This is a genomic window from Hyphomicrobium sp. NDB2Meth4 (assembly GCF_900117445.1).
Classification (GTDB): Bacteria; Pseudomonadota; Alphaproteobacteria; order Rhizobiales; family Hyphomicrobiaceae; genus Hyphomicrobium_A.
Genome location: NZ_FPEJ01000003.1, coordinates 223341 through 277337, shown reverse-complemented (window position 1 = coordinate 277337; position 53997 = coordinate 223341). Strand labels below are relative to the sequence as shown.

The window sequence follows — 53997 nt, the reverse complement described above, 5'->3', positions numbered from 1 at the left end:
CGCCACCGTTTCGCGACGTAGTGATGCGCTATCCGCCGGACAATCTTGCCGAGGCCTTGGCTGAGGGGCTCATCTCCGGCCATCCGGATATGCCGGAATTCGTGTTCGAGCCGGACCAGGTGGAGGCGATTGTCGCCTACCTCAACGATCTCAGAGCGCAGGGCAAAGCGCCGGAGCCGAAGTCCGAACCGAAGCCGGAATAGAAAAAGGCGCCGACCGCAATCGGCGCCTTCCTTATTTGGTCGTAAAGCCGCTAGCTCAGACGGCCTTTTGCGCCAGCTCTTCGACGTGGTCCCAGTTCACCAGATTGTCGAACCAGGCTTCCAGGTACTTCGGGCGCGCGTTGCGATAATCGATGTAGTAGCTGTGCTCCCACACGTCGCAGCCGAGGATCGGCTGAGCGCCGTGCATCAGCGGGTTCTCGCCGTTCGGCGTCTTCATCAGCACAAGACCGCCGTCCTTGACGGCCAGCCAGGTCCAGCCGGAGCCGAACTGCGTCTTGCCGTTCTCGATGAAGTCGTTGCGGACCTTGTCGTAGCCGCCAGCGGCCTCGACGAGCTTCTGAACGGTGCCGGGAAGCTTGTTGCCGCCGCCGCCCTTCTTCATCCACTTCCAGAAGTGGTTGTGGTTGTAGTCCTGGCCGACGTTGTTGATCACCGGCTGGGCTTTGTCGGCGTAGGCTTCCTTGCAGATCTCTTCGAGGCTCTTGCCTTCGTATTTCGAGCCAGGGATCAGCTTATTGGCCATATCGACGTAGGCTTGGTGATGCTTGTCGTGGTGGTACTCGAGAGTCTCAGCCGACATGTACGGCGCCAGGGCGTCATAGGCATACGGCAGCGGTTCAAGCTTGAAAGTCATAGTGGGGCCTCCGAAAAACACGGCGGCAAACTACCGGCTCACATGTGCAATGGCAACGCAGGCCCTGCGCGCCAGTTCCGCGCGTGGCCAATCCGATGTCCGGGAATGTGGGGAAGGGGTGAGGACGCAGCGACCCTGAACGCTGCGCCCTCGTGGATCACTCCGGGGAAGATGGGAGTTCAGGGTTGAATGGAAGTTAGCCAGGAGCAGCTGAACGCAGCCTGAACGCCAATTGCGGGGCGCGGGTTGGCTGCCATATCGCCTGCCAAAGGCTGGTCGCCAATACACGCTGAAGGGTTCGCGCATTAGTTGCAGGAAGTTGCCGCTATCCTTTGTTGCGCTTTGCCGATTTAATTTCGATCGGCTTGACAAATTGAAGGCAAAAAGTAATTGAAGCAGCGCTAGATGTGGCAACGGCAAATTGCCTATCGAGACGTGCGTATTCAGGAAGGACTACCGGATGGCCACACCCAATGTTGATAAGCTCTCGCTAAAGGACCTTCTTGAGCTGGAAGCGAAAGTGCAAAAAGCAATCTCCGCAGCGCGCGATCGTGAGCGCTCCGAGGTGAAACAGGCATTGGCGCAGCTCGCTGAAAAGCGCGGCTTTTCAGTATCGGAACTGTTCGGTGGGCGCGGCCGGGGTAAGACCAGCGCTGCCAAATACGTCAATCCAGACAACAAGTCGGAGACCTGGACGGGTCGCGGCCGCAAGCCGAATTGGCTGGTTGCAAAGCTCAACAAGGGCGCCAAGCTGACCGATTTCGCCATTTAACGCGAACAGCATTTAGAACCGTTATAATACGGTACGCCCAATAAGAACGAAAGGGGCTCGCAGGCTAAAGCCGTTGCGGGCCCTTCGTTATTTCAGCTTCAGTTTTTTGAATACCGCCTTTCGCGGAACTGTTGCTCGCTCGGACGGTTCAATCCTGCAAGGAATTGAGGAGAGACCGCCATGGCACGTATCAGCAAGAGCCGCGTCCTGATCATGGCGACGCATGGCTTTGAACAGTCCGAGCTGGAGGAACCCCTGCGGCAGCTGAAAGCCAAAGGGGCGGATGTGCGGATTGCCGCTCCCGAGCCGGGCACGATCAAAGGGTGGGACAAGAAAGATTGGGGCCGGGCGGTCGACGTCGATCTGACCCTCGATGGGGTGGGTGTCGGCTCTTTCGATGCCCTGGTTTTGCCCGGCGGAGTGATGAACCCGGACCATCTGCGTACGAACGAGACAGCTCTGGGCATCATCGAAGCTTTCCTGAAGGCCGGAAAGGTCGTGGCTGCCATCTGTCATGCGCCGTGGCTGTTGATCGAGGCGGGGGCGGTGAACGGCCGGGAGGTGACCTCATACAACTCGATCAGAACGGACGTGATCAATGCTGGTGGTCGATGGGTCGACCGGCCTGTCGTCACCGACCAGGGGATTATCACCTCGCGGAATCCGGGCGATATCGATGCGTTCGTCGCCAAAATCGTCGAGGAGATAGAAGAGGGGCGCCATAGCCGGGCGGCCTAATAGCTGCCCCACCGCACCCTCGCCACCCGATAAGCTTTCATTAAGCCGCCGGTGCAGATAGTGCCGGCGGCCGCTACCGGCTGATCTGACTTCGGGGCGGTCCTGGCACTCACTTCTTGACAGTGCTAACAGCCAAGATCATATACGCGACGCGGGGCCGATGAGCCATGGGCACGCCGATCCCGCGCCTCGCGAATGAGGCGCTTCAGATTCAAAACGCAAAGCACATCATGAGGTTGATCCCATGAAGTTCCGTCCTCTTCATGACCGCGTCGTTGTCCGCCGCGTTGAGGAAGATACCAAGACGGCTGGCGGCATCATCATTCCCGACACTGCCAAAGAGAAGCCGATACAAGGCGAGGTGGTCGCTGTCGGACCCGGTGCTCGCGACGAGACCGGTAAGGTCACTCCTCTCGACGTGAAGCCCGGCGATCGGGTGCTGTTCGGCAAGTGGAGCGGCACCGAGGTCAAGATCGACGGCGAAGATCTCGTGATCATGAAAGAAAGCGACATCTTCGGCGTCCTCGAGGGCAAGGCGAGCGTGAAGGCTGCCGCCTAATTCCGCTCAGCCACCACCCATCATTCAGCTTTTCAGGAGCTTTCCCCACATGTCCGCAAAAGACGTGAAGTTTTCGCAGGACGCGCGCGAGAAGATGCTGCGCGGCGTCGACATCCTCGCCAACGCCGTCCGTGTCACGCTCGGCCCCAAGGGTCGTAACGTCGTAATCGAGAAGTCGTTCGGTGCCCCCCGCATCACCAAGGACGGCGTGTCGGTGGCCAAGGAAATCGAGCTTGAGGACAAGTTCGAGAACATGGGCGCCCAGATGGTTCGTGAGGTCGCTTCCAAGACCAACGACCTCGCCGGCGACGGCACCACCACTGCCACCGTTCTCGCCCAGGCGATCGTGAAGGAAGGCGCCAAGTCGGTTGCTGCCGGCGCCAACCCGATGGACCTCAAGCGCGGCATCGATCTGGCCGTCACCGCGGTCGTCGAAGAGCTGAAGAGCAAGTCGCAGAAGATCAAGTCCAACGACGAGATCGCCCAGGTCGGCACCATTTCGGCCAACGGTGATACGGAAGTTGGCAGCAAGATCGCCGAGGCCATGAAGCGCGTCGGCAACGAAGGCGTCATCACGGTCGAGGAATCCAAGAGCCTCGAGACCGAACTCGACGTCGTCGAGGGCATGCAGTTCGACCGCGGTTATCTCTCGCCGTACTTCATCACCAACGCTGAGAAGATGATCGTCGAACTCGAGAGCCCCTACATCCTCATCCACGAGAAGAAGCTGTCGGGTCTGCAGGCAATGCTGCCGGTGCTCGAAGCTGTCGTTCAGTCGGGCAAGCCTCTGCTGATCATCGCCGAAGACGTCGAGGGCGAGGCCCTGGCGACGCTCGTCGTCAACAAGCTGCGTGGCGGTCTCAAGGTTGCCGCGGTGAAGGCGCCGGGCTTTGGTGATCGTCGCAAGGCGATGCTGGAAGACATCGCCGTCCTCACCGGCGGCACCGTCATCTCCGAGGACGTCGGCATCAAGCTCGAGAACGTGACGCTGCAGATGCTCGGCCGCGCCAAGAAGGTGACGATCGACAAGGAGAACACCACGATCGTCGACGGCGCCGGCTCGAAGGCCGACATCGACGCGCGCGTGAAGCAGATCCGCGCTCAGATCGAGGAGACCTCCTCGGACTACGACCGCGAGAAGCTGCAGGAGCGTCTTGCCAAGCTCGCGGGCGGTGTTGCCGTCCTCAAGGTCGGTGGCGCTACCGAAGTCGAAGTTAAGGAGCGCAAGGACCGCGTCGACGACGCGCTGCACGCAACGCGCGCGGCTGTCGAAGAGGGCATCGTCCCCGGCGGTGGCGTTGCTCTGCTGCGTGCCTCGAAGGTGCTCGAAGGTCTCAAGGTCGAGAACGAGGACCAGAAGGTCGGCATCAACATCGTGCGCAAGGCGCTGCAGTCTCCTGCTCGCCAGATCTTCACCAACGCTGGTGAGGACGGTTCGGTGATCGTCGGCAAGATCCTCGACAACAGCAAGTACAACTATGGCTACAACGCTCAGACGCTGGAGTACGGCGATCTCGTTGCTCAGGGTGTCATCGACCCGGCCAAGGTCGTGCGCTGCGCGCTTCAGGACGCTGCTTCGGTCGCCGGTCTGCTGATCACCACGGAAGCCATGGTCGCAGAACTGCCCAAGAAGGAGCATTCGCATGCTCCGATGCCGGGCGGCGGCATGGGTGGCATGGGCGGCATGGATTTCTAATTCCAAGCCAAAAGCATCTGATTTGGGAAGGGCGTGGCGCAAGCTGCGCCCTTCTCGTTTGGGCCCTCATCGCCTTAAGGTTCACTTAAGCTGTTAATGGTTGGTCGCGCCGAGGATTGTGCCGGGGGCTTTTCCGCGACTCTTGAGGTATTTAATGGATCGGCTGTGGCCGAGATGCTCCACGTTAGCCTTGACGTCATTATGCATCGGTTGCCACATGCCTAATCACCCGTTTGCGTCGGATCCGGCCCAGCCACGGCCATTTTCTCCACCTAGCCTCAAGGCGCGATTGGAGACCGAGGGATGACTATCAAGAAGGCTGTTTCGACGCGCGCCGTGCTTTTGCCGGCGATTGCGGCTCTGTGCGTTTCGGGATCGGTTGCTTCCCGCGCCGAAACACCGGCTCCAGCAACACCATCCACGCCTGCTGCGGTGGAAAGTCAGCCTACGACGGCACCCGCCGTGGGGGCCAACACTGCCGCGGCTGCAAATCAGCCCGCGCAGCCCACGGCAGCGGCCGCCGCGCCAGCGGCTCCGGCCGCCGCGAACTCCACAGAACAGCCCGCCCAGGCGCCGCAATCGTCCGCGGCGGCGACGCCGCCGGCTGCTGGCGCGCAAGCGACCGCCACGCCTCCCGCCGCTGTCCCTGAGCCGCAGCCTGGTTCGGCCACTGCCGCCGCGCCCGCGCCAACGGCTCCGGCTGCCACTAATGAAGCTGCGACGACGCCGGCAAATTCTGCCGCCGAGCCGCCAAAGTCCACCGCCGCACTGCCCGATACTGCATCGGGAACCGCGCCCGAGAGTGCTCCCGCGCAAGTTCTGCCGCCGGCCGATCCGGTGGTGGCCAGCATCCGCGCGAAGGTTTCGGAGCTCGGCAAGAAGGTCAATCAGGAAGAGGCTGCGGCTCTCGCCAGCTATTATGGTGAGGTGACTGGCACGCCGCTCTGGGCGTCGACAAGCGGTCTTACCGAGAAGGGCAAGGCGGTCGTCGCCGAGATCGGCCGCGCAGACAACTGGGGCCTGCCAGCCTCGGCGTTCGATGTGCCCTCGCCCGCTGTTCAGGCTTTGACGGCTGAAGCCGCGGCCGACACCGAATTGCAGGTAGCCGTGGCTGTGCTGAAGTACGCGCGTTACGCGCGTGGCGGACGCATCAATCCCGCGAGCATCTCGCAGCTGATGGATCAGCAGCCGACGCTGGTGCCGCCTAAGACGGTGCTGAGCGAGATCGCTGCTGCTCCGGAACCGGGCGCATACCTGACATCGCTGCATCCGAAGCATCCGCAGTTCCAGGCGTTGCGCCAGATGCTGCTCAAGCTGCGCGGCGGCGAAGAAAAAGAAGAGGTCCAGCAGGAAGATCCCGCGCTGGCCGTGCAGCTGCCGGCAGGTCGTTTGCTGCGGCCCGGCATGAATGATCCGCAGGTCGCTCTGTTGCGCCAGCGTCTGAAAGTGCAAGCTCAGGATCCGGCTAACGAGAACGTCTACGACGATGCGCTGGTGCAGGCCGTGCGCGACTTCCAGCGTGACAAGAACCTGACGCCGGACGGTCTCGTCGGTAACGGCACGCGACAGGTGCTGAACGGTGGGCCGCGTCCGGTGGCTCAGTCGAACGATTCCAAGATCGAGCGCATCCTCATCAACATGGAACGCTGGCGCTGGCTGCCGCCAGATCTCGGCGAGTTCCACGTCTGGGACAACGTTCCGGAGTTCCTGACCCGCATCGTGAAGAACGGTGAGGTGATCCATACCGACGAGATCATCGTCGGTCAGCCATCATGGCCGACGCCGGTCTTTTCTGCGGACATGAAGACCGTCGTGTTCCGTCCGAGCTGGGGCGTGCCGGACGGTATCAAGATGAAGGAACTCGCACCGCTGTTGCGCAAGAGTTCGGGCGGGGCAGGTTTCTTCGGGATTTTCGGCGGCGGGTATTCGGCCCAGGCCGTGCTCGATGCCTACGACTTGCGCGCCTATGCCAATGGCCGTCAGATCGATCCCAATTCGATCAACTGGTCGAGCGTCGACATTCGCCGCTTCAGCTTCCAGCAGCCGCCGGGGCCGAAGAACGTGCTTGGCGAAGTGAAGTTCTTGTTCCCGAACTCGCACGACGTCTACATGCATGACACGCCCGAGCGTAACCTGTTCGGCAAGTCGTTCCGCGCGCTGAGCCATGGCTGCATGCGCGTGCACGAGCCGCGCCGTCTGGCCGAGGTGCTGCTGGCCGAGGACAAGGGCTGGTCGGCGAGCAAGGTGCAGTCGATGTTCGCCAGTGGCGGCGAGGTTGCTCTCAGCAAGCACATTCCCGTCCACATCACCTACATGACGGCGCGTGTCGACGATAACGGCAAGCTGCAGACCTATGGTGACTTCTACGGTCTCGACAGCCGGACCGCGGCGGCTCTGACCGGAAAGTCGATCCGCTTCGAGCAGCCCTCGTATGCGGATGATGCCGTGGCGTCTGCGGACAGTGGCTCCGACAGCCAGCCGCAGCAGCAGTATACGCGGCGGAAGAAGAAGCAGTCGCAAGGACCAGAGTCTCTGGCTGATGCGATTTCGGGGCTGTTCTCGCCCTAAGCAGTTTCAGTCATCGGTGGCGCGGCGGGGAGATTTCTCGTCGCGCACCAACTGCTCCAGCCTTTCATGCAGTCGCTTCGGGTCATCCGGGTAGCCGGCGGCGATCCACCAGATCTCGAATTCAGAGACGATGCGGCCGACCTTGGGTCCGGCGGGGACGTCGAGGGCGAGGACGTCGGCACCGCGCACCGGAAGTTTCGGCGGTGTCCAGCGCTGCGGCAGGGCGATGCGTTCGGCGCGGACTCGATCATCCGACGGATCATCGGAGCGCGCCCAATCGATAAGAGCGCCATCGACGAATGCATCCGGTCCATGCCGATAGATGAAGGCCTTCGCGGCGGCTTCATCGGTGCGCGGATCGAACGAGGCATCGCGTCGTGCGGCGTCGGCGAGGCGGCCGGCTTCGACCAGCGATAACCGCAGTCTATCCTTCAGCAGCGGCGTGGGTGCGTCTGCCAGCGCGGCAAGGCGGAGGATCGGATCGGGCGCGCGGCCGAGCGCTGCCTCGATGCTTTCAAGGCGCTTTGCGAGCTGCACATTGCCCGGCGTACCGAGCAACGGTTCGATCAAGCCCGCTTCCTGCATCGTAGCGAGTGCGCAAAGCGCGCGGGGCGCCGACAGCAGCAGAAGAAGCTCGTTGCGGATGCGCTCGCCGGAAAGCTGTGCCAATCCGCTTTTCTCGGCGCGCGCGGCGGCAAGCCCGTCGGGATCGGGCGCAGTGGGATCGCCGTATTGGGCGAGGAAGCGAAAGAAGCGCAGAATGCGCAGATAGTCCTCGCGGATGCGCTCGTGTGCGTCGCCGATGAAACGCACGCGCTTGGCGATGAGATCGGGATATCCGCCGAGAGGATCGTGCACGACACCGTCGAGATCGCAGTAGAGCGCGTTCATCGTGAAGTCGCGGCGCATGGCGTCCTCGCGCCAATCGGTGGTGAACGTGACGCGTGCATGCCGGCCGAAGGTTTCGATGTCACGGCGCAGCGTCGTGACCTCGAAGGGATGCTTGTCGACGACGACGGTCACGGTGCCGTGCTCGAAGCCGGTGGGGATCGCGTGAAGGCCCGCGCGCTTGGCCAATTGGACGACCTCTTCGGGCGGCGCGGTCGTCGCGATGTCGATGTCTTTGACGGGGGTGCCGAGCAGAGCATTGCGCACCGCACCGCCAACGGCTCGAACGCCTGCGCCATCGGCGCGCAGCGCATCGAACACGGCCCGAGTCTGGGGGCGCTGCAGCCATTCGGTGCCGGCTAGATTGGGCAGTCCGGCGCTGTCGTCAGAGCGCATCATCGGGCGTTCCCGCGCAATCAGTCGATATGGCCTGGCTCGATGCGGCCGTCCTTGAAAACGGGCGGAGTATAAACCTGGCCCGGCTTGCCCCCGGTTATCGTGCCAAAGCTTACCAGGGTGATGATGACGATGGCGGCGCCGGCCACGAACAGCCAGATCAGCGGAGCATCGTCGAGAACGCGCGACGCCTGAGGTTTCTCATCGCGTGTCAGGTAGATGTAAGCCACATAGACGATCGTCGGCAGCAGGAAGAGAAGAATGTTTTCGGCGACGATGCGGATCATTCTGAAAAGAGCCTCCTGTACATGTTTCGCAACATGCCGGCGGTTGCACCCCAAATGTACCGCTGCTCGAAAGGCATGGCATAAAACCGGCGCTCCTGACCGCGCCAGACGCGCGCCTCCGTCCGATGGTTTGCCTCATCCATCAAGAATGCAAGCGGGACTTCGAAGGCATCAGCAACCTCGCGCTCGTCAAGCTGCAAGGTGAAGCCCTCGCGCACCAGGCTGACGACGGGGAAGATGCGGAAACCGGTTCCCGTGCGGTAGACATCGAGGTAGCCCAACGGCTCCACGAAGGAGGGCTCAAGGCCGATCTCCTCACGGGCCTCGCGCAGTGCTGTGGCCACGGGGTCCGCGTCGGTGGGTTCCATGCGGCCGCCGGGGAAGGCGATCTGGCCGGCGTGACGCCTCAGACTTTCGGTGCGCTGAGTAAGAAGCACGGTCAGCGTCGGGCGGGCGATCACGGGTATGAGGACGGCGGCGGGTGCCAACGGAGCGCGAGCGACCTCCGGGACGAGCTCGGGGCTCAAGTCGAAATCGCTTGGGGTATCAGGGGCGTTAGGGTCGAATAGTGGAATGGACCGGGGCAACACAGCGCGGGCTCGTCGCTGGAGTTCTGCGGCCGTGAAGGGGGCTTGATCCTTGAGTGTGCTCACGCACTGCATATCGCATTCAGTTTCACGAAATCCAAGCCCTGTATTCGTGGCTTAATAGCTAAGGGGCAGGTTGGGCTCGCTAATGCTTCGCAAATCACGATAACGTCCAACTGTCACGTCAACCTATCGCGGCGATTTTACGCGAAAGGAGGTCATTGCCGATGCGACTTTGCCACCGATTGTTTCCGCTGCTCGCCTTATTGGCGGCAAGCGCGATGGTGTGCACTGGCGCAGCGAGAGCGGCGAGCGTGCAAGATTTTCTGGCGACGCTTCCTGCGGCGCAGCAGAACGAATTCATCGCCTGGCGCACGGCGAAAAACCAGCATGAGCGTTTGCTGGATGCTTACTGGCAGCAGATAGAGACCAAGCGTAAGGGGCGGACGGCGAAGCGCGGATCGACGAAATTCTTCGACGCCGACGACTACGTATGGACTTTTCCGCCGACCTACAAAGGTCCGCAGTTGAGCGGAGAGCTCGACAAGAAGTGGTCGCGGTTTCTTGCCAGTCAGGAGAGTAAGACACCGAGCAAGCCGCCGACACCGATGCCCGGCCTTGCCGATTTTCTCGCTGCAGCAAAAGCGCATTACGGCTTCGTGCCGGCGCGGATCAGCGAGAAGGAATTCAAGCGCCGGTATGCAGTGGAGGCGCTCTCGCTGGGGCTGACGCCGAAGCAGGTGGTGCGCGTCTATGCTCTGGAGACCGGCGGCAATGGCACCGCCGATATGCAGGCGGGCATTAATCCGATCACGAAGAAAGGCAAGCCGATCTCGTCGGCGCTGGGCTATGCGCAGCTGCTGCACGCGAACACGATCGGTGAGCTGGTCAAGCATGGCAACACGTTCTTGAAGCGGCTGGAGCAGATGCGTGCGTCCGCCCGCGACAGGGCGCGTGCAGACGAGCTCGATCGCAAGATCGCTTCGCTGAGGGCGATGCTGAAGACAGCCAAATCGGTGCCGAACAACTGGTACCGGCACGTGGCATTCGCAAAGACGTCGAAGGGTTACGGGATGCACGCCGTCAATCTCGATGGCGACATCGGGCCATGGCTGCAGTCGCTGAAGCTGCGTGGCCTGAAGGACTTCGCCAAGCGCAAGGGCGTTACCAACCTATCGGGTGAAGAGCTGGAGCTGATGAACTTGTCCGGTCCGGGAACGGGGCTCGAGATGATGCAGCCGACGGGTCTCACGGTGCCGACGCCCAATTTCTTCTCGCGGCGCGCCTACTACGTGAACAAGATGGTGATCGGGAAGACGTCGGCCGAGCTGCTCGCCGAGTTCACGCGGCGCATGGACAATGGCACCCGCAAGCCCGGTGCCGTGGAGTTTGCCGAGGCGTTCGAGGAGGTCTCGGGAGTCCGGCGGACCGGCCTTCAGGAGCCTGAGAAGCTGCCCTGGCGCTGAGCGGAACCCGTTCCATCTGCAAGTTGGCTGTGGTTTTTCCCGATGCGGTGCAGATTTGCATCGGACAGCGCGCTGGGGGCTGCGTTAGATTAACGGCAATCTTCAGGGGGACCGGCATGCTTGGCATTGTGGGTGGGCGTGATCGTTTCGTGTGCTTTTGCATTTGTGCAGCGGCGGCGATCAGTGGTGCTGCACCTCGGGCGGATGCCCAGGAATGGTTCCGCATCCCGAACTTTAGCTACGCGACGGATGCCGAGCTGGCGCCGATCGATCGTACCGGCTTCATTCTGTCTCCCGATTTTTCCTTCAGCGAAGAGCTGAAGCTCGGCGGATCTGGAGGCGGCTTGCTGAGCGATCCCTCCGGGTTCGCGATCGGCGTCAAGGCTGGTTACGACTATCAGGTGGGGGGCATCCTCATCGGTGGCATCACGGACGCGTTCTATTCGTGGGCCGATGGTGGCGGGTACGGTTTCAAGTCCGACCTCAACTATTACGGGACGATCCGCGGCCGTCTCGGCGTCTCCCTGGGACGTTTCCTGCCTTACGCCACAGCAGGTTATGCCTATGGCGGCATGGAAGTGACGGACGTAGCGACCGGAGCCTCGGACAGCAAGACGCTGAGCGGCTGGACCTACGGTGGCGGCCTCGAGTTTGTCTGGAACAACGACATCACGCTGCACGGCGGCTATCGCCGGATCGACTTCGACGACGTGACGTTCTCGACGCTGCCCGCTGGCAACGACACGCTGTCGCCTGCGATCGATGTGTTCGACTTCGGGTTCGTGCGCCGCTTCTAAAAAAATTGAGCGTATAAGCTTGCGACGACGGGGGCGGCTGCTCGCGCGATGACGCGCGCGTCTCGCCTCACCCAAAGCCCGCTCCCCATGAAGGATGGGGAGGGGCGGTCTCGCTCAGGGCCACTTCACGATGGGGGGCATCGACGACAGGATGGAGTCGACGTTGCCACCCGTCTTCAGGCCGAACACGGTGCCGCGGTCGTAGAGCAGGTTGAACTCCACGTAGCGGCCGCGGCGCACGAGCTGCTCTTCGCGGTCGGCCTCGGTCCAGGGCATTCGGTAGTTGCCGCGCACCAGCATCGGGTAAACGCGCTGGAAGGCGCGGCCGACATCCTGGGTGAAGGCGAATGCCGCATCCCAGCCGCCTTCCTCCGGCGTTGGCGTCAGGTAGTCGTAGAAGATGCCGCCGACGCCGCGCATTTCCTTGCGATGCGGCAAGTAGAAATATTCATCGCACCACGCGCGATAACGTTGGTAGTCGGCGATGGGGTGGCCCGCGCAGGCGCCATACATGGCGGCGTGGAAGGCGAGCGTGTCGGCGTCGCTTTCGGTGCGACGGCGATCGAGGACGGGTGTCAGATCGGCGCCGCCGCCGAACCACCATTTCGCGGTGACGACCATGCGCGTGTTCATGTGCACGGCGGGGACGTTCGGGTTCTGCGGATGGGCAATGAGGGAAATGCCCGAAGCCCAGAACTGCGGGTGCTCTTCGGCGCCGGGGATCTGCTTGCGGAATTCGGGGGCGAACTCGCCGAAGACGGTGGACGTATGAACGCCGACCTTCTCGAACACGCGGCCGTGCATCAAGCTCATGGTGCCGCCGCCGCCGGGCGCGCCGGTGTGATCGGAGCGCTGCCAGGGCGTGCGCACGAAGCGGCCGGGGTCGCGATCTGAAAAGGCAGTGCCGTCGGGAAGGTCGTCCTCGATTTTCTCGAAGGCGGCGCAGATGCCATCGCGCAGCTCCTCGAACCAGGCTCTGGCCTTTTCCTTGCGGTCGTTCAAGTCGCCGGCGCTGTCAGATGCCGCAAGATCGGCCATTCCTTACCCCTTGATCCCTTTTGTTGGCGCAATTCCCCCTATATATCCGGTGCAACGCTGTCTAGGGGCGCACCTCGGGAACCCGCTCCAAGACCAGAGATACCGAACATTTTGCGCTTTGCGGGGCTCGTGCGAGCCTCCGTGCGCATCATCGTCGGCCCATGCGGCCTGGAGCCAATCATGATCGCCAGCCTATTCCGCCGGCTCGAAACGCATGTTGAAGCCTTCCCGGCTGTTCAGCCGGCGATGCCGCCTGCCTCGTTCTGGGGGTTCATCGCGCATTACACGCGCCCGTTCTGGCCGCTGATCGCAGTTTCGGCCGTGCTGTCGGCGACGATTGCGCTGATAGAGGTGTCGCTGTTCGGCTTCCTGGGCAGTCTCGTCGACTGGCTGCAGAAGGCGGATCGCGCCACGTTCTGGTCGACGCACGGGCTGTTCCTGCTGGCAATGGCGGGCGTCGTGCTGCTGGTGCTGCCGAGCCTGAAGTTCTTCTACGAAGCCATTATCCATCAGGGGCTGCTGGCCAGCTTCACCATGCGCACGCGCTGGCAGGCGCACCGCTACGTGCTGCGGCAGTCGATGGACTTCTTCAATAATGACTTCGCCGGACGCGTGGCCACGAAAGTTATGCAGACGGCTATGTCGGTGCGCGAGGTGGTCATGAAGATCACCGAGGTGCTCCTTTACGTGTCGATCTATTTTACCGGTGCGGTGCTGCTGTTCGCGGCAACCGACATGCGTTTGTCGGCGCCGCTGGTGCTGTGGCTCGGCGGCTATCTAGTGGCGATGCGCTACTTCATTCCGCGCCTCGGCAAGATCTCGCATGTGCAGTCCGATGCCCGCTCGGTGATGACGGGGCGCGTGGTCGACAGCTACACGAACATCGCAACAGTGAAGATGTTTGCGCATGCGGAGCGCGAGGACAGCTATGCGCAGGATAGCATGCAGAGCTTCCTCGACATCACGCAGCAGCAGTTGCGCCTGGTGACCCTGCTGACGGTGGCGCTCAACTGCCTCAACGCGGCGCTGCTGTTCTCGGTGGCGGGGACGTCGCTGTGGCTGTGGTCGATCGATGCCGTTTCCACCGGCGCAATCGCGCTGTCGGTGGGCCTTGTGCTGCGCCTGCAGGGCATGTCGCACTGGATCATGTGGGAGACGGCCGGCCTGTTCGAAAACATCGGTGTCGTTCATGACGGGCTGGAGACGATCGCGCGCGGACGGAGCGTCGTCGATGCACCCGATGCAAAGCCGCTCAAGGTGACGAAGGGCGAGATCGTCTTCGATCATGTGAACTTCAACTACAACCGCGAGGCGGGTTCCGAGCGCGGCAGCGTGATCAGTGATCTGTCGCTGCGCGTGGCACCGGGTGAGAAGGTGGGGCTGGTCGGCCGGTCAGGCGCGGGCAAGTCGACGCTGGTCAATCTGCTGCTGCGGTTCTACGACCTCGATGGTGGGCGCGTTCTGATCGATGATCAGGATATCTCGCACGTCACTCAGGACAGTCTGCGCGCGCAGATCGGCATGGTCACACAGGATACCTCGCTGCTGCATCGGTCGGTGATGGAGAACATCCTTTACGGTCGCCCCGACGCTGTGGATGGCGATGCGGTGATCGCGGCGCAAAAAGCCGCCGCTCATGACTTCATCGTCGGGCTCGAGGACCTCAAGGGCCGCAAAGGCTATGACGCGCACGTGGGCGAGCGAGGCGTGAAACTGTCCGGCGGGCAGCGCCAGCGCGTTGCGATCGCGCGCGTGCTTTTGAAGGATGCGCCGATCTTGGTTCTCGATGAGGCGACCAGCGCGCTCGACTCCGAAGTGGAAGCGGCGATCCAGGAGCAACTCACCAACCTCATGAAAGGCAAGACGGTTATCGCGATTGCGCATCGCCTTTCGACGATCGCAGCGATGGATCGTCTGGTGATCATGGATGGCGGACGCATTATCGAGCAGGGCTCACATGCCGACCTCATGCGGCGTGGCGGCCTTTACGCCGAGCTGTGGGCGCGCCAGTCGGGAGGGTTCCTGGCGCAAGACGCTGCTGAGTGATGTTAATCAGTGTTTGGACGGCTATGCGCCAAATTGCCTACGGGTTTCTACGCGTCCGGGGTTGAGCAGCTTTTAGAACGATGTCAATAAACCGCATGGCAAAGCGCCTGGTTCTGTAGCCCTATCGCGCTGCAGCGCCCGGGCTCGATGGTCTACAGCCCACCTGAGCCGGACGTCACTCCCTGCCGGCACAAGCCGACGGATAATAAAAGTCAAAACGCGGCTCGACCGAGCCAGCGATCTAAGCGGAGGCACCCGTGGCAGTTGACGCCGAAGAACCGGACCGGAGGGATTTCCTGGTCCTGGCGGCAGGGGCATTCGTAGCCGTGGGCGGCGCGATGACACTGTGGCCCTTCATTCAACAGATGAACCCTGACGCAGGCGCGCAGGCCTTGGCCTCGATCGAGGTCGAGCTGTCACCGGTGAAAGAAGGTCAGGCGATCACCGTGCTGTGGCGCGGCAAGCCGGTCTTCATTCGTCACCGCACGCCTGAAGAGATCAAGGCGGCGGTTGCGGTTCCGATGGATCAGCTTGTCGATCCGCTGGCGCGCAACGATGCGCTGCCTGAGGACACGCCGGCGACGGACCCCAACCGCACCAAGGATGGCCACGAGAACTGGCTGATCATGGTCGGTATCTGCACGCATCTCGGTTGCATCCCGAAGGGACAGACGCTGGGCGATTCGCGTGGTGACTTCGGCGGCTGGTTCTGCCCTTGCCACGGCTCGCACTACGATACGGCGGGTCGCATCCGGAAGGGTCCGGCTCCGCGAAATCTCGAAGTGCCGGTCTATAATTTCGTATCCGACACCAAAATCAAAATCGGCTGACGGGCGGGCGGAACTCCATGTCTGGGCTACCTCACGAATCGACTTACGAGCCGACGACAGCAGTCGGAAAATGGCTGGATGCTCGCCTGCCTATATTCCGAATGCTCCACGCGCAGGCGGTGGATTTCCCCACTCCGCGCAACCTCAACTACTGGTGGACGTTCGGCGGCATCCTGACGTTCATGCTGGTGGCGCAGATCGTCACCGGCGTGGTGCTGGCGATGCACTATCAGCCGAGCGCGGAAGCCGCGTTCGACTCGATCGAAGCCATCCGCCGCGACGTGAACTTCGGCTGGCTGCTGCGCAACCTGCACGCGGTCGGCGCCTCGATGTTCTTCCTTGCCGCTTATGTGCACATCTTCCGCGGCCTCTATTACGGCTCCTACAAGGCGCCGCGTGAGGTGCTGTGGATCCTGGGCGTGCTGATCTTCCTCGTTATGATGGCGACCGCCTTCATGGGCTACTCGCTGCCTTGGGGCCAGATGAGCCTTTGGGGCGTGACCGTCATCACCAACCTCTTCTCGTCGCTGGACAGCATCTGGAAGGGGCTCGGAACGACCATCGTCGAATGGCTGTGGGGCGGTTTTTCGGTTTCGGGCGTGACGCTCAACCGCTTCTACGCGCTGCATTATCTTCTGCCGTTCGTGCTTGCCGCCGTCGTCGGTCTGCACCTGTGGGCGCTGCACGTCGTCGGGCAGAACAGCCCGACGGGTCTCGATATCAAGACGTCCTCGGACGCCGTGCCGTTCACGCCGTATGCGACGTCGAAGGATGCGGCGGGCCTGTTCGCCTTCCTCTTGCTGTTCTGCTGGTTCGCATTCTTCCTGCCGGACTATCTGGGACACGCCGACAACTATACGCCGGCCAACCCGATGGTGACGCCTCCGCACATCGTGCCGGAGTGGTACTTCCTGCCGTTCTACGCGATCCTGCGCGCCATTCCTTCGAAGCTCGGCGGCGTTATCGCGATGTTCTCGGCGATCGCTGTGCTGCTGTTCGTGCCCTGGCTCGACACCAGCCGTGTGCGCTCGACCAAGTACCGCCCGGTCTATCGCTGGTTCTTCTGGCTGTTCGCCTTCACCTGCCTGGCGCTGGGCTGGCTCGGCTCGAAGCCTGCTGAAGCTGAATATGTGTTCTGGGCGCGGGTGTTCACGTTCTACTACTTCGCGCACTTCCTGATCGTGATGCCGCTCGTCGGCTGGTTCGAGACGCCGCTTAAGGTTCCAGGGTCGATAACCGAGGCGGTGCTCGCAAAAAATAAAGGCGCGAAGCTTGCGCCGGCCAAGAGCTGACGGGGGGCTCTCATGAAACTCGTGCAGCCAAGATGGCGCATCGCGGCACTGGCCCTCGTGGGTGCTCTGCCGCTCCTCGGCGGGGCCGCGCAGGCCGAATCTGGTCACGGCGCCGCTATCGAGCGCCAGGACTGGACGTTCGGCGGCTTCACCGGTCAGTACGATCAGGCGCAACTGCAGCGCGGCTTCCAGGTGTTCCAGCAGGTCTGCTCGGCCTGTCACAGCCTGAAGCGCGTGAAGTTCCGCAATCTCGTGCAGCCGGGCGGCCCGCAGTTCCCCGAAGAATCGGTGAAGGCGCTGGCGAAGGCCTGGCCGTATCAGATCTCGGGCGAGCTGGACGATCAGGGTAACCCGATCGATCGCCTGCCCGGACTGCCGGACCCGATCATCGGGCCCTACAAGAATGACGTGCAGGCGCGCGCGGCGCAGAATGGCGCGCTGCCGCCGGACCTGTCGCTGATCGTCAAGGCGCGCAGCGCCGAGCAGCCGTCGGCCTGGTACAACCAGTGGCTCCTGATGCTGCGCGATATCGCCATCGGCTACCAGGAGGGCGGCGCGGACTATCTCTACGCCCTTCTGACCGGGTATCACGAGCCGCCGGCCGATATGCACATGCAGGATGGCATGAACTATAACGTGGCCTTCCCGGGTCATCAGCTGGCGATGCCGCCGCCGTTGTCGAAGGATGCCTTCGTCGACTATCAGCCTGAATCGGGCGTCAAAGGCTCGCTCGATCAGAATGCGCGCGACGTGACGGCCTTCCTCGCATGGGCGTCCGATCCGACGCTCGACGGGCGTAAGCGGCTCGGCTGGCAGGTGATGCTATATCTTCTAATCACCACGGTGCTGCTGTTCCTGGTTAAGAAGAAGATCTGGTCGCGCGTGGAGCACTAAGCGGCCAGCATTGAGGGGCCCAAGGTGCCGGGCCTGAACGATTGGGGGAAGCCGTGGTCAAATCCGTCCTTGGAATCATCGGCGGGAGCGGCTTCTACAACCTGCCCGGCATCCAAAACCCGCATTGGGAGAAGGTCTCCAGTCCGTGGGGCGAGCCCTCGGACGAGATTCTATTCGCGGAAATCGACGGCCTGCCGTTCCGCTTTCTGCCGCGCCATGGCCGCGGCCATCGCATCTCGCCGACGCATATCAACTTTCGCGCCAATATCGATGCGCTGAAGCGGGCGGGTGTGACCGACCTCGTGTCGATCTCAGCGTGCGGATCGTTGAAGGACCAGTACGCGCCGGGCCATTTCGTGCTGGTCGATCAGTTCATCGACCGCACGTTTGCGCGCGAGAAGAGCTTTTTCGGCGAGGGCTGCGTTGCGCACGTATCGATGGCGCACCCGGTGAGCCCGCTGCTGGTGGATACGGTCGAGCAGGCGGCGAAGGCGGAGAATATCGACTTCACGAAGGGCGGGACCTACCTCGTGATGGAAGGCCCGCAGTTCTCGACGCGGGCGGAATCGTTCCTCTATCGCAGCTGGGGTTGCGACGTGATCGGTATGACCAACATGCCGGAGGCGAAGCTCGCGCGTGAAGCTGAGATTTGCTACGCGACGGTCGCGATGGTGACGGACTACGACTGCTGGCACGAGGAAGTGGCGCATGTCGATGTTGCGGCGGTGATCGCGGTGATGAAGGACAACACCGAGAAAGCGCAGCGCCTCGTGCACAAGCTCGCGGAGATTTTCCCGCGCGAGCACCAGCGGTGCCCGATCGGCTCGGACAGCTGCCTCGACGTGGCGATCATTACTTCGCCCGAGGCGCGCGATGCGGCTCTGATGGCGAAGCTCGATGCCGTCGCCGGCCGGGTTCTGAAGGCCTAGCTCGACCTACGTGCCCGGTGCCCGGGGCACGGGCGGCGATGTCTCGAAGTTCGGGACGTCGGGCGTGGTGATGTCCCAGTGCGGACGGCTGCGCGTATAGAGCACCATTTGCGGCGTGAACCACTCGCTGTCGTCCAGCATGCCGACGTGGACGATAACCATGCCCGGGCGGCCAGTGTGCGCGCCGTAGATGCGTCCACCACACTGCGGGCAAAAGAAACGCGTGTAGTCGTTGCCGCTGTCGGTCGTCACCGTGAACTGGTTCAGCTCGCCGGTGATGGCGACATCCGATGCATTGAAGATTGCGTTGGAGACGTGTCCGGTGCCCGAGCTGCGCTGGCAATCGCGGCAGTGGCACTGGGCCATGCGCACCGGCGTGCCCTTGATGGCAATGGTGACAGCGCCGCAAAGGCAGCGGCCGCTTGCTTCGATCTCAGCGGACATCTGAGCTTCCCCTCTCATTGCGGTGGCTGTTCTTTGGCCGATGATGCAACAGTGTTGGGATGCGAGTCCAAGTTTCGTTCGTATGCTTCGACGTGTGCGGCGGCGACATGAAGCATCGGTGTCGACAGGCCGTGGCGCCGCGCCCGGGACAGCATGTCACCAAGAATGTGGGCGCCCTCGGTGTGGCGTCCGGCTTGGATGTCGCGCAGCATCGACGACGTGAGCGGAGAGTGTTCCTCAGTCAGCAGCGACCGGTATTCGTCCATCAGTTGCGCGGGTGGGGTGAAACCCTCGGCCGCGGCAACCGAGCGGGTCTCTTCCAGCAACTGCAGGATTAAATCGCGGGCGCCGGCCGCTACAATGGTGCCGATGCTTGCGCGCATGAGCGAGGTGATGCCGGCGAAGGCTGCCAGGAACACGAACTTGTTCCACATGTCCTGGCGGATCTCGTGGGTGGCGTAAGCCTCGGTGCCCGCTGTCTTCAGGCGTTCGACCAGCTCAGTTGCGACCGGGTCCGCTGCCTTGTCGACCGGGCCGACGATGACGGTCATGAATGGGGAAAGGTGCGCGATGACGCCGTCCGGGCGCAGATCGGTTGCGCCGTGGACGATACCGCCGACAAGGGGCGTCTGCGGAAATCGCGCCGCAATCGTGTCGAGGTGCCGGATGCCATTGAGGACAGGCAACAACCGGGTCTGAGGGCCGAGCAACGGCGCGACTGCATCCAATGCTGCGTCAAGTGCCGGCTCCTTACATGCGAGAATGATGGCGTCGGGCCGAAGCTGGGTGGAGGCTCCCGCGAGCAAGGTCTGAACGGGCGCGCAGAAATCGCCGAGGACGCTCTGCAAGACGAGGCCGTCTGAGCGGAGTTGGGCGGCGCGCAGCTCGCGAACGATAAAGGCGACGTCGGCGCCTCCCTCGATCAGACGGGCTCCGAGATAGCCGCCGACACCACCGGCGCCCAGGATCGCGATCTGCATGTGATTTCCGGCTCCGCGGGGTTTGTTCTCGTCGTGGGCCGACAAGTGGCGTCCAGTAAGGATCGCCACAGCGAAGCTTAACCCATTCGCTGCGCCCTTGGATCAAGAGATGATGATTGGGGCTTGCGCGGCGGGGCGGGGAGCGGCACACACGCGCCATGCCTGATAGCGCACCAAGCTCTGACCCCTTGCGCCCGTTCGATGCACGCATGCTTTGCGTCGGTGACGGGCATTGGCTGTATGTCGAGGAGGTGGGCCGGCGCGGCGGTGTTCCGGCGATTTTCCTGCATGGAGGGCCGGGGAGCGGCTCGCAGCACATCCATCGCAGGCTGTTCGACCCGGCGCGCTTTCACGCGTTTCTGTTCGATCAGCGCGGGGCGGGGCGAAGCCATCCGCATCTGTCGCTCAACGAGAACACGACGCAAAAGCAGGTTGCCGATATCGAGGCGATCCGGGAGCATTTCGGCATCGATCGCTGGCTCGTGGTTGGCGGCTCGTGGGGCTCGACGCTGGCGGTCGCTTATGCGGAGGCGCATCCGGAGCGCGTGAGAGGTCTGGCGCTGCGCGCGATTTTTCTTGGGACGCGGCGCGAAGTCGAATGGGCCTTTATCGAAGGCCCGAAGCTATTTCGGCCTGAACTTTATGACGCGTTCGTCGCTGCGTTGCCGGAGGATGATCGGTCCGACCCGCTGGCTGCCTATCTGCGTCGGCTCGCCGATCCCGATCCCGCAGTGCATTTTCCAGCCGCACGCGCTTGGGCCTCATACGAGCGGGTGCTTTCGGAGCTTTCACCCGCCGATGCGCATGTCGCGGTTGGAGAGGGAACTGGCGGGCGACTGCCGCCAACTCCGATCATCGAGGGGCACTACATTCGTAGCAATTTCTTCCTCGAAGACGATCAGTTGCTGCGCGAGGCGCACAAGCTGCGCGGGATACCGGGCGTGATCGTGCAGGGGCGCTATGACCTGCTGTGTCCGCCCAAGACGGCGTATGATCTCGCGGAAGCTTGGGGCAACTGCCGGCTGCAGATCGTCGACAAGGCGGGCCATGCCATTACCGAGCCCGGCGTGATGGATGCGCTGACTGCGGCGGTGACAGAGCTTGGCGTGTGCGCGTAGCTATCCTTTGGCTGCGAGCGTCTTCATCGCCTCTTCGCGGCGGCGCTGATATTCGCGCTCCATCGTGTCGATGTGGCGATAGACGTTTTCCAGTTCCTCGCGGCGTTCTTCGCTCTGGGCCTCCTCGAGCCACTGGGCAAACTCCTCGCGCAAGGTGAAGAGGACGTCCAACGCCCCGTCGAGGGCGCAGAGTTGCGCTTCGGGGGTGTCGCGATTGCCGGACATGCGAAAGCTCCTTTGCTTGCCGGTATGCCCTAACGCTACAGTGCCGGCGTGGCCGGATCAAACTTCAGGTGGCTGATGCTCAAGGCATTGCTCTTCTTGGCGGTGGCGCTGCTTGCAGCTTTTCCGGCATGCGCGGGCGAAGCGCTGTCGGTGACGTTCGGCGATGACACGCGCAGCCTTACGGCCGAGGAGTTGCTGAAGCGTCCCGATGCCGCGACGATCGAAATCGCGGATGACGTATCGTATCACAAGGCGATGCGTTATCGGGCGGTGCCGCTGGTGGCGTTGATCGGGAAGGAAGCTGCAGAGCGTTTCGAAACGCTGGAGGTTCGGGCGGCGGACGGCTTTGTCTCGCAGATCCCGATGCAGCTCGTTGCCGGAGCGGCGCAGGGCGGCAGCGTCGCGTGGGTTGCGATCGAGCCGCCGGGCGAGCCATGGCCGCCGCTGCCGGGGAAGGACGCCTCAGCTGGTCCATTCTACGTGGTGTGGCAGAACCCAGAGCGCAGCAAGGTCGGCACTGAGCTATGGCCGTACCAGACAGTTGCGATTTCCGGCATGCAATCGCCGGCGCAGCGGTGGCCGCAGATCGCGGTGGATGATGGATTGGCTGCGGATGCGCCGGCGAGGCGTGGGCAGGCGGTGTTCGTGACGCAATGCATGCCTTGCCATCGCATGAAGGGCGGCGGCGCAGCAGACATCGGTCCCGATCTCGGCGCGCCGATGAACCCGACGCAGTATCTGACCCCGCAAGGGTTGCGCGCGCTGATCCGCAATCCGAAATCGGTGCGCACGTGGCCGCAGCAGCAGATGCCTGGGTTCACTGAGAAGGCGCTATCCGACAGCGACCTCGATGCGGTGATCGCTTACCTCGGGCACATGGCGGCGCACTGACTGGAGTGTCAGCACGGCAGAAGCCCCTTATTGCGCGCGTAGACCGCCATGGCCGGCCAGATGCCCGGTCCGCCTTCGACGGCTGCGCCGTTGTTCAACTGAACGACAGTCATGCCACCGTCGAGCCCATAGAAGGCATCGGTGAGGGCTTCGAGCTGCTTATCCCAATCGTTCCATTCGGGCCGGTCGAAGAAGCGTGCCTGACGCCGCTGGGTATCTCGCTCATAGCGGGAGCCGAACAGGTCGAGGCCGCGCTTGAATATGGCCGCCTGGCGATCAAGGCCGAGTTCGATGAAGGCGTCATAGACCTCAGGGGCGAAGGCGCCACTCGAGTTTAGGAAGAACTGATGCACACCGCCGTTTCCGAACTCGGCGTTGAATACGTGCATGGCCAGCAGGGTGCGCTGCTCTTTGGGGAGGTTCGCGAGGTTGCGCGCGAGCTGGCGCTCGTCGTCGATCCAGGCTGCGGCGCGCTGCAGGAGTGCGCGGTTGAGGTAGCGCAGGCGTGCGATCTCGCCGAGGTGGGCGCGTTCGGCCTCAATGCGTGAGAAGAGAGTGGGCGTGCGCTCGACATAGGCGGCGATGGTCTTGCCGAACTGATCGCGCGAGCCGAATTCAACGGAGATCTGCAGCATCTTCTTGTCGAATTCGTTCATCGGCGTGTCGAGGGATGAATAGGCGTAGCGCTTGGCGCGCGCGCTCTCCGCGAGCGGGTAGTCAGGGCCAAAAAGGGCCATGGCTTGCGAGAACAGGTCGTAGTGGTGCTGCAACCCCGCTTGTTTCAATGCATCGCGAATGTTCGGCGCGAAAGAGCCCATGCGCATAAAGAAAAACGTGTGCAGACCGTCGCGCCCGAGGCTGTCGCGAAGCACATCGAGCATCACCAGCGTGCGCATTTCGGGCTCGAGGGCGTCGAGCGAAGCGACGAATGCTGCGGGAGGATCTATCGCGGCGCGCACCGTCACGCCGCCGATTGCCTCGGAGATGAGGTCTTCGAAGGCGACGTGATGCAGGTCAGCGTCGGTGTCATTGAAGGTTTCGGATGGCGTGGGGCGGACCCGGCAGCCGTTGTCCTGCACATCGCGCGAGGCGGACGGTATGGGGACGCGCACGTCGAGCGGGTTGTCCGTCTTCGTTTCGGCCGCGTGCGGTGAGGCGTCGGTCGCGTCGCGGGCAATGGAGCCCTCGCTCGCCGCGAGCACGACAACGCCCGCGGCGGCAATGATGGCTGCGAACGAAGAGATGCGCATGTTCGCCGCGCCGTAGCCTCAGGCCGGCTTTGGGAAGTTGATGAGGATTTCCATGTGCACCAACTCGGGGAAGTAGGCCTTGAGCAGGGCGCCGGCGACCCAGAGAATAGCGCCGAGAAGCATCAGGGCGGGAATAGCGGCGAGCACGGCCTTGATCGAGAAGGCCATGAGGTGGGTGAAAGGTACCTCGAAGCGCGTGACGGCCGTTCCGGCCGGGGCTTCGGTGGGGTACGCGTGTTCCTGAATGTCGGCCCCGCCGAAGTCGTGGGTGAGGGTGGCGGCGCGCGCTTTGGCTTCTTTTTGCCGGGCTGCGCGCTCGCGCGCCTCTCGTTCGCGCCTCAGAGTTCGGGGGAGATCGTCCAGTCCCTCATCTGCCGTGAGGGGGAAATCAACGCTGGCCACGGGAAATGCCTCCAACATGTGTCACGCAATTCTCACGTGCTGGCGCGAGAAAGGCGTCTAAGCAATGCAGTGATCGGGCGGCGGTAAAACGCCTACCGTCTTGAGATCGATATTGCTATTTTGCGCCCGCAATTTGGCGGGAGGGCTTCACTTGATCGACTTGCGGCACCTTGTACGTACGATTCCGGATTACCCGAAGCCTGGGATTCTGTTCCGGGACGTAACGACGCTGATGGGCAACGCCGAAGGGTTCAAGGCCTCGGTGGAAGCGATGGCAGCGCCCTATCTCGACGATAAGATCGACGCGGTGGCGGGGATCGAGGCGCGCGGGTTCATCCTGGGGGGCGCGGTTGCCGATCGGCTGTCGTGCGGCTTCATTCCCATTCGCAAGAAGGGCAAGCTGCCGTGGAAGACGATCGGGCAGCAGTACACGCTGGAATATGGCGTCGACATCATCGAGATTCACGCCGATGCCATCAAGCCGGGTGAGCGCATCCTGATCGTCGACGATCTGATCGCGACCGGCGGCACGGCGGAAGCTGCCGCGAAGTTGATCAGCCGCACGGGCGGACTGGTGGCGGGTGCTGCGTTTCTCGTCGATCTGCCGGATCTGGGCGGTCTCGACCTGTTGCGTAGCCATGGTGTGCGCACGCATGCGCTGATGGCGTTCGAAGGGCACTAATAGGCGTGAGCGGAAAGCCTCTTCCTCCAGATCTAGTTCGTGAGGCGTTGGCGCGCGTGGCAGATTGGCGGCTGTCGCCGCGGGAGCCTGTGGCGTGCCCGGTCTGCGAAGCGGACGGCCTTGTCATCGAGGATCGCTCCACGCGCCCTTATGCCGAATGGTATGTGATTTCATGCCCGTCGTGCGGGCTCGGCCATACCATTCACATTCCCATGTCTCCGATCATGTCTGGTGGCGATTGAGCGATGAAGATCAACGGCGAAGCGTACCGGACGATATGGCTGACCGGAGATGGCTGGTCGGTGGAGGTCATTGATCAGACGCGGCTGCCGCACGAATTTGTCGTGGTGCCGTTGAAGTCGATGGAGGATGCAGCGCGCGCGATCTTGACGATGCAGGTGCGTGGCGCACCTCTGATCGGCGCTACGGCTGCGTATGGCCTGGCGATGGCGATACGTGAGGACGCTTCGGATGAAGCCATCGATCGCGCATGCGCCTACCTCGCCAAGCAGCGTCCGACGGCGATCAACCTGCGCTGGGCGCTGGATGAAATGCGCCGGGCAGTGCTGAACCTGCCGCGCGCGGACCGTGTTGCGGCCGCGTATGCCCGTGCCGCGCAGATCTGCGACGACGACGTGGAGACGTGCAGGCTGATCGGCGTTCACGGCAAGGCGCTGATTGATGACATCGCCGCGAAGAAGGGCGGCACGCCCGTCGAGGTGCTGACCCATTGCAACGCGGGCTGGCTCGCCTGCGTCGACTGGGGCACTGCGACGTCGCCGATCTATCAGGCGCACGATGCGGGCGTGCCGCTGCATGTGTGGGTGGACGAGACGCGTCCGCGCAATCAGGGCGCTTCCCTCACCGCGTATGAGCTCGGCAGTCATGGTGTTCCGCACACAATCGTGGTCGACAACGCGGGCGGGCATCTGATGCAGCACGGCAAGGTCGACCTCGTCATCGTCGGCACGGACCGGGTGGCGGCCAATGGGGATGTCGCCAACAAGATCGGCACGTATCTGAAGGCACTGGCGGCGAAGGACAATGGCGTTCCGTTCTACGTGGCGCTGCCGCACTCGACGATCGACTGGACGCTCGATGAGGGCATGTCGATTCCGATTGAGGAGCGCTCGGGCGATGAGGTGCTGAAGATGCCTGGCCGCCTGCCGGACGGGACGGTCGTTACGATAGAGATCGCAGCGCCCGGGTCGCCCGCCGGCAATCCGGCGTTCGACGTGACGCCGGCGCGGCTCGTGACGGGGTTCATTACCGAGCGGGGCGTCTGCCCGGCGACGCGTGAGGGGCTGCTTTCGCTCTATCCGGAACGGGCGGGCGGCTAGCGCTGCTACAACCTTTTATATTTCTGCCAAAGAACCTGTGGCAGGGTGTGCCCGAGACGATTGGGCTGCGGGCGATGTGCCGTGACGAAGGCGGATAAGCAAACGAAGTTGGACGATGCCGAGAAGCGCGCGCGCCGCGCGGTGATCGATACGGCGCTGGCGATGAGCCGGTCAGGGCTGTCGCCGGGGCGATCGGGGAACGTCTCGTGCCGCTGGAAGGGCGGCATGCTGATTACGCCGACCGGGATGCAATACGAGACGCTGAAGCCGCGCGATATCGTATTCGTCACCGGCAAGGGGACGTTGCAGGGGCGGTCGCTGCGCAAGCCGTCGAGCGAGTGGCGCTTTCATCTGGCGGCCTATCGGGCGCGCGCGGACATGAATGCGGTGGTGCATACGCATTCGCTGTACGCCACAGTGCTAGCGTGCGCGCACAAGCCGATCCCGGCGTTTCACTACATGGTTGCCGTTGCGGGCGGCAGCGATATTCCGATGGTGCCGTACGACACGTTCGGCACGGAGGAATTAGCGCAGCATGTGGCCGAGGGGCTCGCGCACCGCAATGCATGCCTGATGGCGAACCACGGGCAGATCGCGATCGGCAAGGATCTCGCCCAGGCGCTGGAGCTTGCGCACGAGGTGGAAGTGCTGGCGCAGCAATACGTGAATGTGCTGTCGATCGGCGAGGCGCATATCCTGCCGGAAGAGGAAATGGCGCGCGTGCTGGAACGCTTCAAAAGCTATGGGCAGCGCGCGCAGGATACTTGATCAGCGCAAATCAGTCGTCGAGGCTTTGCAGCGTCGTTCGGCAGGAGCGCTTCCACTGCGCTTTGGTCATGTGGGTTTTTCTGTCCCAGATGGCCATGCATTCCTCAATTCGCTTTTCGAACGATGGCTCGACGTCAATGCTGCCGGTGGTGACCGCGGGCGATTGATCGGGCTTTGAGGTGGCGGCGTTCAGCGTCGTGTCGGCAGAAGCCGTCGCGCTCAACGCTGCGAGGCACATTACGGAAACGAGTGCTTTGGCAATATTGCTCATGTTGTTTCTTGTCCCGTCCCTATGGGAGTAGCGACGAGGCCGCTACCCCCCTATCCCTAGCTAACGCGTGGGCCTTGCATCTGGCGCAGCGCCGCTTCAATACGCCGCCAGTTCTGCGCTTCGATTGTGTTCCCTTGGTGCTCTAGATCGCGGGCCTTTTGCGCGGCGTGAGCCAGAGCCAATTCGCCTCTCGCCTCTCGCAGTTTGCGCGCGTGTTCCTGGATTTCCATCGCCTGCATGCCGGAACCTCCATGTTGGATGGCGATTGCAGGCATATGGGCGCGGATCAGGTCGCTGCCAATGGGGACAGCCTCTCAGTGTGGGGCACAGATGGGCGTGGCACAAATTATCCACAAGCCTTAGCGTTCGGGTTTGCCAAACTTACAGATCTGCAAACTCGCTCAGTAATTGGATGACCAGAGGCATGAATTGGCTGCCGCCACCGTGCCCTGCGCACTGTCGAGCACACGCTGGTGGCTGGCTTGCCATTGCCTGTGCAGTCTTCACGCGGTCGCTTGATGTCCGCTTACGTCATACCGGCCGTTAAATTTGATGCCGGTCTCCGACATCGAGCATGCCGGAGACATCGGGCTCGATGGCTGGGAACTGTCCCGGCATCGCTCAGTGGGTTAGTTGGCGAAGCGGAAGTGCATGACGTCGCCGTCCTTGACGACGTACTCCTTGCCTTCGAGGCGCATTTTGCCGGCATCCTTGGCGCCGACCTCGCCGCCCAGTCCGACGTAATCGTCGTAGGCGATCGTTTCGGCGCGGATGAAGCCCTTCTCGAAGTCGGTGTGGATGACGCCGGCGGCCTGCGGGGCTTTGGTGCCGCGCGTGATGGTCCAGGCGCGTGCCTCCTTGGGACCGACGGTGAAGTAGGTCACCAGGTCGAGCAGCTTGTAGCCGGCACGGATGAGGCGGTTGAGGCCCGGTTCCTCGAGGCCCATCTCGGCAAGGAACTCGCTGCGGTCGGCGGCCGGGAGGCTCGCGAACTCGGCTTCGATCTTGGCGGAGATGACGACGGTGACGGCGCCTTCGGCCTTGGCTTTCTCTTCGACCTTCTTGGAGTAGGCGTTGCCGTTTGCGGCAGAGGCTTCCTCTACGTTGCACACGTAGACGACAGGCTTGGAAGTGAGAAGCTGAAGGCCGAGGAAGATCGGGCGCTCTTCAGGCGTGATGTCGGCGGTGCGCGCGGGCTTGCCTTCGCGCAGTGGCGCAAGGGCCTTTTCCATGACGGCAACCAGCGCCTTGGAGTCCTTGTCGCCGCCCTTGGCCTTCTTCTCGGCGGCGGCAATGCGCTTCTCAAGGCTCTCCATGTCGGCGAGCATAAGCTCGGTTTCCACGACCTCGGCGTCGGCGAGCGGGTCGATGCGGTTCTCGACGTGGGTGATGTCGTCGTCCTCGAAGCAGCGCAGGACGTAGGCGACGGCATCGACCTCGCGGATGTGCGAGAGGAACTTGTTGCCGAGACCTTCACCCTTGGAGGCCCCGCGCACGAGGCCGGCGATGTCGACGAAGGTGAGGCGGGTGGGAATGATCTGCCCAGAACCGGCAACGGCGGCCAGCTTGTCGAGCCGCTCGTCCGGCACGCCGACCTCGCCCACGTTGGGCTCGATGGTGCAGAAGGGATAGTTGGCGGCCTCGGCTGCCGCCGTCTGCGTCAGCGCGTTGAAGAGGGTGGATTTGCCGACGTTCGGCAGACCCACGATGCCGCATTTGAAGCCCATGATTTCCGTCTCGGGTTATGTGATGGGAGGCGAGCGGAGGGGCTCAGCCGGAGGTTGCCGCATGCCTAGAGGCTTCGGCTGCAAAAGTGAAGCCCGGTGTTGCCGCAGATCAACGGGGGCGGGTCGCCGGAACCGGGGCCATGGCCGCGCGGGGGCGCTCGCAAGGGTAAATGCCGTTGATAATGCTGGCGATGGTGGCGTTTGCGTCGTCGCCCGAGTGGCCGAAGCGGGCGGCGGAAAGCTTAACCCGGACGTGCTCGAGCAGGGAGACGGGGACGACGCCGTCTCCAAGCATCAGGCCGCCGAAGGCACGCGGCAGGCATATGCTCGGGTGCGCTCCGCTATTGAGGACATTGAGGCGCTCGTTGATCAAGGCGAAGCAGTCGCCGAGGCGCTGGTGGCGGCAATTGGTGACGAAGTCATAGACCGGCTCGGCGCGCGCAGCGGGCGCGGGGCACAAGGCGCATAGCGCCAGCACGATGGCTGCAAGTCTTGCCACGACGTTCCTCCATGCTCGGCAGGAAGATCATCCGCATAAGATGCGCAGGCAGACATTCTGGATCGGGATGGATCGTTGGCGCAATCGTTTTGCGCCAGCGGCAAATGCGCGCCTGGAGCGTGTCAGTTGGCACGCAGGGGGGCGAGCTGGCGGCCTTCGGCGAGCAGCGCGGATATCTCGGCGTCGGTGAAGGTGCGCTCCGAGCGGTTGGCGACACCGAGCGCGCCTACGACGGCTTCGCCGGCGAAGATGGGAACGACGATGGAGCCGGAGAGACCAGTGGCCTTGGCGCCCGGGCGCACGTCGCCGCTGGTGTCGGTCTGGATGTTGCACGCGTTGACCGGCTCAGCGCGCTCGACGGCGAGGCCGGCCATGCCCTTGCCTACGGGGATGGTGCGGATGATGGCGAGCACCGGCTCGGGCATGCCATCGGTCACGGCTGCGAGATGCAGGAGGCCATCCTCGCCAAGGAAGTGGACGGTGCCGCTGTCGGCCGCGAAATCACGGACAATACGAGCCAGGGCCTCTGAGGCGCTGACCTCTGTCGATGGGTTAGACTGGCTCGGCATGGGTGATCTCCCGCTATTCGAAGGCGGGCTAACGTAACATTGTTACGTTTTCGGGCAAGCCCCGACGCCGACCGATCAGGCGGCCGCTTCGAGTTCGGCTATGTCGAGCTTGACCATCCGCAGCATGGCTCTAGTGACGGCCGCGGCGCGTGCTTTGTCACGGTGTGCAATCAACTCGCCCAGCCTGCGCGGAACAATCTGCCAAGAGACGCCATAGCGATCCTTGAGCCAGCCGCAGTGCACCGGCCTGCCGCCGTCTTGCAACAGCCCGTTCCAGAGCCTGTCGATCTCGTCCTGCGTATCGCATGTGAGGACGAGTGAGATGGCATCGTTGAATTCGTGATGCGGGCCTGCGGAGATCGCCATGACGGGAGTGCCTGCGAGCGTGAACTCGACGACCGAGACGGAGCCTGCCGGGCCCGATGGTGTTTCGGCCGGCAGCGTGGTCACGCGGTCGACGGAGGATGCGGGGATCACCGATGCGTAGAAGCGCGCGGCTTCCTCGGCGTTGGCCGCATACCAGAGGTGTGGGGCGAAGGTTACTGCCATGACGCTCTCCCGGTCTCTGTCAAACTGTTTCGGCTATGGCTTTGAGGTTGGCGAGGCCTTCGTCGAAATCGCGCGCCATCATGCGTTCGCAGTTGACGAACAGCGAGAAGACTTTTCCGGGCAGCCCCGCCACACCCTTCATCGCCCACGTGACTTCTGTCGCATCGCCGATGGGCTTCAACGTGAACTCGACGCGATTGTCGCCTGCGAACGGCTTCGTCATCAGGAGACGCATGCCGATCATCGACGGTGATGTGTCGGTGACGCTGACAGAGCCGGTGCCGCTCTTACCAGCGAAATGGAATGTGGCGCCTGGGCCGGCATCGGGTCCGGAGTAGTGGGCCGTGCCCCCACAATCGCGCAGAGCGTAGGGGTTCCAGGTGTTCATGAGTTTCAGGTTGTTGATGAGGCCGTGAAGGCGTGCGGGCGGTGCCACGATCTTCAGGGACCGAGCCGCGTAGAACTCGTCGGGGCGTCGCGATGCGATGAACAGCGTGACGGCAATAGCGGCGGTGAGCGCGATGGCGACGTATGTCAGCACTTCCAACATGAGCTGCTCCTCAAGTCTTTCCAACCTCAATTGACTTTATGTTGATATCAACGTAATTGAGAGCATGTCAATGCTCGATGAGCTTCCGCTGTCGGTTACGCACGAGGTTCGCAATCGCTGCCTGTGTTTGCATTTGCAGCGGGCGGCTCGTGCGATCGCGCGTCATTTCGATGACGTGCTGCGCCCGTTCGAGATCACGAACGGTCAGTTCTCTCTGCTGATGTCGCTCAATCGACCGGTGGCGCCGACGATTGGTGAGATCGCCCAGCTGCTGGCGATGGATCGCACGACACTGACCGCAAACTTGAAGCCGTTGGAGCGGCGCAAGCTTCTGAAGATCGTCGTCGACGAAAAGGATAAGCGCAGCCGGCGGCTGAAGATCACGACGGCGGGTCAGAAGCTTCTCGCGCGCGCCGTGCCCGTTTGGCGCACGACGCACGATGAGATCGATCGGATGCTGTCGCGCAATCCGGACGCCTTGCGCGCGGATCTGGAAAGTCTGGCGCGCGCCAAGTGAGCCTCAGCGCTCAAGGCGCGCTGATCAGCACTTTTGCTTTGGCGCGCAGGGTGGGGGCCCTCTTCACGTCGCACCACAAATGGCTCCATTCCGAGAGGGCAATGCGAATGGGATTGTTGCTCGGCTCGCGGCCCTTGAGGCCGAACCGCAACGGTTCATCGGCGGGTGCAGCGGTGAAGGTCCCGAACAGCCGATCGAAGACAATCAGTACCGAGCCGTAGTTCTTGTCGAGGCAGGTCTCGTTGGAAGCGTGATGCACGCGGTGATGCTGCGGGGTGTTCAATATCCATTCGAGCGGTCCGAGCTTCACCGGCAGCGCCGTGTGCAGGAAGAACTGATAGACGAGACCGAGGCCGAGCATCAGCCCGATGGCGAGCGGATGGAATCCGATGATCGCCAATGGCAGGAAAAAGACGAAGGCACCACTGATCGTTCCGGTCCATCCGAGGCGGATGGCAGCGGACAGATTGAAATGCGTTGCCGAGTGATGCACCGCGTGCGTCGCCCACAGCCAGCGTATGCGGTGCGATGCGCGATGGAACCAGTAGTAGAAGAACTCCGTGCCAAGAAAGAGGGCGATCCAGCCCCAGGCGGTGTTCAGGGGGATGTCGAGCAGCCGGTGCCGATAGCAGACGTAGAAGGGCACAGCGGCAATTACGCCAGTGATCATCCGGGCGAGGATATCGCCGATGGCGACCCCGACGGAGGCCGCCGTTTCGCTCGTGTCATGGTCGGCATCGTGGTGCGCGAGCTTCATGTAGATGAGCTCGAGCGCGATGAAGGCGAGAGCGATGGGAAAGAAGCCGAATAGCGGTGGTTTGGCGTTTATCAGGAACGCTGGCAGGTCGGGCATGGCGCAACCTTTTCGAAGCTGATCGACTGACGGGGGTGCGCGCAGGTGCAGGAAAGGAGCTGTCAAACCTGAACCTGCGCGCGCACCGGCTATTTAGCCGGTGGGGGAGAAGCGTTGCCGTCTCGGGTGGCGGCCACCTGGTCACGCGCCTTGAGAATTGCAGCTCGGCATCCGGGGCTGAGCGCATCGGGATTGGCGGCGAGGCAACGGACGATGCGACCGCCGCCGGGCATGACTGCCGGGCAGAGCCGCCAGCGATCGTCGGAGCAAGCCGAGGCGGCAGCTTTGATTGCAGGATTGTGGGCGAGTGCGGAGATATCGGCTTCAGTCAGCGGTGGCGACGATTGGGCGAGGGTCGCGCTCGTCGTGGCGAAGAGCGTTGCGAGGGCGAGTGACGTTGCGACGACAGCGTTGCGCATGGTGCAATCCGTTGCAGAAGGCTTGTTGAAGGGACCGGCGGGCCCCACTTCCCCGCCGCACGCCGGATCAGTAGCGCGTGACTGAGCCACTGCGCGTTACGGCGTTTCCGTTGGGTCCGCTCCAGGTTGCCGAAGAGCCGCAGGTGCCGTTGGCGCAGCTGGAGGCTCCGCTGCGGCTTACGGTTCCACCGTTGGGGCCGGTGTAGCTGCGATGCGAGGAGCACGCGCCATTAGCGCAGGAGCCCGACCGCGACCAGCTGCGGCCATTGGGGCCCGTTCCGCCACCCGATCGTGACCAGCCAGCCTCCGCGACAGTGGCAGCGGCAGCCAGCAGCAGGGTGGCCGTGCAGACGGCGGTAAGGTGAGACTTCGATAGGATCATGACGTCTTCTCCATTTAACCAAGCGCCGGGGTGGCGCGACGAGGAGAAGATGCGGGCTCAGTTTTGCTGGGGTGTTGCGAGAAGCTGGGGCCAGTTTTTCGTTTTGTAACCGTGCCGGGCGCTGGACTTGCCAGAGTGGGCGATGTTCCTTCACATCGTCTCCATGAGCGAGCGGCCGAACATTCTTGTCATCGAGGACGATCCGGAGATCCGGTCTCTGGTACAGGGCTATTTGCGCAAGCAGGGGTTCCGAGCGGAGGTCGGTGATGGTGCTTCCGCGCTCGACCGGTATCTGGCGGTGTTCGGCGAGCCGGACCTCATCGTGCTCGACGTGATGCTGCCCGGGGAAGATGGGCTTTCCATCTGCCGAAGGCTCCGTGCCGCATCGCGGGTGCCGATCCTCATGCTGACAGCACGCGGCGAGGACGTCGATCGCATCGTCGGGTTGGAGCTGGGCGCGGACGATTATCTGCCGAAGCCTTTCAATCCGCGCGAGCTGGTGGCCCGGATCAGGGCGATCCTGAGACGCAACGAGCCGGCGCCAATCGCAAAACGGCAATTCAAGATCGGCGACATGACGGTCGATCTCGATACGCGCACCGTTGCCCGCGGTGAGGCCGTCATCGACCTGACGAGCGCGGAGTTCGATCTACTCGAGTGTTTCGTCACGCGGCCGGGGCGCGTCTTGTCGCGCGAGCAGCTGATGGACTGGACGCGCGGGCGGCGCGCGGACACGTTCGACCGCACCATCGATGTGCAGATCAGCCGGCTGCGCAAGAAAGTCGACATCGGTGAAACGCCGCTGTTCAAGACACTCCGCAACGCGGGCTACATGCTTTCCGCGCGCGTCGAGGAGGTGTGAGTGTTCGGACGGCTCGGTTTCGTCGGACGCGTATCGGCTATCCTAATGCTGGCGCTGGTCGCGCTGTGGGCGCTGGGAGCGGGGCTGAGCTACGTATCGCGGTCCCCGATCGCTCCCCTGCCGTCGGCATTGCCATTGCCGCACCAGATGGCGGCGATCGTCGATCTTCTGGAGAAGTCGGACGAGGTGCAGCGACAGACAGTTCTGGCGGCCGTCAGCACCGACACCCTGTACGTCAGCCTGTCGCCGAACGCGCCCGAAGTGCCCGCCGATATTCGACGACTGCGCGGGATCGAGTGGCTGATAAATCGTTACGTCGGAGCGCTGGGCAGCCGCGAAATCATTGCGACGGCTGATCCGGATGCGATAGGCGATTGGCAGCTTGGGCGCGGAAAGTTGTGGCGGCTGGCGCAGTTTCCACTGCGCGTGGCGGTTGGATTGAAAGGCGGCGGGTATGCAGTGTTCGAAACGCGCGGAGAGATTGCACGGCGCCTGTTCGGAATGCCGCCAGGTTTCTGGGTGGGCGTGCTTGGATCTCTGGTGGGCATAGCGGCGCTATTTGCCGTATGGCGAGAGGCACGGCCTCTGAAGGCGTTGTCGGGGTCGGTGGCGCGCTTTGCGCGTGATGGGCAACCCAATCGTGTCGCGCTACGTGGGGCTCCAGAGCTGCGGCGGCTGATCGAAGAGGTCAACCGCATGCAGGAGCGCATCGCAACGCTGATCAAGGGACGAACCGTCCTGTTGGGGGCCGTATCACACGACCTCAAGACGTACATCACGCGTCTGAAACTGCGCGCTGAGATGATTGAAGGTGGCGACCAGCGTGCCCGGGCAGAGCGCGACCTCGACGAAATGACGGCGCTGATCGACGATGCGCTCGCAGTGACGCGGGGCATGGCGCCGGAAAGACAACTCAACGACGTGGACCTCGGCGAGGTCTTGCGGATCGTGGTGCAGGATTATTCGGGCGTCAGTCTCACCACGCCAGCAGGCGCGCTGATGATGCGAGCGGATCCGGTTGCCCTGCGCCGGCTGTTCACAAATCTCGTCGACAACGCAGTTCGCTATGGCGGGAGTGCACCGGACATCACCGTCAGTGCCCGGCATGAGGGATGGCGCATTACGGTCGATGACAAGGGACCCGGGATTCCCGAGGCGGAGCGCGCGCTGGTGCTGGAGCCGTTTTACCGGCGCGAGACGTCACGCAGCCGAGAGACGGGTGGCAGCGGATTGGGGCTCGCGATCGCAAAGCAGATCGTTGAAGCGCACGGCGGCACGATTGCGCTAGACCAGTCGCCGGCGGGCGGCCTGCGCGTTGTCATCAACCTGCCGGCCGGATAGCGCGGCAGTTGCGCCTCAGCGGAACTGCGTGAGCGCGAAGGTGGAATAGCTCGTGGGGCTGGGCAATTTCTCTTTGCCGCTCATAGCGTCGGCAAGCGCTTCGCCGATGTTGGTGCCGGGGTCCGACTGCTTGACGGCGATGACAATGAACGGCCGCTGCCAGCTGGTGCCGCCGGTCTCGCAATCGGCGCAGGGTTCGCGGTATTGGCCGAGGTTCAGCGTGTAGATCGGCACGTTCTGCGCGACGGCGGTGGAAACCAGCGCTGCGGCTTGTTTGGCACGGCGCTCGGCGCGGGCGACCTCCTCGGCGGCGTTGCCCTCCTGAGAGGCGGTGCCGACCGTGATCACTTCCTTCGCGTCGGACAGCGCAGTGCGCACCTCATCGTCTAGAACGGCAGCCGCAACATCTGCGCGGGGAATGGTTTGTCCATCTTTTTCGAGGTCATCGGAGCTGCCGCGCACCCAAAGGAAGCTCTTGTTCAGAACTACGACATCAAACGAGCCCGTGCGTCCGGCTTTGTCCTTGCCCTCGATTGCGAACACCGTGGAGTTGCGGGTCTGCCGCATCTCGGGCTCGACCTCGGGCTTGATGGCCGCGGTTTCCATTTTCATCGGCTCAATGACCCGATGACGGATTTCTAGAGCTGTGTAGGTGCCGCCGACCGCCGTGGTGCCAACGAGCATGGCGACGCCTGCGTTGGTCTTGAAAAGACCGAGGAACCAGGAGACGCGGTCCCACCAGCCAGTGCCCTTATCGTAAACGCGATAGCCGCGTCGTAGCCACCAGAAGAGGCTGCGCCGAGGATCCTCGTCGTCCGGGTCGACGAGTGCGTCCGCGGGAACAGAAACGGCGCAGACGATCCACGACAAGACAAAGCCGGTGACGAAGGCTCCAATGGCGTACCATTGCAGGCCGGTGAGCAGGTCGGGCATGGCGCAAATCCTAGTGGGACGCGAGATACGAAAGCGAAGCGCTGCGCTGTCGTCAGGCTCAGAAATTTACGTGCTGGATGACGTAACCGGCGCCGAAGGCAATCAAGCCGGCGATGACGATCTGCGGCAACACGGAAACGAATGTGCTGAGCAGCGCGACGAAGGCCTGGAATAGGGCGACGACGCCGGACCAGAGCACGAGCGCGGCGCGATAGAGAATGTAGGCGATGGCCACCAGCGCGACGACGAGGATGACGATCTTCCAGATCGGCAAGGCCTGCCAGTCGGACGAGAAAATCGAGACGATCTGACCGAACGACCACGTCCAGATGAGCTGCAGGAACCTGAAGATCGCGGCGATGCCCTGCTGCAGAAACTGGACGATGGAATTGATGATACCGTTCATGTGTCGCTCCCCTGTCGATGCCAACCACCGCGCGTAGAACGCCCCCCGGGCGACGCGTGGTTACAGTGGCCTCTCGCCGTTGCTTGCGCAAGCTTGGATGCGGGCGAATGTCAGGTCTTGAGACGGTAGCCCGTGCTGAAGATGCGCCAGATAACCCCCAGGCAGATAAGCAGAAACAGCGCCGTCATGCCCAAGCTGGCGAAGATGTTGACGTCTGCAACACCATAGAAGCTCCAGCGAAATCCGCTGACGAGATAGACCACGGGGTTGAATAGCGTCACCTTTTGCCAGAACGGCGGAAGCATGTTGATCGAATAGAAGGTGCCACCCAAGAATGTCAGTGGCGTGATAACGAGCAGAGGAATGACCTGCAATTTCTCGAAGCCGTCGGCCCAGATGCCGATGATGAAGCCGAGCAGGGAAAACGTCAGCGCTGTCAGCACGAGGAATGCCAGCATCGCCAGCGGATGGGCGATGTGCAGATCGACGAATACGGCGGCGGTAGCGAGGATAATGAGGCCGAGCGCGATCGACTTGGTGGCCGCTGCTCCGACGTAGCCGAGGGTGATCTCGAGCGGCGAGATCGGGGCCGTAAGCACTTCGTAGATGGTTCCCGTGAAGCGCGGGAAATAGATGCCGAACGCTGCGTTGGAGATCGATTGCGTCAAGAGCTGCAGCATGATGAGGCCCGGCACGATGAAGGCGCCGTAGCTGATGCCTTCGATGTGCTGGATACGGGAGCCGATGGCCGCGCCGAATACGATGAAATAGAGCGAGGTCGAGATCACAGGCGAGATAATGCTCTGCATGACCGTGCGCATGGCGCGCGACATCTCGAACATGTAGATGGCTTTGATCGCGTGCAGGTTCATTTCTTGCTCCTGACGAGATCGACGAAGATGTCTTCGAGCGAAGATTGCGTGGTGTCGAGATCGGAGAAGCCGATGCCGGCTGAGCGCATATCATCGAGCAGCGAGGTGATGCCGGTGCGGCCGGCGCGGGTATCATAGGTGTAGGTCAGCGTGTTCCCGCCGTTGGACAGCTCGAGCTCGTGCTTGGCGAGTGCGCCCGGAATTTCGGACAGCGGCGCGCTGAGCTGCAAAGTGAGCTGCTTCTTGCCGAGCTTGCGCATCAGCTCGGCCTTGTCTTCGACGATGATCAATTCACCCTTGGTGATGACGCCGACGCGGTCGGCCATCTCCTCGGCTTCCTCGATGTAGTGCGTAGTGAGGATGATGGTGACGCCTGCTGCGCGCAGATCGCGCACCACCTGCCACATGTCCTTGCGCAGCTCGACGTCGACGCCGGCGGTCGGCTCGTCGAGGAACAGAATCGAGGGCTCGTGCGAGAGAGCTTTGGCAATCAGGAGGCGCCGCTTCATGCCGCCCGAAAGCTCCATGATGCGGTTGTCCTTCTTCTCCCATAGCGAAAGGGCGCGAAGGATTTTCTCGATGTAGCCGGGATTGGGTGCCTTGCCGAACAGGCCGCGGCTGAATGATACCGCATTCCATACGGTCTCGAAGTGATCCGTGGTCAGCTCTTGCGGGACGAGGCCGATCATCTCGCGGACGCGGCGATAGTCGCGTTTGATGTCGCCGCCATCGACGGTGACGGATCCGGTCGTCGGATTGACGAGCCCGCAGATGATGGAGATCAGCGTGGTTTTGCCCGCGCCGTTGGGACCGAGAAGGGCGAAAATCTCGCCGCGCTCGATATCGAGGTCGACACGCTTCAGCGCCTGAAAGCCGCCGGCATATGTCTTCGACAGATCTTTGATCGATATGATGGCGGTCATGCGGGGGGAATAAGCGCTCCCGTGCTCGTCTTCAAGACGGCCGAGACATCATTCCTTGTCGCCGCGTCCGGCAAGCCACTTTTTCAAGTTATCAGCAAGTGCGGTGGCACGTTTCGACTGACGCTCGCCAGCGGGATGTGGATTTCGCGGTGCGGGCTTGGGCTTCGGCGAGGCGGAGGCTTTCGCGGGCGTCGTTTCCGGCTCGTCGTCCGCGTTCATCTTGAGGGCGACGTTGGAGAGAAAGCGTGCGCTGTCTCCCTTGGCGAGAAACGGCGCTGCATCGGCCATGGCGTCCAGCATAGGATCGAGCCAAGTATACTCGACCTTGGCGAAGTCGTGCAGCACGTAACGGGCGACAGCTTCCTTGGCTCCGGGATGGCCGACGCCGATGCGAACGCGCGTGTAGTCGTTGCCCATGTGGGCAGAGATCGAACGCAGTCCGTTGTGGCCGGCATTGCCGCCGCCGGACTTAACTTTCAGCTTGGAAGGGGCGAGGTCTATCTCGTCGTGGAAGACGTAGATGTCCTCGAGCGGAATTTTGAGGAAGCGCGCGGCCTCGCCGACGGCACGGCCGCTCTCGTTCATGTAGGTTGCTGGTTTCAGAAGAACGACGCGTTCGCCGCCGATCGTGCCTTCCGCGGTCTCGCCTTGGAAGCGCTTGCGCCACGCGCTGAAGCCATGCGCGTCGGCAATCTTGTCGAGGGCCATGAAGCCCACGTTGTGGCGGTGGCGTGCGTATTCTGCGCCTGGGTTTCCCAATCCAACGAACAGCTTCATTGGCATCGCCCCGCGCAGAGGAATGCGGGCGCAGCCTGAGCCGCGCCCGCAGTTCGATTACTTCTTTGCGCCGGGCTTGGCAGCAGGAGCTGCAGCCTTGGCGGCAGGGGCAGCGCCGGCCTTGGCGGCAGGAGCAGCAGCCTTGGCGGCTGGGGCTGCGCCTGCAGCGGCGGCGGCGTCGCCAGCAGCTGCACCAGCGCCGGATTCGGACTCCTTCACTGCGCCGGCGATGGTGGCGATGGTGAAGTCGCGGTCCTTGATGGTGAGCTCGGCGTCCTTCGGCAGGACGATGGTCGAGACGTGGATCGAGCGGCCGATCTCAAGCCCGGTGAGGTCGATCTCGAAGTATGGCGGGATGTGATCCCAGGGGCAGATGACTTCGACATCGTGACGGACGATGTTGAGCACGCCGCCGCGCTTCAGGCCGGGCGAGGCCTGGTCGTTGACAAAGCGAACGGGGACCTCGACGCGGATACGGCCGTCGCTGGCGATGCGCATGAAGTCGACGTGCACCGGCAGATCCTTCACCGGGTCAACCTGAAGGTCACGCGGAATAACGCGCGACTTCGTGCCTTCGACGTCGATGTCGAGAACGGTGGAGGTGAAGTGGCCCTTGAGGACCTGCCTCCACAGGTCGTTGTAGTCGAGGGCGATGGCTACGGGCGTTTCGCCGTTGCCATAAATGACCGCTGGAACTTTTCCTTCACGACGAGCTTGGCGTGCGGCCCCCTTGCCGGCACGCGGGCGCGCCGTGGCTTTCAGCTCGATCGGTTGCTGAGCCATGGCTGTTTCTCCAAAAGAATCAGGGCCTTGCGGCCCTATCACGCGGCGCGGCCTCCAAGGGTGCCGGGCGCCGTCTCACGCGTTTTTGCTTGAGATGGCGCGGTTTATAGCCTTCGGGCGGGGGGTTGGCAATGTCCGGAGGGCTGCCAAATCCGGCTCGCCAGAAGGGTTAACCCGGGGCGGCGAGGCCCGTGGCTTGCGGCTGTGGGAGCGCTCGACGATAAAGGCGATCGGCGGCCATTGTATGCGTAGCGCGCGCTTTTAATGTTATAGTTCAATTCATAGCTGCAAAAGCCTGGACGAATCGATGACGCGCAAGCTGCCAAAGCGCCGTGCTGCCCCGGAGCAGGACAAGATGATTGCCGATGCGCTGCGCGACGTCGGCCGCCCCGTGAGTGCTTACGAGCTGATCGAGGAGTTGCGCGAGAAGGCCAGCCTTGCGCCACAGACCGTCTATCGTTCGCTCGACCGGCTGATCGCCGACGGGCAGGCACACCGGCTGGAATCGATCAACGCCTTCGTTGCCTGCCGGCACCCCAGCCATGAGGGCACGGCAGTGTTCGCCATCTGCAATGACTGTGGGACGGTGTCGGAGTTCGACGAACCCGGCGCGGTCGAGCGCCTGGCGGCGTGGGCGCGTAAGTCCAAGTTCGCTGTCGAGCGCATGACGCTCGAATTGCGTGGCCGCTGCCGCGCTTGCACGGACCGCATCTCTGGGTGATCTGCGTTTGAATGGGACGGCGGGCTGATCTCCTGACCTGACGAAATTAAAGTCGATCGACCGGCCGATGCGATCGCTGGCCGCTGGCTAACGCAGTGTGGCTCACAGTCTGCACTTGCGAGCCCATGTCATAGCGACCGGCGCACCCCGGGTTGACCAGGGTTAGTTAATGGATATTATAACATCCGTATTGCGTGTTAGGGGGCGTATCCGTGAGAGTATCAGTTGCGTACAGCGTCGCTGCGGCGGCGCTGATGATGAGTAGCGCGTCGGTTGCGGCGCAGACGGCGGCGCCAGCGGCGTCGGGGACCAATTCAAGCGGTGTTGTGGAATTGCCCGCGGTGACCGTCACCACGAGCGCGAGCCCGATCGCGAAGCCGAAGAAGTCCACCAAGCGGAAAACAGCGTCGACGGCCTCTGCACCGGCTCCCTCGGGCGCGCCAGCGGCGCCGGAGCTGCAACCGCTGCCCGGTGCCATCGTCGATGATGACGCGTTCGTAGCGGTCACCGTCGCCACCTCGCGCGAGATCCAAGCCACCGCCGGCCCGACGATCACCGACACGTTGATGAATAAACCAGGCATCATCGGATCGACGTTCGCGCCAGGTTCCAACCGGCCGATCATCCGCGGGCTCGATGAAAACCGCGTCCGCATTCAGGAGAACGGCATCAGCACGCAGGACGTGTCGGCGATCTCCGAAGACCATGCCGTTCCCGTCGATCCTTACGCTGCAGACAAGGTGGAGGTCGTACGCGGCCCCGCTACGCTGCGTTACGGCAGCCAGGCGATCGGCGGCGTGGTGTCGGTCGATAACAATCGCATTCCATCGTACATGCCGCGCAATGGGTTCGACGCGGAGATCCGCGGCGGTGTCACATCGGTCGATGAGGGGCGCGACGGGGGATTCAGCACGAACGCCGGTTCCGGCAACTTCGTCTTTCATGCCGATGCGTTCAAGCGGAAGGCGGACGACTACGACACACCGCAAGGACGCCAGTCCAACTCGTTCGTCGATACCGATGGCGTGTCGTTCGGCGGCTCGTTCGTTGGGCATGACGGCTATGCAGGCGTTTCGTTCACCGAGTTCAACAGCCTCTATGGGATCCCCGGCGAGGACGCACACATCGACATGCAGCAGGATAAGATCATGTCGAAGGGCGAATGGCGCGTGAACTCGAACGGCATCGAAGCGATCCGCTACTGGTTCGGCGCAAGCGACTACCAGCACAACGAGGTGTCGCCGGAAGGGGAGATCGGCGCGCGGTTCCTCAACAAGGAACAGGAGGGCCGCATCGAGGTCGAGCATCAGGCGTTCGCGACCTCGCTGGGCGAGCTGCGTGGTGCCGCCGGCATCCAAATCGGTCACCGCAAGACGACGGGACTGGCGTTCGAAGATGACGCCGACAACCTGCTGGAGCCGTCAACGACGGACCAGGTTGCCGGGTTCATGTTCGAAGAGCTGCAAGTTTCGCGATATCTGCGGCTGCAGGCGGCCGGGCGCATCGAGAACACGACCGTCGACGGTCTAGGCTGGACCGACGTCACCGACCCGGACAATCCCGTCGTGTTCCAAGGCGAGCGTGATTATACGCCGCTCAGCGCCAGCATTGGTGCCCTCTATGAACTGCCAAGCGACATCGTCGCTCGCGTCACGGCAGCATACGTGGAGCGCGCACCGGCAGCCACAGAGCTGTTCTCAAAGGGGGCGCACGAGGCCAGCGGCACCTTCGAGATCGGAAATCCCAATCTTGGCATCGAGTCGGCCAAGACCATCGAACTGGGCTTCAAACGCGCGAAGGGTGATCTGCGCTTCGATACCAGCGTCTACTACACGCAGTTCTCGGACTTCATCTACAGGCAGGTCACGCCAGGCGTGTTCTGCGAAGAAAACCTCGCCTCATGTGCCCTTGGCGGTTCCGGCGACCTGCAGCAGGTGACCTTCCAGCAGCGCGACGCGACCTTCTACGGTGCCGAGCTCACGGCGCAGTACGATGTCGGGCGCGTTTGGAACGGTCTTTGGGGCGTCGATGGCCAGTACGACTTCGTGCACGCTGAGTTCGCGGACGGAGAATACGTGCCGCGCATCCCGCCACACCGCCTCGGCGGTGGTATCTTCTACCGCGACCCGGCTTGGTTCTTCAGGACTGGTGTGCTGCACGCCTTCGATCAGGATCAGATCGGTCTCGGCGAGACTTCTACCGAAGGATACACGCTTGTTTCGGCGGAGCTTAGCTACACGTACCGCGGCGAGACGCACGATGGCATCACGCCGGTGACCACGATTGGCATCAAGGGCGAGAACCTTGCTGACCAGGAGGTTCGCAACCACTCGTCGTTCCTCAAGGAGGAAGTTCTGCTGCCGGGCGCTAGCGTTCGCCTCTTCGGATCGGTGAAGCTGAATTAATGCGTCGCGCGCGGCAGTGGCCGTCGAGCACAACTCGACTGGTCAATGCCGCGCGACTGCCGTAGGATCGGCGCCAACGTTCGATGACTCGCATCGGGAGGCGCCCATGTCGACGTGTTCGGATCCGCATCACGCAAATCACACGCACCAGCACGGACCGGGCTGCGGCCACAAGGCCGTGCAGCACGGCGATCATGTCGATTACCTGCACGACGGCCACTTGCATCACATGCATGGTGATCACGTCGATGAGCATGTGATCGAAGTGTCGGGAAAGAACCCCGACAGGTGCACGCCGGAGCATCGCTGCGCGGGGCACGAGCCCGGGCACAAGCATGGTCCTGGTTGCGGACACGAGGCTGTGCCGCACGGCGATCACGTCGACTATCTGGTCGACGGTCATTTGCATCATCCGCACGGCGATCATTGCGACGATCACGGGCCGCTAGAGGCGGTTTGATCTCGCCGCGGAGGTGCGCGCTCTTCTGCTGGGTCCCGGGTCTTGCTCGCGATGCTCGCTGCGCCCGGGATGACAGTGGGAACTGGGATGTTGGGTTCTGAGCTTTGCGCCTCAACCCAACATCGTTTTCCGTTCGGTCAGTAGAAGAGGCTCGAGACGCTTTCCTCGCGCGCGGTGCGCAGGATGGCCTCGCCGATCAGCGGTGCGATCGACAGCACGCGAATGTTCTTGGCGGCGAGGACGGCGGCAGTCGGCTGGATCGAGTCGGTGATGACCAGCGACTTCAGTTTAGAGGCCTGGATGCGGCTGACGGCGCCGCCCGAGAGCACGCCGTGGGTGATGTAGGCCATCACCTCAACAGCGCCGTTCTTTAGCAGCGCTTCGGCAGCATTCACCAGCGTGCCGCCAGAATCGACGATGTCGTCGATCAGGATGCAGCGCATGCCCTTCACGTCGCCGATGACGTTCATGACCTCGGATTCGCCGGGGCGCTCGCGGCGTTTATCGCAGATGGCGATGGGCGCTTCGATGCGTTTGGCGAGGGCGCGGGCACGCACCACGCCGCCGACGTCAGGCGAAACAACCATCAGGTTGTTGCCCTTGTAGCGCTCCTGGATGTCGCGGACCATCACGGGGGCAGCGAACAGGTTGTCGGTGGGGATGTCGAAGAAGCCCTGGATCTGGCCGGCGTGCAGGTCCAGCGTCATCACGCGGTCGGCGCCGGCCCGCTCGATCAGGTTGGCGACGAGCTTGGCGGTGATGGGCGTACGCGGGCCAGGCTTCCGGTCCTGACGGGCATATCCGTAATAGGGAATGACAGCGGTGATGCGAGCTGCCGATGCGCGCTTCAGCGCGTCGAGCAGGATCAGCAACTCCATCAGGTTGTCGTTGGCCGGGAAGGAGTTCGACTGGATGACGAAGACGTCCTGGCCACGGACGTTCTCCTGGATCTCGACGAAGATCTCCATGTCGGCGAAGCGCTTCACCTGCCCTTTGGTCAGGGGCAGCTTGAGGTGCGCGCTGATCGCTTCCGCAAGTGGTCGATTGGAATTTCCGGCGACAATCTTCATCGTCGGAGTTGCCCGGCCCTCAGGACGGGGATCGAAGGGCATTTACGCCTCCACAGCCGCTTGCCGGGGTCGCTAAGAAGGGGGCTTCTAGCAAGAGGGCCCGCGCCTGTAAACGGCGGGGCCCTCGCAATGCCATCGGTCTAAACGACCCAGGTGCCAGATGAGCGACCTGGTGCGTTAGTTAGAGCTGGTCTTCTGCGTCGGTTGAGGCAGGAGCTTAACAATGCCTTGTGCGGCTGCTGCGGCAGCAGCGTCGGCCGTCTTGCCCCAGGAGCCGTCAAGCGAACCCTGCGGAACTTCGTTTTTCTGGGAGACGGTGCCGAGCCGCTTGCCGTGCGGGTCGGTCACGCTCCAGTCGATGGTGATCGGCTGCTTGCCATCCTTGCCGGTGCCCATCGCCACCTTGCCTTCGACGAGGTAGGTGTTCGCCGTGCGCGCATCCGAGAGCGGCACGCCGCTGCGGGAGAGCTCACGCTGAAGGGCCGCGCGCAGTGCGGTGCTGCCATCGCCCGGCGCACCGGTCACGACCGGTACGAGAGCGTTGATCGGGCCGCTGCTGGCAACGCTGCCGGTAACCAGGGGCTTCTGCGCTGCGTAGGACGGCGTCGTGGCTGCTGCCGTCTGAACCATGCTGCCGTTGCTGGCGACGGCGGCGCCGCCACCGGGCATCCAGCCAGCAACCGACGTGACCGTCTTGGCCGCGATCGCTTGCACCAGATTAGGCGTCATGGCCGCCCAAGGATCTTTGCCCTTGCCGGCAGGCGCGGATTCCTCGCCGCTTACGCGGTGAACGCCCTTGCCGTTGGCGTCGGTGACGTCCCAGATGTAGGACACCTTCGACTTGTTGCCCTTCTTCTCGAGCGAGGAGACGACGTATCCGCGCAGCGTGTATTCGGCGCGCTCGTCCGGAGACTTGGCGACGCGGAGGTTCTGGCGTTCGAGATCGGCGATGAGCTGCGTGCGCAGCTCATTGGAAACGTTCTCAGGCGGGCCGATGACCGGCGCTACTGCGAACTGTGCACCGCGTGGCGCAGCCATCGGCGGCGGGCTTGCGACCGACGCGGTCGGCGCATCGCTACCCGATGAGCTGAATAAGGATGTAACAGAGCTGGCTGTCTCGCATGCGGCCAGCCCCATGCACATCCAGCCTGCGATAACTGCGAATGCTATTGGCTTTGTCTTTTGCCAAGCCGCAGCAGCATCAAAGGTCGTCACGGCGACGCTCCCCCGTTGAGTACTCGCTGTTTGTTCCGGCGGCCGGCGTACGAACCCTGCGGCCTTACACTCCCTAATGACCGGTACCTCTCTAAGAATCGTCTAACCAGTCATCAAAGCCGCGTCCAGATCGAATCCGAACGTCCCGGCGCCCTAACGCAATTCCCCGAAGAAAACGCAGGACGCCATTGTGGATTGTGCAATTAAGCCACGACAATGGCGGAGATTTGACGGCCGTAATCGGGCTCCGATCGGTGTTGGGAGCGCCGAAAGCTGAAAAACATCGATTCGTTCAGGTACGTGCACGGGGATTGCCTCTCAACCTCAGCGACGCCGCTCTTGCGAAGTCTCGTCTCGACATAGCCAGGCAAGTCGAAATGAGCCTTTTCGTTGGGACTTTTGCGCGAAAGAAAGATTTTGTTGTCCGCGCAACTTTCGAGCAGGGCCGCTTCAAAGTCTGGCCCTACTTCATATGAAACTTGGTTAATGGCCGGGCCAATTGCAGTGATAATGCAATTTCGCCGCGCCCCGAGATTCTCCATTTCGGCGATCGTGGCCTCCAGGACCCCTCCGACGGCGCCGCGCCAGCCGGCATGGGCAGCGCCCACGACGCCGGCCTCGGGGTCGGCGAAGAGGACTGGGGCGCAGTCGGCCGTGAGCACGCCGATGACGAGCCCAGGCGTCCGCGTGACGATGCCGTCGGCCTTGGGCCGCTGGTCGGGCGCGAACGGGGCGTCGATGGCGACGGCTATGCCGCTGTGGATCTGATAGAGGGTCGCCACGTCACTATTGGTTCCGCCGAGGTGGCGGGAAACGCGCGCGCGATTCTCAACGACGTTGGCAGGCACGTCGGATGAGCCCGGTCCGCAGTTGAGACCGGCGTAGAGCCCCTCGGATACACCGCCGGGGCGCGTGAAGAAGCCGTGGCGGATGCGCTTCGAACTGGCGAGCGCGGTTGCTTCTATCGGTTGCAGCATGGGCCTCGGCCTCGGCGGATGCGTTCTGGTGTTCCTCAGGTGAAGGGTGGTAGCGGAGAGACGTCAACGCTTCGTATGCCGAGAACTTGGAATCGGCCGCCCATGCCCGTCGGGGCAAGGAGGCGGGCGATGCCGGATTCGATCTCGGCGGCGCGCGCGGGATTGGCCGCCATCAGTCTTGAAGCGCGCTCGACGGCGCCGAGGCGGCCGAGAAACTCAGCTTGAGGAAGCGGGCCATCGCAGCGCATGCCGGCGGCGGCGATGGCGTGAGCGAATGCGGTGAAGTCGACCTGCATGGTGAGGTCGGCTTGTCCGGGCGTCTGCAACGGATTGGTGTAGCGGTGCGCAAGGACCGCCTGCAGCGTGTCGCCGTAGTTCGGCTCGGTGTGCCCGTAATCGATGAAGAGTCCGGCGAGGGGCGTGCCGAGCGCCGCGAGATCGCCAGCAAGGCGTGCGTAGGCAGTGCGGCGATGCTCGAAGATGTCGCCGTCCGTCGGTGCCGGGAGCGAGCCGGGGAGGTTCGCTTCCGCTGCCGGTCCATCGATGAATTGGAGGCCGCCCGAGGCATCGAGCCCGACACAGCGCGAGTGCCACGCACCGTTGCGCCACACGAACTGATCGGCTGGAAGCGTGTCGAGGAACTCGTTGGCGATGACGATGGTGGCACCGGAGCGCGGGGCAAGTTTGCTGCTCCACTCCAGTGGCAGTTCCTCGTCGCAGAGCGCTGCGCGCTGCAGCTGCTTCAGCGTCTCGTTGGTTTCGACAAGCTCGATGTGGAGCGCAGCGCGGAATGCGGGGACGAGGCGGGCAGCGCGCAAGGCATCGCGCATCAGCGTGCCGCGTCCGGGCCCCAACTCGATCAGCCGCAGCGAAGCGGGCGTGCCCATCTGCTGCCAGACGACGGCGCACCATAATCCGATCAGCTCGCCGAATACCTGACTGATCTCCGGCGCGGTGACGAAATCGGCGGCAGCGCCGATGGCGGCTTGGCGGCGGTAATAGCCATGCTCGGGGTGCTGGAGACATACGTCTATGTAGTCGGCGACGGAAACGGGGCCGTCGCGGGCGATGCGCTCGGCGAGATGACGCGCGAGCGGCGTCACCTGTGGGGTGGGGCCGTCCGTCACTTCGCGCTGCGGCTCAGCGCGTAGCGCACAACGACGATGCCGAGGATGAACATCGGGATCGAGTATGCAATGCCGGCGGTGAGCGGGCCGATGTTGAAGGCGTGCGCGAAGTGCGGCTCGCGGAACAGCTCACCGGTCGAGCGGGCGAGCGCATAGCCGATGAGGAAGGTGCCGCTGACGAGGCCGGGGCGCTTCAGGGCACCGAAATGGTGCGTCAGCAGACGCAGGACGAGAAACAGCAGCAGCCCCTCGAGCGCTGCCTCGTAGAGCTGGCTCGGATGCCGCGGCGTCGGCTCAACCTGCGGGTAGTGGATGGCAGCTTCGGGGAACACCATGCCCCAGGGCATCGTCGTGGGGCGCCCGAACAGCTCGCCGTTGATGAAATTGGCGATGCGGCCGAAGAAAAGACCGATCGGCACCGCTGCTGTCACGAGGTCTCCCGTGCTCCACGGGCTGACGTTGTTGCGGTGGGCGAAGGCCCAGATGGCGATGGCGCAGCCGACGAGGGCGCCGTGGAAGGCCATGCCGCCCTTCCAAACGGCGATAATGTCCTGCGGATTGGCGATGTAGTAGCTCGGCTCATAGAAGATGACGAAACCGAGCCTACCGCCGAGCACAACGCCCGCCGTTATATAGAGGAGGAGGTCGTCGACCTTCGCGGGCGTGAACGGGGGCGTGTCCTTGGCCCACAGGTAGGGAGTGCTGAGGAGACGGCGGATATAGAGCCAGCCAAGCAGCAGTCCCGCCAGATAGGCGAGGCCATACCACTTGATCGCCACCGGGCCGATTTGCAGCGCAACGGGGTCGAGGTTGGGAAAGGGAATCGCCCAGAGGGTGGTCAGCATGTTCATGAGAATCGACAAGCCGCGGTCAGCGGCCGCTCCTGTGGGCTAGGCACCCTCCATCCGGGCGCCGCACGATTTCGGCGCCGTGACGCTCTGTCAAGGGTCGAGGACGCCTTGAATGGGGTAGGCGTGGCGCTCATAGTCCGACCGGTCTCTATCAAGAAGAGCAACTCACGGAGCAAATACCCATGACCCAGACGACCAATCGCTTCCTCGATGAGTTTGCCAAGCTGATGACGGATGCTGCTGGCGCGGCCGATGGCCTCAGGAAAGAGGCCGAACAGGTGTTCCGCTCGCAGGGCGAACGCTTCCTGCGCGAGATGGACGTGGTGCGCCGCGAGGAGTTCGAAGCGGTGAAGGCGATGGCCGAGAAGGCGCGCGCGGAGAACGAAAGACTCGAAGCGCGCATCGCCGAGCTGGAGCAGCAACTCGCGCAATCGCGCACCGCCTGACAACAAAATGGTTTCCTCACAAGTACTTTGCCCGTGGACAAGGCCGGGCCGAACTTGCGACTCGTGCCCGGCTGATGTTTTCGTCGCCCGTGTTGGTTGAGTAGTTGCTCTCGTGATGTCGCGTAGCTTTTGCATCGACCATAAAAAAGAACGCGAGACCATAGAGGGATCCTCGAAGCATGTCGGCTGAACACGTTGGCTACGGCCGTGTGACGAACCCGATCGATCTCATCGAGCGGTTAGCTGGTGCGCACGACTGGGCCTGCGACCGGACGAATGACGACGAGCTGACCCTCGTCATCGCCGGCACCTGGACCGATTATCATGTGTCGCTGAATTGGCGCGACGACCTCGAGGCGCTGCACCTTGCGTGCGCATTCGATTTCCGGGTGCCGGAGAACCGCCTCAACGAAATGTACAAGCTGGTGGCGCAGATCAACGAGCAGCTCTGGCTCGGCCATTTCGATCTGTGGACCCAGGAAGGCTTGGTGATGTTCCGCCACGCGCTGCTGCTGAACGGCTCAGTGGCGACTTCGGCCCAGTGCGAGGCGATGCTGCAGGCGGCGCTTGAGGGGTGCGAGCGCTACTATCAGGCCTTCCAGTTCGTCGTCTGGGCGGGTAAGCAGAGCCGCGAGGCGCTGGTTTCGACCATGTTCGAGACCGAGGGCCAGGCCTAAACCGGGGCGGCCACGTCGCCCTGCTTTCTCGCGGGCGGCACATGAAATTCACAATGCAAGGTCCTCTGCTGCTGGCAGGGGCCGGTAAGATGGGGGGAGCGATCCTGGAAGGATTGCTCGCCCGCGGGCTCGATGCGCGGCAGGTGATCGTACAGGAACCGACGCCTGCACCCGCAGTCGCTGCGTTTCTCGCCGACAATGGCATTGATGTCGTGCCGGCCATCGACGAGCTGACGCAGCCGCCGGCCGTCATTCTCGTCGCCGTGAAACCGCAAGTGATCGATGCCGTGATGCCGGGGCTTGCTAAGCTCGCGGGACCGCAGACGCTTTTTGTTTCGATTGCGGCCGGGCGACCGCTTGCGGCGTTCGAGCGATATGCGCCGAAGGCTGCAGTCGTCCGCGCCATGCCGAATACGCCGGCTGCGATTCAGCGCGGCATGACCGTGGCCGTTGCCAATGGCAATGTGACGCCGGTGCAGCGCGCGCTCGCCAACGATCTGCTGGCCGCCGTGGGCGACGTCATGTGGGTCGACGATGAGGCGCTGCTCGATCCAGTGACGGCGGTGTCGGGCTCGGGTCCCGCGTACGTGTTCTATCTCACCGAGTGCCTGGCCGAAGCCGGCCGCGCGGCTGGTCTCGATGCGGCGTTTGCCGAGAAGCTGGCGCGCGCCACGGTGATCGGTTCGGCGGCTCTGCTAGAGGCGTCCGAGCTCCCGCCGGCCGAGCTACGGCGCAACGTAACGTCTCCCGGTGGGACGACGGCGGCTGCACTGGAAGTGCTGGGCGGGGAAGCCGGTCTGAAGGAGCTGATGACCGCAGCGGTGGCGGCGGCAACAAAACGCGGTCGCGAACTGGCGAAGTGAGCGGGGCTCAGGCCGTTCGGCGACCGCGTCTCTTGCGTGGCCTGGGCGGGCTTTCGCCCCGGCGGCCCAGGCACTTTCGTGGTCGGCGGGCACCCAAAGCCAAAGAACCAAGGAGGATAGGTTTTCAGCCGAGTTGCGCGTGAAGTGCCACGCAGCCACGCCCCAGTTATGATATACTGTTACATCAGTGGCAAGCCGGCGGACGCTGCTTCACGAGATTGTGTGCAGCAAGGACTTTTTCCCTTTGTTCCTAGGGACTTATGCCCGCTGCGGCGGGTGTTCGCGCTGTAGCGGCGCACGTTTGCGCGCATTATCCGCAGGGGATGGCACCCACGGCCTTCGGAAGGGCTTCGAGGCTGATTATCTTTCGGGCAAGGAACGAGGAGAGCCACCATGCTTGATCAGACGACCATTCGCGGACGGCTCATTACCGCCGCCATGAAGCTAGCGGGCGAATGTCCTTGGAAGGACGTGACGCTGGCCCAGATCGCCGAGAGTGCCGGGGTCAGCCTGGTCGATGTGCGCAAGGAATTCGCCAGCAAGAACGAGATACTGGCGGCGTTCGTGCGCTCGGTCGATGACGCGGTGCTGGCGCGTGCGCCGCATCGCGGCGGCGGCCAGGCGGCTCGCGATGCGCTGTTCGAGGTGATCATGAGCCGGTTCGACGTGCTGGCGGCCTATAAGCCTGCACTGCGCTCGATTGCGGAGACGTGGTCGCTCGATCCGACGCTCGCTTGTGCAGTCGGCCGGTCGCAGCCTTGGATGCTGCGCGCGGCCGGCATTCGCGCCGATGGGCTCGATGGGCAGGTGCGCGCGCTCGGGCTCGGCGCCCTTTACGCCTCCGTCTATCGCACGTGGCTGAGCGACGATGACCCGGGACTGGCGAAAACGATGGCAGCGCTCGATCAGCGCCTGCGGCGCGGGGAGCAAGCCTTGCAGCAGATGGACAGCGTGTTTGGCAAGCTGTGCGGATTTGCCAAGTCGTGCTGCGATGCTGCGAAGAAGCGTTCCGCCCGCACGGCGCCTGCACCGCAGCCGGGCGCGGATGCTGCAGCTCCGGTGCCTCCCGGCGCGCCGTCGTAGGGCTGTCGCTGGGTTACAGCGGCACTGAGATGATGGCGCGCAAGCCACCCATGGAGCTTTCGCCCAGGGTGATGTCGCCGCCGTGACTCTTCGCAATGTCGCGTGCAATGGCGAGGCCGAGGCCAGTGTTGCCCTCGTCTTGATTGCGCGCGTGATCGAGCCGGTAGAACGGACGGAAGACGTTGTCGCGCTCGGCTGCGGGAATGCCGGGGCCATCGTCGTCGACCTCGATACGCACCCATTGGCCTTCAACGGCACCGCGGATGATGACGTGATCGCCGAAGCGGATCGCGTTGGATACGAGGTTGGTGATGGCGCGCTTGAAGGCCTGGCGCTTCAGCGGCAGCACGATATCGCGCCGGCGCTTGCGCATCTTCAATTCGATGTGCGTGTCGTAGTACTGCGCTTCCTCGTAGATGTCCTGCAATAGCTGGTTGAGGTTGGTGGGCGTGCTCTCTTCGCCGCCATCGCCTTTGGCGAAGGCGAGATAGTCTTCGAGCATGTCCTGCATCTCGCGCACGTCCGCCTGCAGCGAGATCGCTTCGGGGGAATCGCCGAGCAGGGCCAGCTCGAGCTTGAACCGCGTCAGGATAGTGCGCAGGTCGTGGCTGACGCCGGCGAGCATGGTGGTGCGCTGCTCGACCTGCGCGGTGATACGGTCGCGCATTTCGAGGAATGCGACGGCTGCCTGGCGGACTTCGCGCGCACCGCGGGGGCGGAAGTCTTCCGCCACTTTGCGGCCCTTGCCGAATGCGTCGGCGGCTTCGGCGAGACGCAGGATGGGGCGGATCTGGTTGCGCAGGAAGAGGATGGCGACGGTGAGCAGGATCACCGACGAGCCGATCATCCACAACAGGAAGATGTGCGAGTTGGAGGCGTAAGTTTGCGATCGGGTGGCGACGAAGCGCAGGATCGCGTTCTCGAGCTTGACGCGGATTTCCACGTGGCGTGACTGCCCGACGGTGTCGATCCAGAACGGCTTTTGCACCTGCTTTCGCACCTCGTCCGAGAGTGCGCGGTCGAGCAGGGCAAAGAACGGTTTCGGCCGCGGTGCCGGTAGATCACCGGGCGGCAGCACCTGCATCGAAAGGCTGAGGCGGTCGCGCGCCATCTCGATGAGCTGGCTATAGTCGTCGCGCTTTGGATATTCCTCGTAGATGTCGATCAGAGCGGCGATGTCGCGTGCGGTGGCTTCGGAGAGGCGGCGCGTCACCGCTTGCCAATGGCGCTCCATGAAGACGAAGGCGATGACGCCTTCGAGCACGACGATCGGCGCAATGATGATGATGAGCGCTCGCGCGTAGAGGCCCTTCGGCAGGAAGTCGGAGAGCCAGCCGCCGATGAGCTGCATGTTGCGGCGGTGAGTGCGCATGAACCAGGCGCCGAAGGCGACCATCCATGCGGGCGTGGGCGGCAGACTGTTCCAAGCGCTGCGGATCGCTGACGGGTGCAAGAATTGCGGGACACGCAGTTTAGGTGGGCGCGGCAGCGGAATACGCTTCAACGCTTGCCACAGTGAAGACCATGGCAGCCACGAACGGCGCTCGGGCTCATCGCCCCTGGCGAGCATCAACCAACCTCTCTAGTGTCCCGGTTCCGAAATTCGCCAGGGCAGGCCGGCCAGGTGTGCGAGCGAATTTCGGAATCATGAGGGACACTAGGAGCCAATGGTCTCGAGTGTGATTCAGATCGAAAAATTCGCTTGATACCTCGCTGCCCGTGATGGCGAATTTTTCGATCATCACACTCGTACACGCGGGATCAATCCGAATAGAGAATATACCCTTTGCCGCGCACTGTCTGGAGGTACACGGGATTGGAGGGGTCGGTCTCGATTTTTCGCCGCAAACGGTTGATCTGAACGTCGATGGCGCGGTCGCTGCCGGTGGAATCCTCGGGCGCCAGCTCGTGGCGTGGGATTGGCATGCCGATGCGCTGGGCGAACATGCGCAACAGGTCGCGTTCGCGCTCGGTCAGCTTGACGGTCTCGTCGTTGTGCTTCAGCTCGCCGCGCGCGACGTGGAACGTGTAGTTCCCCATGCGCACTTCCTCGCTGGGGCCGCCACCTCCTGCGGCGCGGCGCAGAATGTTGCGCAGGCGCAGAAGCAACTCGCGCGGCTCGAAGGGC

Annotated in this window: 61 protein-coding genes (2 of these 61 running past the window's edge); 28 read left to right on the top strand and 33 right to left on the bottom strand. The window is 63.1% G+C overall.

The window, feature by feature from the left end; translation table 11 throughout:
• On the top strand, positions 1-203 hold the 3' portion of the coding sequence (locus NDB2M4_RS07490) for a c-type cytochrome (protein WP_348533035.1). The gene continues 175 nt to the left of window position 1, outside the view; only the last 203 of its 378 coding nucleotides appear in the window; the start codon falls outside the window, past its left edge; its stop codon occupies positions 201-203.
• 55 nt (positions 204-258) lie between these two features.
• On the opposite strand, the gene NDB2M4_RS07485 is transcribed toward NDB2M4_RS07490, so the two are convergent.
• A complete protein-coding gene (locus NDB2M4_RS07485; protein WP_072372591.1) occupies positions 259-858 on the bottom strand; it encodes a superoxide dismutase in 600 nt (199 codons plus the stop codon).
• 460 nt (positions 859-1318) lie between these two features.
• On the opposite strand from NDB2M4_RS07485, the gene NDB2M4_RS07480 reads away from it, so the two are divergent.
• The 5 genes from NDB2M4_RS07480 (at position 1319) to NDB2M4_RS07460 (ending at position 7191) form a co-directional block, all read left to right on the top strand.
• Positions 1319-1630, top strand: coding sequence for an H-NS histone family protein (locus NDB2M4_RS07480; RefSeq protein WP_072372588.1), 312 nt, complete (start codon positions 1319-1321; stop codon positions 1628-1630).
• 180 nt (positions 1631-1810) lie between these two features.
• A complete protein-coding gene (locus NDB2M4_RS07475) occupies positions 1811-2368 on the top strand; it encodes a type 1 glutamine amidotransferase domain-containing protein (protein ID WP_072372585.1) in 558 nt (185 codons plus the stop codon).
• Between the two features lie 244 nt (positions 2369-2612).
• A complete protein-coding gene (locus NDB2M4_RS07470) occupies positions 2613-2927 on the top strand; it encodes a co-chaperone GroES (protein ID WP_072372583.1) in 315 nt (104 codons plus the stop codon).
• A 49-nt stretch (positions 2928-2976) separates the two neighbouring features.
• Positions 2977-4623 (top strand): chaperonin GroEL, encoded by a 1647-nt coding sequence (gene groL / locus NDB2M4_RS07465; protein WP_072372580.1) that lies wholly within the window; start codon positions 2977-2979, stop codon positions 4621-4623.
• Between the two features lie 303 nt (positions 4624-4926).
• The gene (locus NDB2M4_RS07460) at positions 4927-7191 is read left to right on the top strand and encodes a L,D-transpeptidase family protein (protein ID WP_083556000.1); all 2265 of its coding nucleotides are present in this window, start codon (positions 4927-4929) and stop codon (positions 7189-7191) included.
• A gap of 6 nt (positions 7192-7197) precedes the next feature.
• Here NDB2M4_RS07460 and NDB2M4_RS07455 read toward each other — a convergent pair whose 3' ends face one another.
• From NDB2M4_RS07455 to NDB2M4_RS07445, 3 genes are read right to left on the bottom strand one after another with little or no spacing between them, the layout of a single operon-like run.
• Positions 7198-8478, bottom strand: coding sequence for a CCA tRNA nucleotidyltransferase (locus tag NDB2M4_RS07455; RefSeq protein WP_244536084.1), 1281 nt, complete (start codon positions 8476-8478; stop codon positions 7198-7200).
• 17 nt (positions 8479-8495) lie between these two features.
• Entirely contained in the window at positions 8496-8762 is a 267-nt protein-coding gene (locus NDB2M4_RS07450; protein ID WP_072372577.1) for a DUF6111 family protein, read from the bottom strand.
• Complete coding sequence (locus NDB2M4_RS07445; RefSeq protein WP_072372574.1) at positions 8759-9424, bottom strand: CoA pyrophosphatase; 666 nt, start codon at positions 9422-9424, stop codon at positions 8759-8761. Before NDB2M4_RS07445 ends, NDB2M4_RS07450 begins: the two co-directional genes overlap by 4 nt.
• A gap of 239 nt (positions 9425-9663) precedes the next feature.
• Between NDB2M4_RS07445 and NDB2M4_RS07440 the strand changes: the two genes are divergently transcribed.
• A complete protein-coding gene (locus NDB2M4_RS07440) occupies positions 9664-10815 on the top strand; it encodes a hypothetical protein (RefSeq protein WP_139247139.1) in 1152 nt (383 codons plus the stop codon).
• A gap of 116 nt (positions 10816-10931) precedes the next feature.
• Positions 10932-11612, top strand: a complete 681-nt coding sequence (locus tag NDB2M4_RS07435) for an outer membrane protein (protein ID WP_072372567.1) — start codon at positions 10932-10934, stop codon at positions 11610-11612.
• Positions 11613-11726: 114 nt separating this feature from the next.
• Here NDB2M4_RS07435 and hemF read toward each other — a convergent pair whose 3' ends face one another.
• On the bottom strand, positions 11727-12650 hold the full coding sequence (gene hemF, locus NDB2M4_RS07430; protein ID WP_072372564.1) for an oxygen-dependent coproporphyrinogen oxidase: 924 nt from the start codon (positions 12648-12650) through the stop codon (positions 11727-11729).
• A gap of 180 nt (positions 12651-12830) precedes the next feature.
• Here hemF and NDB2M4_RS07425 point away from each other — a divergent pair, with 180 nt between their 5' ends.
• The 5 genes from NDB2M4_RS07425 to NDB2M4_RS07405 all read left to right on the top strand — a co-directional run bounded on the left by NDB2M4_RS07425 (position 12831) and on the right by NDB2M4_RS07405 (position 18641).
• Complete coding sequence (locus NDB2M4_RS07425) at positions 12831-14696, top strand: ABC transporter ATP-binding protein (protein WP_072373362.1); 1866 nt, start codon at positions 12831-12833, stop codon at positions 14694-14696.
• 257 nt (positions 14697-14953) lie between these two features.
• A complete protein-coding gene (gene petA / locus NDB2M4_RS07420; protein WP_072372561.1) occupies positions 14954-15526 on the top strand; it encodes a ubiquinol-cytochrome c reductase iron-sulfur subunit in 573 nt (190 codons plus the stop codon).
• Between the two features lie 17 nt (positions 15527-15543).
• Positions 15544-16818 carry a cytochrome b gene (locus NDB2M4_RS07415; RefSeq protein ID WP_072372558.1) on the top strand — a complete coding sequence of 425 codons (1275 nt, stop codon included), beginning with the start codon at positions 15544-15546 and terminating at the stop codon, positions 16816-16818.
• Positions 16819-16830: 12 nt separating this feature from the next.
• Entirely contained in the window at positions 16831-17712 is an 882-nt protein-coding gene (locus NDB2M4_RS07410) for a cytochrome c1 (protein WP_072372555.1), read from the top strand.
• A gap of 53 nt (positions 17713-17765) precedes the next feature.
• Complete coding sequence (locus NDB2M4_RS07405) at positions 17766-18641, top strand: S-methyl-5'-thioadenosine phosphorylase (protein WP_072373359.1); 876 nt, start codon at positions 17766-17768, stop codon at positions 18639-18641.
• Between the two features lie 6 nt (positions 18642-18647).
• Here the strand turns inward: NDB2M4_RS07405 and NDB2M4_RS07400 are convergent, their stop codons facing one another.
• Together NDB2M4_RS07400 and NDB2M4_RS07395 are read right to left on the bottom strand one after the other, a co-directional pair.
• The gene (locus tag NDB2M4_RS07400; RefSeq protein ID WP_072372552.1) at positions 18648-19085 is read right to left on the bottom strand and encodes a GFA family protein; all 438 of its coding nucleotides are present in this window, start codon (positions 19083-19085) and stop codon (positions 18648-18650) included.
• Positions 19086-19099: 14 nt separating this feature from the next.
• Positions 19100-20065 (bottom strand): ketopantoate reductase family protein, encoded by a 966-nt coding sequence (locus NDB2M4_RS07395; RefSeq protein WP_072372549.1) that lies wholly within the window; start codon positions 20063-20065, stop codon positions 19100-19102.
• A 158-nt stretch (positions 20066-20223) separates the two neighbouring features.
• Between NDB2M4_RS07395 and pip the strand changes: the two genes are divergently transcribed.
• Positions 20224-21183 carry a prolyl aminopeptidase gene (pip, locus tag NDB2M4_RS07390; protein WP_072372546.1) on the top strand — a complete coding sequence of 320 codons (960 nt, stop codon included), beginning with the start codon at positions 20224-20226 and terminating at the stop codon, positions 21181-21183.
• Here pip and NDB2M4_RS07385 read toward each other — a convergent pair whose 3' ends face one another.
• Complete coding sequence (locus NDB2M4_RS07385; protein ID WP_072372543.1) at positions 21184-21408, bottom strand: hypothetical protein; 225 nt, start codon at positions 21406-21408, stop codon at positions 21184-21186. It abuts the gene before it with no gap.
• 75 nt (positions 21409-21483) lie between these two features.
• Between NDB2M4_RS07385 and NDB2M4_RS07380 the strand changes: the two genes are divergently transcribed.
• A complete protein-coding gene (locus NDB2M4_RS07380) occupies positions 21484-22299 on the top strand; it encodes a c-type cytochrome (protein ID WP_072372540.1) in 816 nt (271 codons plus the stop codon).
• 8 nt (positions 22300-22307) lie between these two features.
• On the opposite strand, the gene NDB2M4_RS07375 is transcribed toward NDB2M4_RS07380, so the two are convergent.
• On the bottom strand, positions 22308-23549 hold the full coding sequence (locus tag NDB2M4_RS07375) for a DMP19 family protein (protein ID WP_072372537.1): 1242 nt from the start codon (positions 23547-23549) through the stop codon (positions 22308-22310).
• An 18-nt stretch (positions 23550-23567) separates the two neighbouring features.
• Positions 23568-23951, bottom strand: a complete 384-nt coding sequence (locus tag NDB2M4_RS07370; RefSeq protein ID WP_244536083.1) for a hypothetical protein — start codon at positions 23949-23951, stop codon at positions 23568-23570.
• A 151-nt stretch (positions 23952-24102) separates the two neighbouring features.
• Here NDB2M4_RS07370 and NDB2M4_RS07365 point away from each other — a divergent pair, with 151 nt between their 5' ends.
• The 3 genes from NDB2M4_RS07365 to NDB2M4_RS07350 all read left to right on the top strand — a co-directional run bounded on the left by NDB2M4_RS07365 (position 24103) and on the right by NDB2M4_RS07350 (position 26741).
• On the top strand, positions 24103-24633 hold the full coding sequence (locus NDB2M4_RS07365) for an adenine phosphoribosyltransferase (RefSeq protein WP_072372532.1): 531 nt from the start codon (positions 24103-24105) through the stop codon (positions 24631-24633).
• Between the two features lie 245 nt (positions 24634-24878).
• On the top strand, positions 24879-25973 hold the full coding sequence (mtnA, locus tag NDB2M4_RS07355) for an S-methyl-5-thioribose-1-phosphate isomerase (RefSeq protein WP_072372527.1): 1095 nt from the start codon (positions 24879-24881) through the stop codon (positions 25971-25973).
• Positions 25974-26054: 81 nt separating this feature from the next.
• A complete protein-coding gene (locus tag NDB2M4_RS07350) occupies positions 26055-26741 on the top strand; it encodes an L-fuculose-phosphate aldolase (RefSeq protein WP_072372524.1) in 687 nt (228 codons plus the stop codon).
• Positions 26742-26751: 10 nt separating this feature from the next.
• Here NDB2M4_RS07350 and NDB2M4_RS07345 read toward each other — a convergent pair whose 3' ends face one another.
• From NDB2M4_RS07345 to NDB2M4_RS07315, 7 genes are all read right to left on the bottom strand, one after another.
• Positions 26752-27012 (bottom strand): hypothetical protein, encoded by a 261-nt coding sequence (locus NDB2M4_RS07345; RefSeq protein ID WP_139247136.1) that lies wholly within the window; start codon positions 27010-27012, stop codon positions 26752-26754.
• Between the two features lie 56 nt (positions 27013-27068).
• A complete protein-coding gene (locus NDB2M4_RS07340; RefSeq protein ID WP_072372518.1) occupies positions 27069-27251 on the bottom strand; it encodes a hypothetical protein in 183 nt (60 codons plus the stop codon).
• Between the two features lie 390 nt (positions 27252-27641).
• Complete coding sequence (gene ychF / locus NDB2M4_RS07335) at positions 27642-28739, bottom strand: redox-regulated ATPase YchF (protein ID WP_072372515.1); 1098 nt, start codon at positions 28737-28739, stop codon at positions 27642-27644.
• Between the two features lie 109 nt (positions 28740-28848).
• On the bottom strand, positions 28849-29238 hold the full coding sequence (locus NDB2M4_RS07330; protein WP_072372512.1) for a hypothetical protein: 390 nt from the start codon (positions 29236-29238) through the stop codon (positions 28849-28851).
• Positions 29239-29360: 122 nt separating this feature from the next.
• The gene (locus NDB2M4_RS07325; RefSeq protein WP_072372509.1) at positions 29361-29807 is read right to left on the bottom strand and encodes a GAF domain-containing protein; all 447 of its coding nucleotides are present in this window, start codon (positions 29805-29807) and stop codon (positions 29361-29363) included.
• 75 nt (positions 29808-29882) lie between these two features.
• A complete protein-coding gene (locus tag NDB2M4_RS07320) occupies positions 29883-30356 on the bottom strand; it encodes a VOC family protein (RefSeq protein WP_072372506.1) in 474 nt (157 codons plus the stop codon).
• A 19-nt stretch (positions 30357-30375) separates the two neighbouring features.
• Complete coding sequence (locus tag NDB2M4_RS07315; RefSeq protein ID WP_072372503.1) at positions 30376-30906, bottom strand: SRPBCC family protein; 531 nt, start codon at positions 30904-30906, stop codon at positions 30376-30378.
• Positions 30907-30970: 64 nt separating this feature from the next.
• On the opposite strand from NDB2M4_RS07315, the gene NDB2M4_RS07310 reads away from it, so the two are divergent.
• Positions 30971-31423: a MarR family winged helix-turn-helix transcriptional regulator gene (locus NDB2M4_RS07310; protein WP_072372499.1), complete on the top strand. Its 453-nt coding sequence runs from the start codon at positions 30971-30973 to the stop codon at positions 31421-31423.
• A gap of 10 nt (positions 31424-31433) precedes the next feature.
• Here NDB2M4_RS07310 and NDB2M4_RS07305 read toward each other — a convergent pair whose 3' ends face one another.
• The 3 genes from NDB2M4_RS07305 to NDB2M4_RS07295 all read right to left on the bottom strand — a co-directional run bounded on the left by NDB2M4_RS07305 (position 31434) and on the right by NDB2M4_RS07295 (position 33077).
• Entirely contained in the window at positions 31434-32276 is an 843-nt protein-coding gene (locus NDB2M4_RS07305; protein WP_083555995.1) for a sterol desaturase family protein, read from the bottom strand.
• Positions 32277-32365: 89 nt separating this feature from the next.
• On the bottom strand, positions 32366-32695 hold the full coding sequence (locus tag NDB2M4_RS07300) for a cysteine rich repeat-containing protein (RefSeq protein WP_072372496.1): 330 nt from the start codon (positions 32693-32695) through the stop codon (positions 32366-32368).
• Between the two features lie 67 nt (positions 32696-32762).
• Positions 32763-33077, bottom strand: coding sequence for a hypothetical protein (locus tag NDB2M4_RS07295; protein ID WP_244536082.1), 315 nt, complete (start codon positions 33075-33077; stop codon positions 32763-32765).
• A 163-nt stretch (positions 33078-33240) separates the two neighbouring features.
• On the opposite strand from NDB2M4_RS07295, the gene NDB2M4_RS07290 reads away from it, so the two are divergent.
• Both NDB2M4_RS07290 and NDB2M4_RS07285 read left to right on the top strand, forming a co-directional pair.
• The gene (locus NDB2M4_RS07290; protein WP_072373351.1) at positions 33241-33939 is read left to right on the top strand and encodes a response regulator; all 699 of its coding nucleotides are present in this window, start codon (positions 33241-33243) and stop codon (positions 33937-33939) included.
• Positions 33940-35280: a sensor histidine kinase gene (locus tag NDB2M4_RS07285; protein ID WP_072372493.1), complete on the top strand. Its 1341-nt coding sequence runs from the start codon at positions 33940-33942 to the stop codon at positions 35278-35280. It begins immediately after the preceding gene.
• 15 nt (positions 35281-35295) lie between these two features.
• Here NDB2M4_RS07285 and NDB2M4_RS07280 read toward each other — a convergent pair whose 3' ends face one another.
• The 6 genes from NDB2M4_RS07280 to NDB2M4_RS07255 form a co-directional block, all read right to left on the bottom strand.
• Positions 35296-36213 (bottom strand): hypothetical protein, encoded by a 918-nt coding sequence (locus NDB2M4_RS07280; RefSeq protein WP_072372490.1) that lies wholly within the window; start codon positions 36211-36213, stop codon positions 35296-35298.
• A gap of 58 nt (positions 36214-36271) precedes the next feature.
• The gene (locus NDB2M4_RS07275; protein ID WP_072372487.1) at positions 36272-36619 is read right to left on the bottom strand and encodes a hypothetical protein; all 348 of its coding nucleotides are present in this window, start codon (positions 36617-36619) and stop codon (positions 36272-36274) included.
• A gap of 110 nt (positions 36620-36729) precedes the next feature.
• Complete coding sequence (locus NDB2M4_RS07270; protein WP_072372484.1) at positions 36730-37491, bottom strand: ABC transporter permease; 762 nt, start codon at positions 37489-37491, stop codon at positions 36730-36732.
• Entirely contained in the window at positions 37488-38414 is a 927-nt protein-coding gene (locus NDB2M4_RS07265; RefSeq protein WP_072372481.1) for an ABC transporter ATP-binding protein, read from the bottom strand. The genes NDB2M4_RS07270 and NDB2M4_RS07265 overlap by 4 nt, the downstream gene beginning before the upstream one ends.
• A gap of 48 nt (positions 38415-38462) precedes the next feature.
• Complete coding sequence (gene pth, locus NDB2M4_RS07260) at positions 38463-39191, bottom strand: aminoacyl-tRNA hydrolase (RefSeq protein WP_072372477.1); 729 nt, start codon at positions 39189-39191, stop codon at positions 38463-38465.
• A 57-nt stretch (positions 39192-39248) separates the two neighbouring features.
• On the bottom strand, positions 39249-39974 hold the full coding sequence (locus NDB2M4_RS07255; protein WP_072372474.1) for a 50S ribosomal protein L25/general stress protein Ctc: 726 nt from the start codon (positions 39972-39974) through the stop codon (positions 39249-39251).
• A 307-nt stretch (positions 39975-40281) separates the two neighbouring features.
• Here NDB2M4_RS07255 and NDB2M4_RS07250 point away from each other — a divergent pair, with 307 nt between their 5' ends.
• The 3 genes from NDB2M4_RS07250 to NDB2M4_RS07240 all read left to right on the top strand — a co-directional run bounded on the left by NDB2M4_RS07250 (position 40282) and on the right by NDB2M4_RS07240 (position 43560).
• Entirely contained in the window at positions 40282-40695 is a 414-nt protein-coding gene (locus tag NDB2M4_RS07250; protein WP_072372471.1) for a Fur family transcriptional regulator, read from the top strand.
• A gap of 212 nt (positions 40696-40907) precedes the next feature.
• Positions 40908-43100, top strand: a complete 2193-nt coding sequence (locus NDB2M4_RS07245) for a TonB-dependent receptor (protein WP_244536081.1) — start codon at positions 40908-40910, stop codon at positions 43098-43100.
• Between the two features lie 106 nt (positions 43101-43206).
• Positions 43207-43560 (top strand): hypothetical protein, encoded by a 354-nt coding sequence (locus NDB2M4_RS07240; protein ID WP_072373348.1) that lies wholly within the window; start codon positions 43207-43209, stop codon positions 43558-43560.
• 137 nt (positions 43561-43697) lie between these two features.
• On the opposite strand, the gene NDB2M4_RS07235 is transcribed toward NDB2M4_RS07240, so the two are convergent.
• From NDB2M4_RS07235 to lgt, 5 genes are all read right to left on the bottom strand, one after another.
• Positions 43698-44630 (bottom strand): ribose-phosphate pyrophosphokinase, encoded by a 933-nt coding sequence (locus NDB2M4_RS07235; RefSeq protein WP_072372465.1) that lies wholly within the window; start codon positions 44628-44630, stop codon positions 43698-43700.
• A gap of 177 nt (positions 44631-44807) precedes the next feature.
• Positions 44808-45668, bottom strand: a complete 861-nt coding sequence (locus NDB2M4_RS07230; protein ID WP_244536080.1) for a hypothetical protein — start codon at positions 45666-45668, stop codon at positions 44808-44810.
• Between the two features lie 380 nt (positions 45669-46048).
• Positions 46049-46822, bottom strand: coding sequence for a peptidoglycan editing factor PgeF (pgeF, locus tag NDB2M4_RS07225; RefSeq protein WP_072372459.1), 774 nt, complete (start codon positions 46820-46822; stop codon positions 46049-46051).
• Positions 46823-46857: 35 nt separating this feature from the next.
• Positions 46858-47949, bottom strand: coding sequence for a class I SAM-dependent methyltransferase (locus tag NDB2M4_RS07220; RefSeq protein WP_072372457.1), 1092 nt, complete (start codon positions 47947-47949; stop codon positions 46858-46860).
• Positions 47946-48794, bottom strand: a complete 849-nt coding sequence (gene lgt, locus NDB2M4_RS07215; RefSeq protein ID WP_348533034.1) for a prolipoprotein diacylglyceryl transferase — start codon at positions 48792-48794, stop codon at positions 47946-47948. Before lgt ends, NDB2M4_RS07220 begins: the two co-directional genes overlap by 4 nt.
• 188 nt (positions 48795-48982) lie before the next feature.
• On the opposite strand from lgt, the gene NDB2M4_RS07210 reads away from it, so the two are divergent.
• From NDB2M4_RS07210 to NDB2M4_RS07195, 4 genes are all read left to right on the top strand, one after another.
• Entirely contained in the window at positions 48983-49246 is a 264-nt protein-coding gene (locus NDB2M4_RS07210) for an accessory factor UbiK family protein (RefSeq protein ID WP_072372454.1), read from the top strand.
• Between the two features lie 179 nt (positions 49247-49425).
• The gene (locus NDB2M4_RS07205) at positions 49426-49923 is read left to right on the top strand and encodes a type III secretion system chaperone family protein (protein ID WP_072372451.1); all 498 of its coding nucleotides are present in this window, start codon (positions 49426-49428) and stop codon (positions 49921-49923) included.
• 41 nt (positions 49924-49964) lie between these two features.
• Positions 49965-50786, top strand: a complete 822-nt coding sequence (proC, locus tag NDB2M4_RS07200; protein ID WP_072372448.1) for a pyrroline-5-carboxylate reductase — start codon at positions 49965-49967, stop codon at positions 50784-50786.
• A 393-nt stretch (positions 50787-51179) separates the two neighbouring features.
• Positions 51180-51869: a TetR/AcrR family transcriptional regulator gene (locus NDB2M4_RS07195; RefSeq protein ID WP_072372445.1), complete on the top strand. Its 690-nt coding sequence runs from the start codon at positions 51180-51182 to the stop codon at positions 51867-51869.
• Between the two features lie 13 nt (positions 51870-51882).
• On the opposite strand, the gene NDB2M4_RS07190 is transcribed toward NDB2M4_RS07195, so the two are convergent.
• A complete protein-coding gene (locus NDB2M4_RS07190) occupies positions 51883-53241 on the bottom strand; it encodes an ATP-binding protein (RefSeq protein WP_072373342.1) in 1359 nt (452 codons plus the stop codon).
• A 389-nt stretch (positions 53242-53630) separates the two neighbouring features.
• On the bottom strand, positions 53631-53997 hold the 3' portion of the coding sequence (locus tag NDB2M4_RS07185) for a response regulator (RefSeq protein ID WP_072372442.1). The gene runs 347 nt beyond the window's last position; the window shows 367 of its 714 coding nt (coding positions 348-714); its start codon lies beyond the right edge, outside the window; its stop codon occupies positions 53631-53633.

Coding starts and splice junctions, on each gene's coding strand:
- NDB2M4_RS07410 (WP_072372555.1), top strand. CDS start 16,831: ATGAAACTCGTGCAGCCAAGATGGCGCATCGCGGCACTGGCCCTCGTG.
- ychF (WP_072372515.1), bottom strand. CDS start 28,739: ATGGGCTTCAAATGCGGCATCGTGGGTCTGCCGAACGTCGGCAAATCC.
- NDB2M4_RS07280 (WP_072372490.1), bottom strand. CDS start 36,213: ATGCCCGACCTGCTCACCGGCCTGCAATGGTACGCCATTGGAGCCTTC.
- NDB2M4_RS07250 (WP_072372471.1), top strand. CDS start 40,282: ATGACGCGCAAGCTGCCAAAGCGCCGTGCTGCCCCGGAGCAGGACAAG.
- NDB2M4_RS07470 (WP_072372583.1), top strand. CDS start 2,613: ATGAAGTTCCGTCCTCTTCATGACCGCGTCGTTGTCCGCCGCGTTGAG.
- proC (WP_072372448.1), top strand. CDS start 49,965: ATGAAATTCACAATGCAAGGTCCTCTGCTGCTGGCAGGGGCCGGTAAG.
- NDB2M4_RS07300 (WP_072372496.1), bottom strand. CDS start 32,695: ATGCGCAACGCTGTCGTCGCAACGTCACTCGCCCTCGCAACGCTCTTC.
- NDB2M4_RS07480 (WP_072372588.1), top strand. CDS start 1,319: ATGGCCACACCCAATGTTGATAAGCTCTCGCTAAAGGACCTTCTTGAG.
- NDB2M4_RS07320 (WP_072372506.1), bottom strand. CDS start 30,356: ATGGCAGTAACCTTCGCCCCACACCTCTGGTATGCGGCCAACGCCGAG.
- NDB2M4_RS07290 (WP_072373351.1), top strand. CDS start 33,241: ATGAGCGAGCGGCCGAACATTCTTGTCATCGAGGACGATCCGGAGATC.
- NDB2M4_RS07415 (WP_072372558.1), top strand. CDS start 15,544: ATGTCTGGGCTACCTCACGAATCGACTTACGAGCCGACGACAGCAGTC.
- NDB2M4_RS07460 (WP_083556000.1), top strand. CDS start 4,927: ATGACTATCAAGAAGGCTGTTTCGACGCGCGCCGTGCTTTTGCCGGCG.
- NDB2M4_RS07295 (WP_244536082.1), bottom strand. CDS start 33,077: ATGATCCTATCGAAGTCTCACCTTACCGCCGTCTGCACGGCCACCCTG.
- NDB2M4_RS07235 (WP_072372465.1), bottom strand. CDS start 44,630: ATGAAGATTGTCGCCGGAAATTCCAATCGACCACTTGCGGAAGCGATC.
- NDB2M4_RS07375 (WP_072372537.1), bottom strand. CDS start 23,549: ATGCGCATCTCTTCGTTCGCAGCCATCATTGCCGCCGCGGGCGTTGTC.
- NDB2M4_RS07475 (WP_072372585.1), top strand. CDS start 1,811: ATGGCACGTATCAGCAAGAGCCGCGTCCTGATCATGGCGACGCATGGC.
- NDB2M4_RS07310 (WP_072372499.1), top strand. CDS start 30,971: ATGTCAATGCTCGATGAGCTTCCGCTGTCGGTTACGCACGAGGTTCGC.
- NDB2M4_RS07275 (WP_072372487.1), bottom strand. CDS start 36,619: ATGAACGGTATCATCAATTCCATCGTCCAGTTTCTGCAGCAGGGCATC.
- lgt (WP_348533034.1), bottom strand. CDS start 48,794: ATGCTGACCACCCTCTGGGCGATTCCCTTTCCCAACCTCGACCCCGTT.
- NDB2M4_RS07380 (WP_072372540.1), top strand. CDS start 21,484: ATGCTCAAGGCATTGCTCTTCTTGGCGGTGGCGCTGCTTGCAGCTTTT.
- pip (WP_072372546.1), top strand. CDS start 20,224: ATGCCTGATAGCGCACCAAGCTCTGACCCCTTGCGCCCGTTCGATGCA.
- NDB2M4_RS07210 (WP_072372454.1), top strand. CDS start 48,983: ATGACCCAGACGACCAATCGCTTCCTCGATGAGTTTGCCAAGCTGATG.
- NDB2M4_RS07485 (WP_072372591.1), bottom strand. CDS start 858: ATGACTTTCAAGCTTGAACCGCTGCCGTATGCCTATGACGCCCTGGCG.
- NDB2M4_RS07455 (WP_244536084.1), bottom strand. CDS start 8,478: ATGATGCGCTCTGACGACAGCGCCGGACTGCCCAATCTAGCCGGCACC.
- NDB2M4_RS07305 (WP_083555995.1), bottom strand. CDS start 32,276: ATGCCCGACCTGCCAGCGTTCCTGATAAACGCCAAACCACCGCTATTC.
- NDB2M4_RS07325 (WP_072372509.1), bottom strand. CDS start 29,807: ATGCCGAGCCAGTCTAACCCATCGACAGAGGTCAGCGCCTCAGAGGCC.
- NDB2M4_RS07340 (WP_072372518.1), bottom strand. CDS start 27,251: ATGCAGGCGATGGAAATCCAGGAACACGCGCGCAAACTGCGAGAGGCG.
- NDB2M4_RS07230 (WP_244536080.1), bottom strand. CDS start 45,668: ATGGCTGCGCCACGCGGTGCACAGTTCGCAGTAGCGCCGGTCATCGGC.
- NDB2M4_RS07240 (WP_072373348.1), top strand. CDS start 43,207: ATGTCGACGTGTTCGGATCCGCATCACGCAAATCACACGCACCAGCAC.
- pth (WP_072372477.1), bottom strand. CDS start 39,191: ATGAAGCTGTTCGTTGGATTGGGAAACCCAGGCGCAGAATACGCACGC.
- NDB2M4_RS07205 (WP_072372451.1), top strand. CDS start 49,426: ATGTCGGCTGAACACGTTGGCTACGGCCGTGTGACGAACCCGATCGAT.
- NDB2M4_RS07395 (WP_072372549.1), bottom strand. CDS start 20,065: ATGCAGATCGCGATCCTGGGCGCCGGTGGTGTCGGCGGCTATCTCGGA.
- NDB2M4_RS07315 (WP_072372503.1), bottom strand. CDS start 30,906: ATGTTGGAAGTGCTGACATACGTCGCCATCGCGCTCACCGCCGCTATT.
- NDB2M4_RS07385 (WP_072372543.1), bottom strand. CDS start 21,408: ATGTCCGGCAATCGCGACACCCCCGAAGCGCAACTCTGCGCCCTCGAC.
- NDB2M4_RS07400 (WP_072372552.1), bottom strand. CDS start 19,085: ATGTCCGCTGAGATCGAAGCAAGCGGCCGCTGCCTTTGCGGCGCTGTC.
- NDB2M4_RS07425 (WP_072373362.1), top strand. CDS start 12,831: ATGATCGCCAGCCTATTCCGCCGGCTCGAAACGCATGTTGAAGCCTTC.
- NDB2M4_RS07270 (WP_072372484.1), bottom strand. CDS start 37,491: ATGAACCTGCACGCGATCAAAGCCATCTACATGTTCGAGATGTCGCGC.
- NDB2M4_RS07450 (WP_072372577.1), bottom strand. CDS start 8,762: ATGATCCGCATCGTCGCCGAAAACATTCTTCTCTTCCTGCTGCCGACG.
- NDB2M4_RS07345 (WP_139247136.1), bottom strand. CDS start 27,012: ATGAGCAATATTGCCAAAGCACTCGTTTCCGTAATGTGCCTCGCAGCG.
- NDB2M4_RS07435 (WP_072372567.1), top strand. CDS start 10,932: ATGCTTGGCATTGTGGGTGGGCGTGATCGTTTCGTGTGCTTTTGCATT.
- mtnA (WP_072372527.1), top strand. CDS start 24,879: ATGAAGATCAACGGCGAAGCGTACCGGACGATATGGCTGACCGGAGAT.
- NDB2M4_RS07445 (WP_072372574.1), bottom strand. CDS start 9,424: ATGCAGTGCGTGAGCACACTCAAGGATCAAGCCCCCTTCACGGCCGCA.
- NDB2M4_RS07255 (WP_072372474.1), bottom strand. CDS start 39,974: ATGGCTCAGCAACCGATCGAGCTGAAAGCCACGGCGCGCCCGCGTGCC.
- pgeF (WP_072372459.1), bottom strand. CDS start 46,822: ATGCTGCAACCGATAGAAGCAACCGCGCTCGCCAGTTCGAAGCGCATC.
- NDB2M4_RS07265 (WP_072372481.1), bottom strand. CDS start 38,414: ATGACCGCCATCATATCGATCAAAGATCTGTCGAAGACATATGCCGGC.
- groL (WP_072372580.1), top strand. CDS start 2,977: ATGTCCGCAAAAGACGTGAAGTTTTCGCAGGACGCGCGCGAGAAGATG.
- hemF (WP_072372564.1), bottom strand. CDS start 12,650: ATGGCCGATCTTGCGGCATCTGACAGCGCCGGCGACTTGAACGACCGC.
- NDB2M4_RS07195 (WP_072372445.1), top strand. CDS start 51,180: ATGCTTGATCAGACGACCATTCGCGGACGGCTCATTACCGCCGCCATG.
- NDB2M4_RS07190 (WP_072373342.1), bottom strand. CDS start 53,241: ATGCGCACTCACCGCCGCAACATGCAGCTCATCGGCGGCTGGCTCTCC.